At 66.3% G+C, this 55,397-nt stretch carries 60 protein-coding genes, 1 pseudogene and 1 riboswitch (1 of these 62 running past the window's edge); of the genes and pseudogenes, 30 read left to right on the top strand and 31 right to left on the bottom strand.

The window, feature by feature from the left end:
* Positions 1 to 68: 68 nt before the first annotated feature.
* From AC4LGL_RS00600 to AC4LGL_RS00620, 5 genes and pseudogenes are all read right to left on the bottom strand, one after another.
* Positions 69 to 548: pseudogene (locus AC4LGL_RS00600) on the bottom strand (PLP-dependent transferase); the annotation flags it as partial.
* Positions 549 to 565: 17 nt separating this feature from the next.
* Positions 566 to 979: a rhodanese-like domain-containing protein gene (locus AC4LGL_RS00605; protein ID WP_491837151.1), complete on the bottom strand. Its 414-nt coding sequence runs from the start codon at positions 977 to 979 to the stop codon at positions 566 to 568.
* Positions 976 to 1,431, bottom strand: a complete 456-nt coding sequence (locus tag AC4LGL_RS00610; protein WP_491837152.1) for an Rv0361 family membrane protein — start codon at positions 1,429 to 1,431, stop codon at positions 976 to 978. The genes AC4LGL_RS00605 and AC4LGL_RS00610 overlap by 4 nt, the downstream gene beginning before the upstream one ends.
* A gap of 6 nt (positions 1,432 to 1,437) precedes the next feature.
* Positions 1,438 to 2,721: a formate-dependent phosphoribosylglycinamide formyltransferase gene (gene purT, locus AC4LGL_RS00615; RefSeq protein WP_491837153.1), complete on the bottom strand. Its 1,284-nt coding sequence runs from the start codon at positions 2,719 to 2,721 to the stop codon at positions 1,438 to 1,440.
* A gap of 24 nt (positions 2,722 to 2,745) precedes the next feature.
* A complete protein-coding gene (locus tag AC4LGL_RS00620; RefSeq protein ID WP_491837154.1) occupies positions 2,746 to 3,048 on the bottom strand; it encodes a UBP-type zinc finger domain-containing protein in 303 nt (100 codons plus the stop codon).
* Positions 3,049 to 3,091: 43 nt separating this feature from the next.
* Here AC4LGL_RS00620 and AC4LGL_RS00625 point away from each other — a divergent pair, with 43 nt between their 5' ends.
* The 5 genes from AC4LGL_RS00625 to AC4LGL_RS00645 are packed head-to-tail and all read left to right on the top strand — an operon-like array spanning position 3,092 to position 8,912.
* Positions 3,092 to 4,681: a Na+/H+ antiporter gene (locus AC4LGL_RS00625; RefSeq protein ID WP_491837155.1), complete on the top strand. Its 1,590-nt coding sequence runs from the start codon at positions 3,092 to 3,094 to the stop codon at positions 4,679 to 4,681.
* Positions 4,674 to 6,680: an MMPL family transporter gene (locus tag AC4LGL_RS00630; protein WP_491837156.1), complete on the top strand. Its 2,007-nt coding sequence runs from the start codon at positions 4,674 to 4,676 to the stop codon at positions 6,678 to 6,680. Before AC4LGL_RS00625 ends, AC4LGL_RS00630 begins: the two co-directional genes overlap by 8 nt.
* 10 nt (positions 6,681 to 6,690) lie before the next feature.
* Positions 6,691 to 7,497 carry an alpha/beta fold hydrolase gene (locus AC4LGL_RS00635; RefSeq protein WP_491837157.1) on the top strand — a complete coding sequence of 269 codons (807 nt, stop codon included), beginning with the start codon at positions 6,691 to 6,693 and terminating at the stop codon, positions 7,495 to 7,497.
* A gap of 9 nt (positions 7,498 to 7,506) precedes the next feature.
* Positions 7,507 to 8,712 (top strand): cytochrome P450, encoded by a 1,206-nt coding sequence (locus tag AC4LGL_RS00640; protein ID WP_491837158.1) that lies wholly within the window; start codon positions 7,507 to 7,509, stop codon positions 8,710 to 8,712.
* 5 nt (positions 8,713 to 8,717) lie between these two features.
* Positions 8,718 to 8,912: a ferredoxin gene (locus tag AC4LGL_RS00645; protein ID WP_055110659.1), complete on the top strand. Its 195-nt coding sequence runs from the start codon at positions 8,718 to 8,720 to the stop codon at positions 8,910 to 8,912.
* Positions 8,913 to 8,923: 11 nt separating this feature from the next.
* Here the strand turns inward: AC4LGL_RS00645 and AC4LGL_RS00650 are convergent, their stop codons facing one another.
* Together AC4LGL_RS00650 and AC4LGL_RS00655 are read right to left on the bottom strand one after the other, a co-directional pair.
* A complete protein-coding gene (locus AC4LGL_RS00650) occupies positions 8,924 to 10,465 on the bottom strand; it encodes an HNH endonuclease signature motif containing protein (RefSeq protein WP_491837159.1) in 1,542 nt (513 codons plus the stop codon).
* Positions 10,466 to 10,516: 51 nt separating this feature from the next.
* The gene (locus AC4LGL_RS00655) at positions 10,517 to 11,164 is read right to left on the bottom strand and encodes a hypothetical protein (protein ID WP_491837217.1); all 648 of its coding nucleotides are present in this window, start codon (positions 11,162 to 11,164) and stop codon (positions 10,517 to 10,519) included.
* An 86-nt stretch (positions 11,165 to 11,250) separates the two neighbouring features.
* Here AC4LGL_RS00655 and AC4LGL_RS00660 point away from each other — a divergent pair, with 86 nt between their 5' ends.
* Complete coding sequence (locus AC4LGL_RS00660) at positions 11,251 to 11,997, top strand: SDR family NAD(P)-dependent oxidoreductase (RefSeq protein ID WP_491837160.1); 747 nt, start codon at positions 11,251 to 11,253, stop codon at positions 11,995 to 11,997.
* A gap of 2 nt (positions 11,998 to 11,999) precedes the next feature.
* Here the strand turns inward: AC4LGL_RS00660 and AC4LGL_RS00665 are convergent, their stop codons facing one another.
* Positions 12,000 to 12,626: a PaaI family thioesterase gene (locus tag AC4LGL_RS00665; protein WP_064931633.1), complete on the bottom strand. Its 627-nt coding sequence runs from the start codon at positions 12,624 to 12,626 to the stop codon at positions 12,000 to 12,002.
* Entirely contained in the window at positions 12,623 to 13,918 is a 1,296-nt protein-coding gene (locus AC4LGL_RS00670; protein WP_491837161.1) for an adenylosuccinate synthase, read from the bottom strand. Before AC4LGL_RS00670 ends, AC4LGL_RS00665 begins: the two co-directional genes overlap by 4 nt.
* Positions 13,919 to 14,023: 105 nt before the next feature.
* Between AC4LGL_RS00670 and AC4LGL_RS00675 the strand changes: the two genes are divergently transcribed.
* The 3 genes from AC4LGL_RS00675 to AC4LGL_RS00685 all read left to right on the top strand — a co-directional run bounded on the left by AC4LGL_RS00675 (position 14,024) and on the right by AC4LGL_RS00685 (position 16,422).
* Positions 14,024 to 14,605 (top strand): hypothetical protein, encoded by a 582-nt coding sequence (locus AC4LGL_RS00675; protein ID WP_491837162.1) that lies wholly within the window; start codon positions 14,024 to 14,026, stop codon positions 14,603 to 14,605.
* A 29-nt stretch (positions 14,606 to 14,634) separates the two neighbouring features.
* Positions 14,635 to 15,414, top strand: a complete 780-nt coding sequence (locus AC4LGL_RS00680; RefSeq protein WP_491837163.1) for a site-2 protease family protein — start codon at positions 14,635 to 14,637, stop codon at positions 15,412 to 15,414.
* A gap of 111 nt (positions 15,415 to 15,525) precedes the next feature.
* On the top strand, positions 15,526 to 16,422 hold the full coding sequence (locus AC4LGL_RS00685) for a cation diffusion facilitator family transporter (protein WP_491837164.1): 897 nt from the start codon (positions 15,526 to 15,528) through the stop codon (positions 16,420 to 16,422).
* A gap of 3 nt (positions 16,423 to 16,425) precedes the next feature.
* On the opposite strand, the gene AC4LGL_RS00690 is transcribed toward AC4LGL_RS00685, so the two are convergent.
* Entirely contained in the window at positions 16,426 to 16,842 is a 417-nt protein-coding gene (locus AC4LGL_RS00690) for a DUF3151 domain-containing protein (protein WP_491837165.1), read from the bottom strand.
* Between the two features lie 64 nt (positions 16,843 to 16,906).
* Here AC4LGL_RS00690 and AC4LGL_RS00695 point away from each other — a divergent pair, with 64 nt between their 5' ends.
* Positions 16,907 to 17,704 (top strand): Rv0361 family membrane protein, encoded by a 798-nt coding sequence (locus tag AC4LGL_RS00695; RefSeq protein WP_491837166.1) that lies wholly within the window; start codon positions 16,907 to 16,909, stop codon positions 17,702 to 17,704.
* A gap of 9 nt (positions 17,705 to 17,713) precedes the next feature.
* A complete protein-coding gene (locus tag AC4LGL_RS00700; protein WP_491837167.1) occupies positions 17,714 to 18,301 on the top strand; it encodes a CHAP domain-containing protein in 588 nt (195 codons plus the stop codon).
* Here the strand turns inward: AC4LGL_RS00700 and fbaA are convergent.
* A complete protein-coding gene (gene fbaA / locus AC4LGL_RS00705; protein ID WP_491837168.1) occupies positions 18,298 to 19,335 on the bottom strand; it encodes a class II fructose-bisphosphate aldolase in 1,038 nt (345 codons plus the stop codon). The genes AC4LGL_RS00700 and fbaA overlap by 4 nt on opposite strands.
* A 75-nt stretch (positions 19,336 to 19,410) precedes the next feature.
* Here fbaA and AC4LGL_RS00710 point away from each other — a divergent pair, with 75 nt between their 5' ends.
* Positions 19,411 to 20,115, top strand: coding sequence for a DedA family protein (locus AC4LGL_RS00710; protein ID WP_491837169.1), 705 nt, complete (start codon positions 19,411 to 19,413; stop codon positions 20,113 to 20,115).
* Here the strand turns inward: AC4LGL_RS00710 and AC4LGL_RS00715 are convergent.
* The 7 genes from AC4LGL_RS00715 to AC4LGL_RS00745 form a co-directional block, all read right to left on the bottom strand.
* Positions 20,112 to 21,011, bottom strand: a complete 900-nt coding sequence (locus AC4LGL_RS00715; protein WP_491837170.1) for an LLM class F420-dependent oxidoreductase — start codon at positions 21,009 to 21,011, stop codon at positions 20,112 to 20,114. The two genes, AC4LGL_RS00710 and AC4LGL_RS00715, sit on opposite strands and share 4 nt — an antisense overlap.
* Positions 21,008 to 22,159: an XdhC family protein gene (locus AC4LGL_RS00720; protein ID WP_491837171.1), complete on the bottom strand. Its 1,152-nt coding sequence runs from the start codon at positions 22,157 to 22,159 to the stop codon at positions 21,008 to 21,010. The genes AC4LGL_RS00715 and AC4LGL_RS00720 overlap by 4 nt, the downstream gene beginning before the upstream one ends.
* A 63-nt stretch (positions 22,160 to 22,222) precedes the next feature.
* Positions 22,223 to 22,906: a FadR/GntR family transcriptional regulator gene (locus tag AC4LGL_RS00725; RefSeq protein WP_491837172.1), complete on the bottom strand. Its 684-nt coding sequence runs from the start codon at positions 22,904 to 22,906 to the stop codon at positions 22,223 to 22,225.
* Between the two features lie 82 nt (positions 22,907 to 22,988).
* The gene (locus AC4LGL_RS00730; RefSeq protein ID WP_491837173.1) at positions 22,989 to 24,089 is read right to left on the bottom strand and encodes a glycoside hydrolase family 76 protein; all 1,101 of its coding nucleotides are present in this window, start codon (positions 24,087 to 24,089) and stop codon (positions 22,989 to 22,991) included.
* A 69-nt stretch (positions 24,090 to 24,158) separates the two neighbouring features.
* The gene (locus AC4LGL_RS00735; protein ID WP_491837174.1) at positions 24,159 to 25,364 is read right to left on the bottom strand and encodes an amidohydrolase family protein; all 1,206 of its coding nucleotides are present in this window, start codon (positions 25,362 to 25,364) and stop codon (positions 24,159 to 24,161) included.
* The gene (locus AC4LGL_RS00740; RefSeq protein ID WP_491837175.1) at positions 25,361 to 25,816 is read right to left on the bottom strand and encodes a DoxX family protein; all 456 of its coding nucleotides are present in this window, start codon (positions 25,814 to 25,816) and stop codon (positions 25,361 to 25,363) included. Before AC4LGL_RS00740 ends, AC4LGL_RS00735 begins: the two co-directional genes overlap by 4 nt.
* A gap of 82 nt (positions 25,817 to 25,898) precedes the next feature.
* Positions 25,899 to 26,543: an ankyrin repeat domain-containing protein gene (locus AC4LGL_RS00745; RefSeq protein ID WP_491837176.1), complete on the bottom strand. Its 645-nt coding sequence runs from the start codon at positions 26,541 to 26,543 to the stop codon at positions 25,899 to 25,901.
* A gap of 83 nt (positions 26,544 to 26,626) precedes the next feature.
* Here AC4LGL_RS00745 and cynR point away from each other — a divergent pair, with 83 nt between their 5' ends.
* From cynR to AC4LGL_RS00760, 3 genes are all read left to right on the top strand, one after another.
* Complete coding sequence (gene cynR, locus AC4LGL_RS00750) at positions 26,627 to 27,517, top strand: transcriptional regulator CynR (RefSeq protein WP_491837177.1); 891 nt, start codon at positions 26,627 to 26,629, stop codon at positions 27,515 to 27,517.
* Positions 27,518 to 27,632: 115 nt separating this feature from the next.
* Complete coding sequence (gene cynS / locus AC4LGL_RS00755) at positions 27,633 to 28,100, top strand: cyanase (protein ID WP_491837178.1); 468 nt, start codon at positions 27,633 to 27,635, stop codon at positions 28,098 to 28,100.
* Positions 28,101 to 28,125: 25 nt separating this feature from the next.
* Positions 28,126 to 28,635 (top strand): nucleoside deaminase, encoded by a 510-nt coding sequence (locus tag AC4LGL_RS00760; RefSeq protein ID WP_491837179.1) that lies wholly within the window; start codon positions 28,126 to 28,128, stop codon positions 28,633 to 28,635.
* Here AC4LGL_RS00760 and AC4LGL_RS00765 read toward each other — a convergent pair.
* The 5 genes from AC4LGL_RS00765 to AC4LGL_RS00785 are packed head-to-tail and all read right to left on the bottom strand — an operon-like array spanning position 28,619 to position 32,556.
* On the bottom strand, positions 28,619 to 29,272 hold the full coding sequence (locus AC4LGL_RS00765; protein WP_491837180.1) for a TrmH family RNA methyltransferase: 654 nt from the start codon (positions 29,270 to 29,272) through the stop codon (positions 28,619 to 28,621). The genes AC4LGL_RS00760 and AC4LGL_RS00765 overlap by 17 nt on opposite strands.
* Entirely contained in the window at positions 29,265 to 30,155 is an 891-nt protein-coding gene (locus AC4LGL_RS00770) for a hypothetical protein (RefSeq protein ID WP_491837218.1), read from the bottom strand. The genes AC4LGL_RS00765 and AC4LGL_RS00770 overlap by 8 nt, the downstream gene beginning before the upstream one ends.
* A gap of 18 nt (positions 30,156 to 30,173) precedes the next feature.
* A complete protein-coding gene (locus AC4LGL_RS00775) occupies positions 30,174 to 30,950 on the bottom strand; it encodes an SDR family NAD(P)-dependent oxidoreductase (protein WP_491837181.1) in 777 nt (258 codons plus the stop codon).
* Positions 30,951 to 30,985: 35 nt separating this feature from the next.
* On the bottom strand, positions 30,986 to 31,852 hold the full coding sequence (ttfA, locus tag AC4LGL_RS00780) for a trehalose monomycolate transport factor TtfA (RefSeq protein WP_055110682.1): 867 nt from the start codon (positions 31,850 to 31,852) through the stop codon (positions 30,986 to 30,988).
* Positions 31,853 to 31,911: 59 nt separating this feature from the next.
* Positions 31,912 to 32,556, bottom strand: a complete 645-nt coding sequence (locus tag AC4LGL_RS00785) for a TetR/AcrR family transcriptional regulator (RefSeq protein ID WP_491837182.1) — start codon at positions 32,554 to 32,556, stop codon at positions 31,912 to 31,914.
* 70 nt (positions 32,557 to 32,626) lie between these two features.
* Here AC4LGL_RS00785 and AC4LGL_RS00790 point away from each other — a divergent pair, with 70 nt between their 5' ends.
* Together AC4LGL_RS00790 and AC4LGL_RS00795 are read left to right on the top strand one after the other, a co-directional pair.
* Positions 32,627 to 33,658 (top strand): aromatic ring-hydroxylating dioxygenase subunit alpha, encoded by a 1,032-nt coding sequence (locus AC4LGL_RS00790; RefSeq protein WP_491837183.1) that lies wholly within the window; start codon positions 32,627 to 32,629, stop codon positions 33,656 to 33,658.
* Positions 33,655 to 34,734: an NAD(P)H-dependent amine dehydrogenase family protein gene (locus tag AC4LGL_RS00795; RefSeq protein ID WP_491837184.1), complete on the top strand. Its 1,080-nt coding sequence runs from the start codon at positions 33,655 to 33,657 to the stop codon at positions 34,732 to 34,734. The genes AC4LGL_RS00790 and AC4LGL_RS00795 overlap by 4 nt, the downstream gene beginning before the upstream one ends.
* Here the strand turns inward: AC4LGL_RS00795 and AC4LGL_RS00800 are convergent.
* Both AC4LGL_RS00800 and clpB read right to left on the bottom strand, forming a co-directional pair.
* On the bottom strand, positions 34,724 to 36,061 hold the full coding sequence (locus AC4LGL_RS00800; RefSeq protein WP_491837219.1) for an alpha/beta hydrolase domain-containing protein: 1,338 nt from the start codon (positions 36,059 to 36,061) through the stop codon (positions 34,724 to 34,726). The two genes, AC4LGL_RS00795 and AC4LGL_RS00800, sit on opposite strands and share 11 nt — an antisense overlap.
* Positions 36,062 to 36,149: 88 nt before the next feature.
* Complete coding sequence (clpB, locus tag AC4LGL_RS00805; RefSeq protein ID WP_491837185.1) at positions 36,150 to 38,696, bottom strand: ATP-dependent chaperone ClpB; 2,547 nt, start codon at positions 38,694 to 38,696, stop codon at positions 36,150 to 36,152.
* A 91-nt stretch (positions 38,697 to 38,787) separates the two neighbouring features.
* Here clpB and AC4LGL_RS00810 point away from each other — a divergent pair, with 91 nt between their 5' ends.
* From AC4LGL_RS00810 to AC4LGL_RS00845, 8 genes are all read left to right on the top strand, one after another.
* Positions 38,788 to 39,978, top strand: coding sequence for a macrolide family glycosyltransferase (locus AC4LGL_RS00810; RefSeq protein ID WP_491837186.1), 1,191 nt, complete (start codon positions 38,788 to 38,790; stop codon positions 39,976 to 39,978).
* A gap of 67 nt (positions 39,979 to 40,045) precedes the next feature.
* Complete coding sequence (locus AC4LGL_RS00815; RefSeq protein WP_491837187.1) at positions 40,046 to 40,714, top strand: GAP family protein; 669 nt, start codon at positions 40,046 to 40,048, stop codon at positions 40,712 to 40,714.
* 37 nt (positions 40,715 to 40,751) lie between these two features.
* A complete protein-coding gene (locus AC4LGL_RS00820) occupies positions 40,752 to 41,375 on the top strand; it encodes a CYTH domain-containing protein (RefSeq protein ID WP_491837188.1) in 624 nt (207 codons plus the stop codon).
* Positions 41,376 to 41,457: 82 nt separating this feature from the next.
* The gene (locus AC4LGL_RS00825; RefSeq protein WP_491837189.1) at positions 41,458 to 42,276 is read left to right on the top strand and encodes a DUF2510 domain-containing protein; all 819 of its coding nucleotides are present in this window, start codon (positions 41,458 to 41,460) and stop codon (positions 42,274 to 42,276) included.
* A gap of 135 nt (positions 42,277 to 42,411) precedes the next feature.
* Positions 42,412 to 42,729 (top strand): ESX-1 secretion-associated protein, encoded by a 318-nt coding sequence (locus tag AC4LGL_RS00830; protein WP_491837190.1) that lies wholly within the window; start codon positions 42,412 to 42,414, stop codon positions 42,727 to 42,729.
* Between the two features lie 100 nt (positions 42,730 to 42,829).
* The gene (locus AC4LGL_RS00835) at positions 42,830 to 43,417 is read left to right on the top strand and encodes a hypothetical protein (protein WP_491837191.1); all 588 of its coding nucleotides are present in this window, start codon (positions 42,830 to 42,832) and stop codon (positions 43,415 to 43,417) included.
* Positions 43,418 to 43,442: 25 nt separating this feature from the next.
* Positions 43,443 to 44,240 (top strand): DUF2510 domain-containing protein, encoded by a 798-nt coding sequence (locus AC4LGL_RS00840; protein ID WP_491837192.1) that lies wholly within the window; start codon positions 43,443 to 43,445, stop codon positions 44,238 to 44,240.
* Positions 44,241 to 44,389: 149 nt separating this feature from the next.
* Complete coding sequence (locus AC4LGL_RS00845) at positions 44,390 to 45,109, top strand: EspA/EspE family type VII secretion system effector (protein ID WP_491837193.1); 720 nt, start codon at positions 44,390 to 44,392, stop codon at positions 45,107 to 45,109.
* A 2-nt stretch (positions 45,110 to 45,111) separates the two neighbouring features.
* On the opposite strand, the gene AC4LGL_RS00850 is transcribed toward AC4LGL_RS00845, so the two are convergent.
* On the bottom strand, positions 45,112 to 45,741 hold the full coding sequence (locus AC4LGL_RS00850; RefSeq protein ID WP_491837194.1) for a TetR/AcrR family transcriptional regulator: 630 nt from the start codon (positions 45,739 to 45,741) through the stop codon (positions 45,112 to 45,114).
* Between the two features lie 99 nt (positions 45,742 to 45,840).
* Between AC4LGL_RS00850 and AC4LGL_RS00855 the strand changes: the two genes are divergently transcribed.
* From AC4LGL_RS00855 to AC4LGL_RS00865, 3 genes are read left to right on the top strand one after another with little or no spacing between them, the layout of a single operon-like run.
* Positions 45,841 to 46,875 carry an ABC transporter permease gene (locus AC4LGL_RS00855; protein ID WP_491837195.1) on the top strand — a complete coding sequence of 345 codons (1,035 nt, stop codon included), beginning with the start codon at positions 45,841 to 45,843 and terminating at the stop codon, positions 46,873 to 46,875.
* On the top strand, positions 46,862 to 48,028 hold the full coding sequence (locus tag AC4LGL_RS00860; protein WP_491837196.1) for an FAD-binding oxidoreductase: 1,167 nt from the start codon (positions 46,862 to 46,864) through the stop codon (positions 48,026 to 48,028). The genes AC4LGL_RS00855 and AC4LGL_RS00860 overlap by 14 nt, the downstream gene beginning before the upstream one ends.
* Before the next feature lie 19 nt (positions 48,029 to 48,047).
* Positions 48,048 to 48,950 (top strand): aldose 1-epimerase, encoded by a 903-nt coding sequence (locus AC4LGL_RS00865; RefSeq protein WP_491837197.1) that lies wholly within the window; start codon positions 48,048 to 48,050, stop codon positions 48,948 to 48,950.
* Here AC4LGL_RS00865 and AC4LGL_RS00870 read toward each other — a convergent pair.
* The 5 genes from AC4LGL_RS00870 to AC4LGL_RS00890 form a co-directional block, all read right to left on the bottom strand.
* On the bottom strand, positions 48,947 to 49,321 hold the full coding sequence (locus AC4LGL_RS00870; RefSeq protein WP_055110692.1) for a heat shock protein transcriptional repressor HspR: 375 nt from the start codon (positions 49,319 to 49,321) through the stop codon (positions 48,947 to 48,949). The two genes, AC4LGL_RS00865 and AC4LGL_RS00870, sit on opposite strands and share 4 nt — an antisense overlap.
* A complete protein-coding gene (gene dnaJ, locus AC4LGL_RS00875; RefSeq protein WP_055110693.1) occupies positions 49,318 to 50,484 on the bottom strand; it encodes a molecular chaperone DnaJ in 1,167 nt (388 codons plus the stop codon). Before dnaJ ends, AC4LGL_RS00870 begins: the two co-directional genes overlap by 4 nt.
* A 37-nt stretch (positions 50,485 to 50,521) precedes the next feature.
* Entirely contained in the window at positions 50,522 to 51,163 is a 642-nt protein-coding gene (gene grpE, locus AC4LGL_RS00880) for a nucleotide exchange factor GrpE (protein ID WP_491837198.1), read from the bottom strand.
* On the bottom strand, positions 51,160 to 53,013 hold the full coding sequence (dnaK, locus tag AC4LGL_RS00885; protein WP_491837199.1) for a molecular chaperone DnaK: 1,854 nt from the start codon (positions 53,011 to 53,013) through the stop codon (positions 51,160 to 51,162). The genes grpE and dnaK overlap by 4 nt, the downstream gene beginning before the upstream one ends.
* 177 nt (positions 53,014 to 53,190) lie before the next feature.
* The gene (locus tag AC4LGL_RS00890; protein ID WP_491837200.1) at positions 53,191 to 54,576 is read right to left on the bottom strand and encodes an L-serine ammonia-lyase; all 1,386 of its coding nucleotides are present in this window, start codon (positions 54,574 to 54,576) and stop codon (positions 53,191 to 53,193) included.
* A gap of 53 nt (positions 54,577 to 54,629) precedes the next feature.
* A riboswitch (glycine riboswitch) is annotated at positions 54,630 to 54,729 on the bottom strand.
* A 171-nt stretch (positions 54,730 to 54,900) separates the two neighbouring features.
* Between AC4LGL_RS00890 and AC4LGL_RS00895 the strand changes: the two genes are divergently transcribed.
* Together AC4LGL_RS00895 and AC4LGL_RS00900 are read left to right on the top strand one after the other, a co-directional pair.
* On the top strand, positions 54,901 to 55,113 hold the full coding sequence (locus AC4LGL_RS00895) for a TOBE domain-containing protein (protein ID WP_491837201.1): 213 nt from the start codon (positions 54,901 to 54,903) through the stop codon (positions 55,111 to 55,113).
* 126 nt (positions 55,114 to 55,239) lie between these two features.
* Positions 55,240 to 55,397, top strand: the beginning of a protein-coding gene (locus AC4LGL_RS00900) for an oxidoreductase (protein WP_491837202.1). Its footprint extends 688 nt past the window's final position; 158 of the gene's 846 nt are visible here — the first part of the coding sequence; its start codon is at positions 55,240 to 55,242; its stop codon lies beyond the right edge, outside the window.

Below are 55,397 nucleotides of genomic sequence, written 5' to 3' on the forward strand. Positions count from 1 at the left end.
CCCACCCCACAAACCGCCGTCAGAATCACCGTCGAACCACACCACTCAAGTCAGTCCACGGATTGAGGCTTAGAGGGGTCTGTCAGTGCCTCTTCCCACTGCGCGAGGTCCTCGCCGTCGACGAACACCGTCTCCACACCCCAGCGGGGCAGGATCTCGTTGCACACCACGAAGCACGATCCGAAGAGGCTGCGGGCGGCCACGAGTCGGTCACCGGCACCCAACAGGGCACCGAGCGCGGTGAAGACCGCCGCCATGCCGGTGGCAGTCGCGAACGCAGCCGGAGCGTCCTCGATGAGCCGCAGCCGCTCCTCGAACATCGAGATGGTCGGGTTGCCGTAGCGGGAGTAGACGAAGCGGTCGATCTCGCCGGTGAACGCCTTCTCGGCCGCGGATGCGGACTCGTATACGTACCCCGAGGTCAGATACATCGCCTCGGCGGTTTCCTCGAACTCCGAGCGCAGCAGACCGCCGCGCACGCCGATGGTGGCCTGGCTGACGCCCTCGGGCAGGGCAGCCGGGATCCGGACAGATGGGATGTCAGTCATCGATCCTCAACTCTGCTTCAGCTCTGTTTCCAGGGCAGACCGACGGCTTTCCAACCGGTACCGCCACGGTGGCGGAACTCGTCGAGATTGCCCTCGAATCCGTCGAGGATGTTGTACGACGGCGCGATGCCGGCCGCAGTGGCGGCCTCGGCCGCGCCGATCGAACGGTTGCCGGAGCGACACAGGAAGACCACCGGACGCTCACCCGGCGTCACTCCTGACGCCTTGAGATCGTCGACGAAGGCGTCGTTGTGCCCGCCGTCCGTCCGGTTCCATTCCACGTACACCACGTCACGCTCGAGGGTGGACAGATCCGGCACACCGACGAAGCGCCACTCAGCGTCGGTACGGCAGTCCACCAGCACGGCCTCGGAATTCTCGCTCAGAAGCTTCCAGGCCTCCTCAGGCGTGATGTCACCTGCATAGCTCACGGGCGTGAGTCTCCCATACTCGAGCAGACGCGCCATTGGCCGTCCTCACGCACGAACGCCGTCTCGGTGTTCACCTTGGCATCGGGGGCGTTGCCGAAGTGGTAGACCACCGTTGCGGTGGCCCGATCACCCTCAACGTGCACCCCGGTCACGTCGTCCACATACCTGGCGCCCTGCTTGGCTACCGAGTCACGCTGCCGGGCAATGAAATCGGCTTCGGTGCCGCGTTGCGCGACGCAGGTGTGGTCAGTGAACTCGCCGAAGTTCTCCCGCTGCAGGGCGTCGTTCTGGCCGACCGCGGCGAGGCTCACCTTCTGCTCCTCGCTGCGCCCGTCGCTACCGAACGTGTTGAGCAGAACGACCACGATCACCACGAGCACAATGATGGCCAGCGCGCCGAGGAACGGCGCCATCGTCGGCCGGTCCCCCGTGTCCTCCGTCTCCTCAGCCATCACGGCTCACCACAGCTTGCGCAGCGCGGAGCCGACCCGGCGGGCACGGTCACGGGCGATGATGACATCGGGCGCGGTGGCCAGGGCCACCCCGAGCCGCCGCGGGGCGTCGGATTCACCCGGTCGGCCGAACAACCGCACATCGCTTTCCGACGTGGCCAGCGCCTCGGCCAACACACCGCTGATGTCGCCCGACAGTTCACCGGTGTCGGCGCCGCCGTAGCTGACCTCGGCGGCTGCCGGGGAGATCATGATGGTGTCGACCGCCAGGCCCAGGATCGCCCTGGCATGCAGTTCGAACTCCGACAGCCGCTGCGACCGCAGCGTCACCAGCCCACTGTCGTGTGGCCGGATCCGGACATCGGAGAAGTACACATCGTCGCCCTGCACCAGCAGCTCGACCCCGAACACCCCGCGCCCGCCCAACGAGTTGACGATCCGGGCGGAGATGGACTTCGCGGCGTCCAGCGCAGCCGGCGACAGGGGCTGAGGCTGCCAGGACTCCAGCACATCCGTACCGACCTGACGGTGCCCGATCGGCTCGCAGAACTGCACTCCGGGACCGGACGGCCCGGCGGTGCGCACCGTCAGCATCGTGATCTCGTAATCGACCTCGACGACGGACTCGGCCAGCACGCGGTTCTGCGCGATGTGTCCGGCGGTGGTCGCCCGCTGCCAAGCCGGTTCGACGTCGTCGGACCGCAGCATCACCGATTCCCCGTCGCGCTGCGCGCCCACCACCGGCTTCACCACCAACGGGAAGCCGGCATGCTCGGCCACCGCAGTCAGCTCGTCGACGGACCCGGCGAACCAGAACGGCACCGTGGGCAGGCCCAGCTCGTCCGACGCCAGCCGGCGCAGGCCTTCGCGGTCCTGACTGAGCCGAATGCTGCGCGGGGCGGGCAGAACCTCGATGCCACCCCGCTCGGCCACCGCGACGAGGGCGTCCGCGGCGATGACGCCGGACTCGGCCACCACGTAACGCGGCTGCTCCCGCTCGATCAGCGCGGCGAGTTCCTCGGCGTCATTCATCTTGATCACCGCAGAGCGGTCCGCGACGCCGTGGGCAGGGGCGTAGTAGCGGTCCGCGGCGACGACGACGCCGCCCAGCCGCTGAAACGCCAGCGCGAGCTCCCGGCTCAACTCACCCGAACCCAGCAGCAGCACCGTCGCCGCGGGATCGGTGGGCTTGGGAGACTCGGCGGGCTCGGGGGACGGAGCCTCTTCGGCACCGTCGACCTGATCATCGGTCAGGTCATCAGTCTGCGCGTCCTCAATCGATTCACTCATCGCACGTACCAGCCTGCCAGATCGTCACCCAACCCGATGGTCGATATAGCACCAACGCCAACTCTCGCCGGGCTCCGCCGAACGCATCACGGGATGACCGCTTTGCTGAAAGTGCTTGGTGGCATGCTGATGCGGGCTTGAGTCACAGCAACCGACGTGACCGCACGTCACACACATCCGCAGATGTGCCCAGTTGTTCTCGCCGTCTTCCTCGCATTCCTGGCACTGTCCGGGAGTCAACGGTTGCGGCTCGGGGACCTCGGCTTCGAGATGTGCACAGGTACGAGGCATCGGACTGGACTCACGCCGACGTGATCTCCTCAACATGTTGATCAAGGATAGGCACGGCACACGAAGGAGGAACGACAACGTGGGTGCCTCACTCCTGGCGGCCCTGGTGGCCGCAATACTGCTGGCCGCCGTCGCCCGCCGGTTCGACGTCTCGGCGCCGTTGGCGCTGGTGGTGGCCGGACTCGCCGGCAGCGCACTGCCCGGCTTCGGCGATGTCCAGCTGGATCCCGAACTGGTGCTCTTCGTGATCCTGCCGCCACTGCTGTGGTCGGCGGGATTGGAGAGCAGCTACGTCGCGTTGCGCCGCAACATCAGGCCGATCGGGCTGCTCGCCGTCGGGCTGCCGCTGGCGACGACGTTTGCCGTCGGAATCGTCGCATTTCACACCGTGCCCGAACTCACCATCGCCGCGGCCCTGACCCTCGGCGCCATCGTCGCCCCGCCCGACGCGGTGTCGGCCACCGCCGTCGGCCGCCGCCTCGGTCTGCCGCGGCGCACGATGACCCTGCTCGGTGGCGAGAGCCTGCTCAACGACGCCACCGCACTGACCGCCTACAAGGTGGCGCTCGGGGCCGCCATCGGCACCGCCGCCAGCTGGGGCGACGGCCTGGCCACCTTCGGGTTGGCCGCGGTCGGCGGCATCGTGGTCGGCGGGGTGATCGGCATGGTGGTGCACTTCATCCGCACCCGCCTCGACGATCCACTGGTCGAGAGCGCCATCGGCCTGGTGGCGCCGTTCTTCACCTACCTGCTGGCTGAGGAGATCCACGGCTCCGGCGTGATCGCCGTGGTGGTGGCCGCGTTGATCCTGGGCCAGCGCGAGACGCAGGCCGGCTACGCCACCCGACTGCAGGACAAAGCGGTGTGGAAGGCGCTGCAGCTGATCCTCGAATCGTTCGCCTTCCTGCTGATCGGCCTGCAGCTGCCGAAAGTCATCAGCGAGCTGGCGGGCATCTCGGCGGCCACCCTGGCGATCTCGTCGGCGGCCGTGCTGACCACGGTGATCGGGGTGCGCATCGTGTGGGTGTACGCCTCGACCTATCTGCCCCGGTTGTTCTCCAAACGGCTCTGCGCCGAGGAACCAGCACCGTCGCGCGGACATTTGTTCGTCGTCGCCTGGGCGGGCATGCGCGGAGTGGTGTCGCTGGCCGCGGCATTCGGCGTTCCGGCCACCACGCTGGCCGGCGATCCGTTCCCCGGCCGGCCACAGCTGGTGTTCCTCACCTTCGTGGTCGTGGTCGGCACGCTGCTGCTGCACGGCCTGACGTTGCCCTGGTTCATCCGGGTACTCGGGGTCCAGGGCGACGAGGCGCACAGCGACGCCGTCGCCACGGCGGCGGCCCAGGACAAGGCCGCGCGGGCCGCAGCCGAACGGCTCGACACCTTGATGTCCGAACAATCCGCCACCGATGTGCCCGAACGCGCCGCCGACGTGCTGCGGGCGTGGAACACTCGGCGCCGTAATGCCGCCTGGGAGCGTCTGGGCCGCGACGACGCCGACATCGGTGAGAGCCCGACATCCGCGTTCCGCCGGCTGCGCCTGGAAATGCTTGCCGCCGAACGGGACACGTTCATCGCCGAGCGCGATGCCGGGCACATCGACGACGAGGTCCTGCGTACTGTGCTCCATGGGCTCGACTTGGAAGAGGCGACACTGAACCGTGATTAGGCGTCTGGCGTGGCTGGCTGTGTTGGTCGTGATCGTCTCCGGCGCGCTCCTGGGCCTGCTCAGCGGCGGCGACGCCGCCTCGCAGTCACCGGTCGCCGTCCCGGCTGATGCAGAGTCGGCGCGGGCCGACGCGCTGCGGGCCGATTTTCCCGGTGGAGATCAGGTTCCGGCGATTCTGGTGGTGACCCGCGCCGACGGCGCCGAACTCACCATGGGCGACGTCGACGCCACCGCCGATGCCCGCCACCGGATGACCGATGCTCCCGGCCCGCCGTTGACGGTCTCCGACGACGGCAAGGCCGCGGTGGTCACCGTGCCGCTCAAGGCCGACCTGTCCGGCTTCGGATTGAACGACGCCGTCAAGGATCTGCGCACCACCGCGAATGATGGTCTGCCTGCCGAGCTTCGGGCCCAGATCACCGGCGGCCCGGCATTCGGCGCCGACATCGCCAATTCATTTGCCGGAGCGAACATCACACTGCTCGCGGTGACTGCAGCTGTGGTGGCCCTCCTGCTGATCGTCACCTACCGCTCACCGGTTCTGTGGCTGGTGCCGCTGCTGGTCATCGCCTTCGCCGACCGCGTCGGCGCCGTCGTCGGCACCGCGGTGGCCTCCGGACTCGGGCTGAGCCCGGACGGTTCCACCTCGGGAATCACCAGCGTCCTGGTGTTCGGTGCGGGCACCAACTATGCGCTGCTGTTGATTTCGCGGTACCGCGAGGAACTTGGGCGGTGCGAGCAGCATCGCGAAGCCCTGGTGACAGCGGTACGGGCCGCCGCCCCTGCCATCGTGGCCAGTAACGCGACCGTGGTCCTGGCCCTGCTGACCCTGCTGTTCGCCTCGGCACCCAGTAATCGCAGCCTCGGCGTGCAGGCCGCGTCGGGTCTGGTGGTCGCCGCGATCTTCGTCCTGGTCGTGCTGCCACCGCTGCTGGCCCTGTGCGGCAAACGACTGTTCTGGCCGTTCATTCCCCAGGTCGGCGCCACACCGCTGACCGAAACCGGTATCTGGCACCGGATTGCGGACTCGGTGGCCCGCAAGCCCGCCCGCGTGGCTCTGGTCTCGCTGGCCGGCCTCGCCGTCCTGTGCACCGCCCTGTTGTCCACCCCGATCGGGCTGACGCAGACCGAGCAGTTCCGGGTACAGGCCGAATCGGTGACCGGCTATCAGACACTGGCCGCGCATTTCCCGAGCGGCCTGACCGACCCCACCCGCGTCATCGCCTCCACCGCCAAGGGCGGTGCGGTGCAGCGGGCGATCACCGATACTCCCGGCGTCGTATCCGCCTCACCTGCCGGTCAGTCCCCCACGGGCCTGAGCCAGTGGTCGGTGGTACTCAAGGGCGAACCCGCCTCCGATGAGGCCTTCGAAACCATTGACGCCCTTCGGGATTCGGTACACGCGGCGGACCCCAGTGCGCTCGTGGGCGGGTCCGATGCCCAGGCCAGGGACACCGCCGCGGCCGCCCAGCGCGACCGGCTCGTGGTGATCCCGGCGATCCTCGCGGTGGTGCTGGCGGTGCTCTACCTCCTGTTGCGGTCCGTGTTCGCGCCGCTGGTGCTTGTCGGGGTGACGGTGCTCAGTGCACTCGCCGCGCTCGGCCTTGGCGGCTGGGCCAGCGTCCACCTGTTCGGATTCCCCGCGCTGGACAACAGCACCCCGCTGTTCGCCTTCCTGTTCCTGGTGGCCCTCGGCGTGGACTACACGATCTTCCTGGTGACCCGGGCCCGTGAGGAGACCCCCGAGTTCGGAACACGACTGGGCATCGTGCGGGCCGTGTCGGCCACCGGTGCAGTCATCACCAGTGCCGGCGTGGTGCTGGCGGCAGTGTTCTGCGTGCTGGGTGTGCTGCCGCTGATCGTGCTGACGCAGCTGGGCATCATCGTCGGGCTGGGCATCCTGCTGGACACCTTCGTCGTCCGCACCGTGATCATCCCCGCGCTGTTCACCTTGATCGGTCCCCGCATCTGGTGGCCGGGCCTGCACGCCGAGCGCTAACTTGGCAGATGTGCAGGAGCTGCGAGTCCCGACGAAACTCGGCCGTCTCCGCGTCCAGGTCCGCGGCGAGGGCGACGCGGTCCTGTTCTGGCCCAGCCTGCTGATGACCGGCGACATGTGGGCCGGCCAGGTGCGGGAGTTCGAACCCGACCACCGGGTCATCGTCGTCGACCCACCCGGCCACGGCGGCAGCGAAAAGCTGGCGGCCCCTTTCAGTTTCACAGACTGCGCAGCTACCGTCGCCGACATCCTCGACGGTGTCGGCGTCGAGCGCACCCACTTCGTGGGCAACTCCTGGGGCGGGATGATCGGCGGGACGTTCGCCGCGTTGTACCCGAACCGCATCGGGCGCGCCGTGTTGATGAACTGCACGGCGTCGCCCGCCGGGCGCGGGCAGAAGCTCGAGTACGGCCTGCTGCTGCGGATGGCCAAAGCGCTCAGGGGAATCCGCGGTCCCCTCACCCGTCCGGTGCTCGCGGCGTTCCTGGGCCCGACGACGTTTGACACACGTCCCGAGGTGGTCGCCTTCGTGCGGAATGCCGTACACCTGGTCGACGTCGATTCCGCCGCCTGGGCGGTGACGAGCGTGGTGCCGCGCCGGCCGGATCAGCGGGCCTTGCTCTCCCGCGTGAAGACACCCGTCCTCGTGGTCGCCGGTGCGGAAGATGCCACGTTCCCGCTCGCGGAGACCATCGCGATGGCCGACGCCATTCCGGGGGCGGACGTGACGGTGCTCGACGGCGTCGCGCACCTGGCCGCGCTGGAGAATCCCCGCCTCGTCAACACGTTGATCAGGGATTTCCTGGCGCGCGGGTAGCGTCGTGGCATGACTGGGCCGATCACGCTGCCGCCAGTGCACATGCGGCGCAATGCCTTCGACCCGACGCCAGACCTGCGCGAGATCCGTGAGACCGACGGGGTACGCAAGGTCATCAGTGCGCTCGGCAATCCCGTGTACCTGATCACCCGCCACGAAGACGTCAAGGCGGTGTTGAGCGACCACGAACGGTTCTCCAACAGCAGACCAACCGGTTTTGCCCTACCCGGTGCGCCCCAGATGTCCGAGGAGGAGCTGGCCAGCGCCCGCGCCGGCAACCTCTTGGGGCTTGACCCGCCCGACCACCAGCGGCTGCGCCGCATGCTCACCGCGGAGTTCACCATCCGCCGGATGAAACGTCTCGAACCTCGGATCGTCGAGATCGTCGACGCCCGACTCGATGCGATGGCAGCGGCGGGGCCACCCTCGGATCTGGTGGCCGACTTTGCGCTGCCCATCCCCTCGCTGGTCATCTGCGAGCTGCTCGGGGTGCCCTACGAGGACCGCGACGACTTTCAGGAACGCTCCACGCACCAGCTCGACCTGTCTCTGTCCATCGCGGAACGTCTTGCGCTGCAACAGCAGAGCCGTGACTACATGCGTGGCCTCGTCCTGCGGGCCCGCCAGGATCCGGGTGAGGACATCCTCGGCATGCTGGTCCGCGACCATGGTGGCGAGCTGTCCGACGACGAGCTCGTCGGCATCGCCGGGCTGCTGCTGCTCGCCGGGCATGAGACCACGTCGAACATGCTTGGCCTCGGCGTCCTGGCATTGCTGCGTCACCCCGATCAACTGGCTGCCGTGCGGGACGACCCGGATGCCGTCGGCCCCGCCGTCGAGGAACTGCTGCGCTGGCTGTCCATCGTCCAGAACGCCATCCCGCGCTTCACGAACACCGAGGTCGATGTTGCCGGCGTGCGGATACCCGCAGGCGAATTGGTCTTCGCCTCCCTGCCCGCGGGCAACCGGGACCCCGACTTCATCGACACCCCCGACATGCTCGACATCCGCCGCGGTGCGCCCGGGCATCTGGCCTTCGGCCACGGCGTGCACCACTGTCTCGGTGCTCCGCTGGCCCGCATGGAGATGCGGATCGCCTTCCCGGCCCTGCTGCAAAGGTTCCCGGACCTCGGGCTGGCCGAGCCGTTCGAGGACGTCGCCTACCGGTCTTTCCACTTCATCTACGGCCTCAAATCGTTGGCGGTAACGTGGTGAGCGCCATGAAAGTAGAAGCAGATCGGGATGCCTGCATCGCCTCGGGCAACTGCGTGATGGTCTCCGACGTCGTCTTCGATCAGGACGATGACGGCGTGGTCGAAGTCCTCGTCGATGAGGTGCCCGACGATGAGATCGCGCATGCGCGCGAGGCCGTCAAGCTGTGCCCGGCAAGCGCATTGAAGCTCACCGGCGACTGACGCCGAGCCGTTCAGAACGGTGGTGGTGGTCCGTATTCCTCGGCGAGCCAGGCTTGGTAGTCGCGTTCGGTGGCGAGGTCGTTGTTGAGTTCGGCGCGTAGGCGTCGTTCCTCGGCGATGCGGTCTTGGCGGTCTTGTTCGCGGGTGCGGCTGCGTTTGGGCACCTTCGCGGCCCGGTTCGGATTTGAGTTCGGGTTCGGGGCCGGCGGTTCGGGTTCGGGGAGGTTGAGGTCCCCGGTGGGTTGACCCAGGGTGGGGAACATGCCGGCGCCGTGGGGTTCGGTGGCGTAGGTGTGGCCGGTGGGTGTGGTGACTTCTACTGTGCCATCGGGTAATTGACGGTCTGACCAGCCGGGGCAGAACGTTTTGATCAAGTGATGCGCCCGGCAGTAAAGCTTGGTGTTGGACGGATGCGTCGGCCCGATCGGGTACGGGACGGTGTGGTCGATGTCGCAGCGGTCCACGGGTGCGTCACAGCCCGGGAACCGGCACGTCAAATCCCGCCAGCGGATGAACTCGGAGAGCGCCACCGACGGGCGATACCCCGGCTCGGAACCGTCAGGGGCGCTGGACTCGCTGGGTTGGGCGGGCTCAGGCAGCCCCGTCGACTCGCCGAGCTCGGGTGGCGCGCTGGATTCGCTGGGCGACGTAGAGGTGTCAGCGGGTACCCGCACCGGCTTGAGCTTGGCGTTACTCGCGAGGTCGCGCACACGGTCGGCGGGCAGGATCCCGTACCCGGGTAGATATCCCGGATCCGGCGACATCCCATCCAGGGTGGCTTGGCTGGCCAGCACATGAACCACCGCCGCATCAGCGGCCGCGCGCTTCTGGGCCGCCGGGCAGTCCTCACGACCACACCGGCACACCAACTGAGCTTCCAGCCGCGCCAGCGGCCCGACCGCATCAGAACGGCGCCGCTCCCAACTGCGCGGATCATGCTCACACACCGTGTCGGCCAACGCATCCAACCGTTGATCGAACGCCGCCGCGTCCTCAGCATCGACATTCGCCCAGATCGTGGCCGCACCCGGGCTGCCCGGCTCCACCTGCACGAACCGGTCCTGCGCCAGATCCGGAGGCACCCGCACCCCGTTCGGATCCAGTTTGGCGATCCAATGATCGATCCGATCCCGCAACTGCCGCTCGGAGAACCGCATCCACCGATGCGCCCGGCCCGCGAGTTCGGCATCCAGTTCGGCCCACACCGACCGGTCCGCGGTCTCGGTGCGGGCGATGATCATCGACACCACCCGATAATCAATATCCCCCACGGCGAATCGGGCCGCCACCAACGGCAGTTTGTCGCGCAGTATCCGGGCGTGATGCACCTGGGTACCCGCCCGACCCCGGGAGATGCGCATCGCCGCCGACACCTCGGCGCACACCTCCGCATACGGGTCGGTGCGCCACAAAATGCTGTCGACCAGTTCTCGTTCGCGCAGGGTGTCCAACGCCCCGATCGCGGCCAACCGCCCCGCGATCGCCGCTGATTCCGCACGGGCCGACGCGGACATCGCGTCGATCAGTGTCACATCGGAATCGTCTTCGAACATATGTTCGATACTACTCCAACTCCACGACACGCGCAGGCGAACTACCGCCGACTAGCCGGAATGCTCGTGCTCACCGGGTAGATCGATCACCCCGGCTCGGACTAGGAACAACAGGCTGACCGCCAGCACCCAGGTCGGGAACGCCAGCGTCAGCCACATGCTCAGATCGCCGGCAACCAGAAGCGTCACCGCGAGAAGGTATGTCGCGAACGCCAACGGACGCGGCATCAAGCCGGTCTTCAACCAGATCGTGGCCAGCGAGATCATGAACACGGCAGCCATACGGATCCCGTAGGTCTTGCTCAGCGCCAGCAGCAGCATCTGCCCGAACGTGGCGACGTCGGAATGCGCCGCAGCGTCGACCATCCCGGCCTTGCTGGCGATCAATGCGGCACCGACGGCCGAGGATACGAACATCATGGCCAGGAACAAGATGCCGCTGCCGAGGAACACGGACGAGAAGAACCGGTCCTCAAACCGGCCGAACCCGTCACGCACCACGCCGATGAACCACAGGAACGCGATACCCGCGAACGGCATCAGGACCGACGCCACCCGCAGCCGGGTGCTCGCTCCGTCGATCCATTGGGAGCCCGGCTCGGCGCCCTCGGGCAGCGCGGTGCGAATCAGGATCAGCGATGCCCCGAACAACAGGGCGAACAACACTCCCGCGATCGCCGCGGCGCGCGGCGTCGACAAACGGTGCAAAGGTCGTTGATCCACGGCGCCATAGTGACACCCCGAGTCCCGAACTGCGATCACATTCGCCCCCTTACGATGTCCCGGTGTCATTGAGTGGAAGAACCGCACTGGTCACCGGAGCCACGAGCGGGATCGGCTATGCCACCGCAGTACATCTCGCGCAACAGGGTGCGCACGTTCTGGCAAGCGGTCGAGACGCCGACCGCGGAGCGCAGGTGGTGACCGAGATCCGCAATGCCGGCGGCAACGCCGACTTTCTGCCCGCCACATTGACCGACGCCGCCAGCGCCCATGGCTTGGTAGAACAGGCACTGACGGTCGCCGGCCAGATCGACATCCTGATCAACAACGCCGCCATCGCGGTCTTCGGGCCCACCGCGGCCATCGCCGAAGACGACTTCGACGACTGCTTCGACCTCAACGTGAAGATCCCGTTCTTCCTCGTCGGAGCAACCGCACCAGCCATGGCCAAGCGCGGAGACGGCGCGATCGTGAACGTCAGCACCATGGTCTCCATGTTCGGCACAGCGGGTTCGGCGGTGTACGCGTCGTCAAAGGCCGCGCTGAATCTGCTCACCAAATCATGGGCCGCCGAATACGGGCCCAAGGGTGTCCGGATCAACGCCGTCGCTCCGGGACCGACGCTTACCGAAGGCACCACGGCTCAGTACGGCACCGACCGACTGACTGCCCTCGCGGCACAGGCCCCGGCGCGACGTGTCGCCGATCCCACCGAAATCGCAAGAACCATCGGCTTTCTGGTGAGCGAGGACGCCAGTTTCATTCACGGCGCGGTGCTGCCGGCCGACGGCGGCCGCACCGCGATCTAGATCTAGGGCTGGCCCGGCAGCAATCTGAGCATTAGGCCATTGGCCTCGGCGAGCAGGTTCTCGTCGGGGTCACGCAGTTCGGCGTTCACAAATGCCTTGCGCCCCTCCGACTCACGCACCCAACCGCGGGCGGTCAGCACCGTGTCGATCGGGGTCACCTTGCGGTAGTCCACATGCAGGAACGCGGTACGGCTGATCGGCCGGCCCGCCGCGTGGATCACCATGCCGAACACCGAATCGAACAGCAGCGGCAGCACACCGCCGTGCACCGCATAGTTGCCGCCGACGTGGAATCGGCTGAACTCGACCTTCAATTCGACGCCCTCGGGCTCGAACTTCGACACGGTGAACGGCGGCATCAGCAGGCTGCCGACACCCGGCAGGGACGGCACCCGGTTGGCCGGGCCCACACCCTCGGCGGCCTCGTACGGAGCGAGCAGCTTGACCAGCTCTTCGACCCGATCGGCCGCGTCGTCCCAGGTGTCGCTGTCCGGATCGGCCGACACGGCGAGATCCTGCGCTCGGCGCATCGCGGTCAGGAAACGCGCGAAACCCGGTCCTGGATCGGCTGATTCGAATACCGGAAATCCGCCGTGCTGCTCAAAGACCGATGGCCGCTCGTCGGTCACTTGGCAGCCAGGATGTCACGGCGCACGATCGTCTGCTCGCGACCCGGCCCCACACCGATGCACGAAACATGCGCGCCGGCAAGCTCTTCGAGCCGCAGCACGTAGTCCTGGGCCTTGGCGGGCAGATCGGAGAACTCACGGGCGGTGGAGATGTCCTCCCACCAACCGGGCAGCTCCTCGTAGATCGGCTCGGCGCGGTGGATGTCGGACTGCGTCATGGGCATCTCGTTGGTGCGCTTGCCGTCGACCTTGTAGCCGACGCACACCGGCACCGTCTCCAGGCTGGACAGCACGTCGAGCTTGGTCAGGAAGTAGTCGGTGATGCCGTTGACCCGGGTCGCGTACCGCGCGATCACCGCGTCGAACCAGCCACAGCGCCGGGCCCGGCCGGTGGTCACACCGACCTCGCCGCCGGTCTTGGCCAGGTACGCGCCGTGCTCGTCGAACAGCTCGGTCGGGAACGGACCCGATCCGACGCGGGTGGTGTAGGCCTTGAGGATTCCCAGCACGGTGGTGATCTGCGTCGGCCCGATCCCGGAACCGACCGCGGCACCGCCGGCGGTCGGGTTCGACGAGGTGACGAACGGGTAGGTGCCGTGGTCGACGTCGAGCAGGGTGCCCTGCGAGCCCTCCAGCAGCACGGTCTCGCCCTTTTCCAGCGCCTGGTTCAGCAGCAGCCGGGAATCGGCGATGCGGTGCTTGAAGCCTTCGGCCTGGGTGAGCAGGTTCTCGAGTACCTCGGCGGGCTCGAGCGCCTTGCGGTTGTAGATCTTGACCAACACCTGGTTCTTGAATTCCAGTGCCGCCTCGATCTTTTCGGCCAGCAACTGCTCGTCGAGCACGTCGGCGACCCGGATGCCGATGCGGGCGATCTTGTCCTGGTAGCAGGGACCGATGCCGCGGCCGGTGGTGCCGATCTTCTTGCTGCCCGCGTAGCGCTCCACCACCTTGTCGATGGCGACGTGATACGGCATCAGCAGATGCGCGTCGGCCGAGATCAGCAGGCCCGAGGTGTCGACACCTCGCTCTTCCAGCCCGTGGAGCTCGGTGAGCAGCACACCCGGGTCGACCACCACGCCGTTACCGATGACGTTGGTGACCCCTGGCGTCAGGATGCCCGAAGGGATCAGGTGCAGTGCGAAGTTCTCCCCCGTGGGAAGCACGACGGTATGCCCGGCGTTGTTGCCCCCCTGGTAGCGAACCACCCACTGCACGCGGCCACCGAGCAGATCGGTGGCTTTACCTTTGCCCTCGTCGCCCCATTGGGCGCCGATGAGGACGATTGCCGGCATGGCGTAATCTCCCGCCTAATCTTCCGCACTAGTGTGATGCAGCCGGTAGGCCACCTTATCCCAGCTCACGCCAGGAACACATTTGTCTGACCACAAGGAGCAGTTTTGACCACCTCAGACGGGGTCGCGGTGGTCGGCACAGGGCCCGTTCCGCGCCCGCTCCGCAACCTGCCGAGAGTCGATGTCGACGACCTCGGCGCGCACCGCAGACTGGTCGTGACCGGCGGCGACGGCGAGCTGGCCGCCGTGCTCACCGCGTTGCTGCGCGCCGATCGGCTCGACGTCGAGGTCGCTGCGGCCACTGGCAGCTGGTCCGCGCGGCGTGCACTCCGCGGGTCTGCCCGGCGTGTCCCGCTGATCCGCGACGAGACGGGAACTGTGCTGGTCGGTGCGGCACAGTGGCACGGGCCCGACGGTGCGGCGCTGCAGGGCGAGGCCATCGTCGACGACATCGTGCTGTTCGACGGCGAGGCTCCAGGTGTCCGGGTCGAGCCCACGACGAGCATGCCGGGACTGCGCGCGAGCGTGCTGTCAGACCGTGGCCGCCCGCGCCGGTGGGTCGTCGGCCGCGCCGCACAGCTGGGTACCCCGGGTGCGCAGGTGATCCGGGACGGAGTGGCCGGGGCGCGGACGGTACGACGCTCGACGTTCTATCGGCACACTGAGGGCTGGCTGCGGGTCGGCTGAACTGCGGCCACAGCCGGTAGCGTCGAATCGTGAACATCCGCCCGCTGCATCAGTCGGTACGGCCCAGCCCGGTCTTCCTGGCCGTCGTCGCGATCACGGTCGCGGGCGGGGTGGTGGCCTGGTTGGCCGCCGACACCGTGAAGCCGCTGTCCTACGTGGGCGTCTTCATCCTGGTGATCGCGGGCTGGCTGGTGTCGTTGTGCCTTCACGAGTTCGGCCATGCGTTCACGGCGTGGCGGTTCGGTGATCACGACGTGGCGGTGCGCGGGTATCTGACGCTCAACCCGCTCAAGTACTCCCATCCCCTGCTGTCGCTGGGATTGCCGGTGCTGTTCATTGCGCTCGGCGGGATCGGCCTGCCCGGCGGGGCCGTCTATGTCCGTACCTCGTGGATGACGGCCAGGCAGAAGACACTGGTCAGCCTGGCCGGGCCGGCCGCCAACGTGGTGCTCGCCGTCCTGCTGCTGACCGTCACCGCGGTCTTCTTCGACCCGGCCCACCTGGTGTTCTGGTCGGGGCTGGCCTTCCTGGGATTCCTACAGGTCACCGCCGTCCTACTGAACCTGCTGCCGGTTCCCGGGCTGGACGGGTACGGCGCCCTGGAACCGCATCTGAGCCCCGACACCCAGCGGGCGCTGGAGCCGGCCAAACAGTGGGGCTTCTTCATCCTGCTGATCCTGCTGATCACGCCCACGCTCAACCGGTGGTTCTTCTCGGTGGTCTTCTGGTTCGTCGACCTGTCCGGGGTGCCGAGCCAGCTGGTGTCCATCGGCAGCCAGCTGACCCGTTTCTGGTCCGCCTGGCTTTAACCCGCCCCCCGGCAGCCACGCTGGCGTGACACTCGGCGCCGACAGCCACTCTGGCGTGACACTCGACCCAACGCTTGCCACATATGCGTACTTCCGCATATATTTCGAGGCATGGGTGCCGGCCACGATCACAGTCACAGCAGCGATACCCGCGTCAGCAGAATGCTCATCGCCGCGGCGATCCTCAGTGCGTTTTTCGTCCTTGAGCTGGTCACCGCGCTGCTGATCAACTCGATCGCGCTGCTCGCCGACGCCGGCCACATGCTCACCGACCTGGTCGCCATGTTCATGGGATTGACCGCGGTGTTGCTGGCCCGGCGCGGAAGTACCTCCCCGGCCCGCACCTACGGCTGGCACCGGGCCGAGGTCTTCACCGCCGTCGCCAACGCCGCCCTGCTCCTCGGCGTGGCGGGCTTCATCCTGTACGAGGCCTTCGAACGCCTCGGCAACGCGCCCGACGTCCCCGGCGTACCGATGATCGTCGTGGCGCTGGCCGGGCTGGCCGCCAACGCCGTCGTCGTGATGATGCTGCGGTCGCACTCCAAGGACAGCCTCGCCGTCAAGGGCGCCTACATGGAGGTCGTGGCCGACACCGTCGGCAGCATCGGCGTCCTGGTCGCCGGCATCGTCACCGTCACCACCGGCTGGCCCTACGCCGACGTCGTCGTCGCCGTCCTGGTCGCGCTCTGGGTCCTGCCCCGCGCCATCGCGTTGGCCCGGGCAGCGCTGCGGATCCTGAGCGAGTCCTCGCCACAGCACATCGACGTCGAAGAGCTGCGTACCGCGCTCGGCGCGGTGGACGGCGTGACGGGCGTGCACGATCTGCACGTGTGGACGCTGGTCCCCGGCAAGGACATGGTCACCGCGCACCTGACCAGCAACGCCGACACCGCCCGGGTGCTCGACGACGCCCGCGCGGTACTGAACGCCCGGGGCCTCGCCCACGCCACCGTGCAGGTGGAGCCGCCCGAATCAGCGAACGACTGCTCCTGCGAGGCGAAGGACTGAACGTCAGGCCAGGCCGAGGTCGGCCCGCGCCGACGGATCACAGTCGTCGAGCAGATCGATGCACCGCTGGAACTCGTCGGTCTCGCCGATGTCGTCGGCGGCGCGGGCCAGCGCGGCCACACACCGCAGGAACCCCTGGTTCGGCTCATGGGCGAACGGCACCGGGCCGAAACCCTTCCAGCCGTTGCGCCGCAACTGATCCAGCCCACGGTGATAGCCCGTGCGGGCATACGCGTACGCCGTGACAGCCTTGTCGTCGGCGAGGGCCTTCTCCGCCAGCACCGCCCACGCGATCGACGCCGACGGGTGGGCGGCGGCCACCACGGCAGCCTTTTCACCCGCAGCCAATTCGTCCTCGGCCTCAGGGTCCCCGGGAAGGAGGACCGGATCCGGCCCCAACAAATCACCCATCCGTGTCATGGGCCTATTGTGCACCGACCGATAAGCTCCACCGGTAGCGACGTACGGGAGGACCGCAGCAGGGATGTCGAACCCAACGGGACCTGGCGAAGACCGCACCGACCAGAGCGACACACCGACCGAGAAGGTCGAGCTACCTTCCACGGCCGAACTGTCCGCCCTGTCCGAACCGGCCACCGAGATCTTCAGCTCGGCCGACGAAGTCACCGGGGAGGTACACCTCGGAGAGGAACGACGCTTCACCGCGCCGTCCGGCTTCGACAGTTCCACCCAGAAGATCGACACCCCGCCCGACCCGGAGACCGAGGTGTTCGCACCGGCCGATGGTGACACCGTCGCGGCCGAGGTGCCGAAAGGTGCTGCCCCGAAGGTCATCCCGCCGCGCGAAGAGCAGGAGCAAGCTCCGCAGACCACGACCCGCCGCAGCTGGGGATGGGTGGTGGCGGTCGTCCTGGTGATCGCGGCCCTGGTGGCGATCGCCGTGCTCGGCACCGTCCTGCTGACCCGCAAATCGTCGTCGGCGGCCTCCCAGGAAGACGACGTCCGCACCACGATCCAGGACTTCGACTCGGCCATCCAGCGGGGCGACCTGGCCGCCCTGCGATCGATGACCTGCGGCACCACCAGCGACAACTACGTCAAATACGACCAGAAAGCCTGGGACGAAACACACTCCCGGGTGGCGGCCGCCAAGCAGTACCCCGTCGTGGCCAGCATCGACCAGGTGGTCGTCAACGGCGACCACGCCGAGGCCAACGTCACGAGCTTCATGGCATTTGCCCCGCAAACCCGGTCCACGCGCAGCTTCGACCTCCAGTTCCGCGACAATCAGTGGAAGATCTGCCAGGCGCCTACCGGTTAATCTGGTCCGGTGACCCTGCGCGGACCCAAGCTCTGGTTGACCCTGTGCGCGTTCGGCGCGGTCATCGTGGTCGGCCTGGCCACGCTACTGGTCCGCCATCCCGGAGCGATCGACCTGCTGCCGGGCAAACCCGTCGCCTTTCCTCAGATCGACCGCACCGCACTCGATCCGGGCCAGGCACGCATCGTCGACGTGCTGCAGGCGCAGTACGAAGCCCAACCCGGCGGCAGCCACTTCTCCGAAGGTGTCGAGGAGCCGTGGTGCGCGGACTTCGTCAGCTGGGTGCTCAACGAGGCGGGCCGGCCGCTGTCCAATCCCAACTCGGGGAGCTGGCGGATCCCGGGCGTGTACACGCTGCAGGAGTATTTCCAGGCCGCAGGCCGGTTCGCCGAACCGCGCGGATACCGGCCCCAGACCGGCGACGTGGTGATGTACGCCGACGGTAGCCCGCTCGGGTTGCACACCAATTTTGTTGTGACCGTGGACGGCAACGCGATCACCACGGTCGGCGGCAACGAGGAGGGCGGTATCCGTGTGCACACCCTCGATGACGCCGAGATCGCGGGGATCCTCGGGTACGGCCGACCGGCCGCCTAACCGGCGGTGACGCTGCGCCCGGCGCTGTGCAGGTCGTTGCAGGCCTCGATGACACGCTCGCTCATCGACGCCTCGGCCTTCTTCAGGTAGCTGCGCGGGTCGTAGACCTTCTTGTTCCCCACCTCGCCGTCGATCTTGAGCACCCCGTCGTAATTGGTGAACATGTGCGCGGCGAGCGGACGGGTGAAGGCGTACTGCGTGTCGGTGTCGACGTTCATCTTCACCACGCCGTACTTGAGGGAATCTTCGATCTCGGACTTCAGCGAACCCGACCCGCCGTGGAAGACGAAGTCGAAAGGCTTTGCGTCACCTGACAATCCGAGCTTGGCGGCGGCCACCCGCTGCCCCTCGGCAAGCACCTCGGGCTTGAGCACCACATTGCCGGGCTTGTAGACGCCGTGCACGTTTCCGAACGTGGCCGCCAACAGGTAGGCACCGTGCTCGCCGGCGCCCAGCGCGTCGATGGTCTTCTCGAAGTCCTCCGAGGAGGTGTAGAGCTTCTCGTTGATCTCGGCCTCGACACCGTCTTCTTCGCCGCCGACCACACCGATCTCGACCTCGAGGACGATCTTGGCCGCCGCGGCGAGCTTCAAGAGCTCCTGCGCGATGGTCAGGTTCTCGTCGATGGGGACGGCCGAGCCGTCCCACATGTGCGACTGGAACAACGGATTGCGGCCGGCGGCGACCCGCTCGGCGGAGATGGCCAGCAGCGGCCGCACATAGGTGTCGAGCTTGTCCTTCGGACAGTGGTCGGTGTGCAGGGCGACGGTGATCGGGTACTTCTCGGCGATCACATGGACGAACTCGGCCAGTGCGACGGCCCCGGTCACCATGTCCTTGACGCCGAGCCCCGAAGCGAACTCCGCGCCTCCGGTCGAGAACTGGATGATGCCGTCACTGCCCGCATCGGCGAAACCCTTGATGGCGGCGTTGATCGTCTCCGACGATGTGCAGTTGATGGCCGGGAAGGCGAAGGAATGCTCCTTGGCCCGAGCCAGCATCTCGGCGTAGACCTCAGGCGTGGCGATCGGCATTGACTTGTCCTTCCATCTGGACGCGGGTTATCGCAGGTGAAGACCGGTGGTGGGGCCCAGGTACCCTAGGGAGTCGTGATCGACATCGCCCTCCCTGAGGCTACGACCAATCTGGCGCTCATGCCGGATTTCATGGATCCACTGCACCTCATCGGATCCTTCGGCACCTGGGCCCTGGTGGGCATCCTCGTCGTCGTCTTCGTCGAGTCCGGGGTGCTGTTCCCGGTCCTTCCCGGCGACTCGTTGTTGTTCGTCGCGGGCATGCTCGCCGCGGGCACCGCCGCCCAGGGAACGGCAGTGGACGCCAACTTCGCACTCTGGCAGCTACTGGTGTTCATCCCGCTGGCAGCCATCCTCGGCGGCCAGGCGGGCTACCTGATCGGCCGGTTCATCGGCGTCGAGATGTTCAAACCCGACGCCCGGATCCTCAAGCAGAAGTACCTCGACGAGGCCCACGCGTTCTTCGAGCAGCGCGGCCCGTTCGCAATCGTCATCGCCCGGTTCGTGCCGATCGTGCGCACCCTGGCGCCGATCGTCGCCGGCGCCGCCAAGATGCGTTATTCGGTGTTCACCACGTTCAACGTGCTGGGCGCAATCGTGTGGGGTGTCGGCCTCGTCCTGCTCGGCTACTGGCTGGGCCAGTTCGAGATCATCCAGAAGCTGCTCGAGCCGATCTTCATCCTGATCGTCGTGGCCTCGGTGGCGCCGATGTTCTACGAGTGGTTCAAGCGCCGCCGGGCCGCCAAGAAGGGCACCGAGCAGGTTCAGCCGAACCCCTAACCGAAGCCCAACGCGGCGGCCAGTTCACGAAGGGCCGGACGCGGATCGGCCGTCGGGTTCTCCCCCAGTGCCTGAACGACGACGTGGTCGGCGCCGGCATCCAGGTGGGCCGTGATCACCGCCGCCGCCTGATCCGCCGAACCCATGCCGACGAGTCCGCGCGCCAGCCGGTCCGAGCCGCCCCGCACCAGGTCGGATTCGTCGAAACCCTGCCGCAGCCACGAGTTTCGGTAGTTGGGCAGCCCGCTGTAGACCTCAAGGTGCTTGTGCGCCCGAGCCAGCTGGTCGGCGTCGTCACCCCCGATCGCGACGGCCTGCTCGGACACCACCCAGCGGTCCGGACCGAGGAGCTCGCGCGTCGTCGCGGTGTGATCGGGCGTGACCAGGTAGGGATGTGCGCCGTCGGCGTGGGTGCCGGACAGCTCGATCATCTTCGGGCCGAGTGCGGCCAGCAGTCGGGGCGGGCGCCCGACGCCCGGTTCGATCTGCTCGGGCACCGCGGCCATCCGCTCCAGGTAGGTGCGCATGGTGGCCAGGGGCTTGGCGTAAGTGCCACCCAGTCCGTGCTCGACGAGAGGTCCGTGGCTGACGCCCAGGCCGAGCACGAACCGGCCCGGGTAGAGCGCTGTGAGGGTGCGTGCCCCCGATTCGGCGGCTGACGGCACCCGGACGTGAATGTTCGCGATGCCGGTGCCCACCACGAGTCGTTCGGTGGCAGCCAGGAACGCCGCCGACTGGGTGAGAGCTTCCTTGCCGACCACCTCCGGAAGGAACAACGAGCCGAAGCCGAGAGCTTCGATGTCCCGCGCAACCTGCTGCGCGTCCGGCATCGACCAGGTGTCGCTGGCCCACCACACACCGATCCGGCTCGGGAAATCGATCTTGGCTCGTGTCACTGACCACTCCTCAATTCACTCGGTTCGTTGTGTTCGTGATGAATACGGCCACCAGTGTCCGCCAGTGGTGTGCCGGTGCCGCCCCAGCGTTGGGCGATGATCTCGGCCGCGATCGACACCGCGGTCTCTTCGGGCGTCCTGGCGCCCAGGTCCAGTCCGATAGGACTCGACAATCTCGCGAGCTCTTCGCCGGTCAGGCCGACTTCGCGCAGTCGGGCCATCCGGTCGTCGTGGGTGCGCCGCGAGCCCATCGCACCGATGTAGCCGATCTCAGGCAGTCGCAACGCCACTTCGAGCAGCGGCACGTCGAACTTCGGATCGTGCGTGAGCAGGCAGATGACCGTGCGGCCGTCGATCGCGCCGGCGGCGGCCTGCGCGGCCAGGTACCGGTTGGGCCAGTCGACGACGACCTCGTCTGCGGTCGGGAACCGGGCCGCGGTGGCGAAGACGGGGCGCGCGTCGCACACCGTGACGTGGTAGCCCAGCAGTGACCCCTGGCAGGCCACGGCCGCCGCGAAGTCGATGGCACCGAAAACCAGCATTCTCGGCGGCGGCGCGAAGCTCGCGACGAACACCTCCATGCCCTCGCCGCGGCGCTCGCCGTCGGGGCCGAACGTCAGCACCGCGCTGCGGCCGGTGTCGAGCAGACCGCGCGCATCGTCGGTGATCGCGCTGTCCGCACGGGTCGAGCCGAGTGTGCCGGTGACCTCGCCGGTGCGGATGACCAGTCGGCGGCCCAGCCATGCCGGATCGGGATGTGCGATGACCGTCGCGGTCGCGACAGGTCGATGGGCCTCGATGTCGTCGACCAGCGCTTCCAGTTCTGGGAATGTCCGCTTCGACACCGGCTCGACGAACACGTCGAGGATGCCGCCGCAGGTCAGTCCCACGGCGAAGGCGTCATCGTCACTGACTCCGTAACGCTGCAGCACCGGGATGCCCTCGGCAACGACCTCACCGGCGAGTTCGTACACCGCACCTTCGACGCAGCCACCGGATACCGAGCCGGTCACCGTGCCGTCGGGGGCCACCACCATCGACGCCCCGGCAGGCCGCGGTGCGGAACGGAACGTGCGCACCACCGTCGCGAGGCCCACGGTGCCACCGGCACGCCAGACCGACAGTGCATCGGCGAGCACGTCTCTCACGATGACAAACGTAGCCCGGGCTGGGCACATGCTCAGTTTCGGGGCACTGGTCCCGATGGCAAGTCAGCTACCGACTGCATGCAGATGGCGTTCGTGCACGTCGAGGCCGTAGATCGCAGCGCGGGTCGCCGCACTGTGGTCGCCTCGTTGGATCGCCTGAAACAGATCGTTGTGGAAATCCCGGTACGTGTCCTCAGGAGTGCTCATGCAGAACGCGCCGTGGGCCGGGTCGCGCATGGCATTTTCGAAAGAGCTGTAGAAATCGAGCAGCAGCGTGTTGTGCGACGCGCGGGCCACCCCGATGTGGAAGGCGACGTCGTGGTCGATGAATGCGTCCAGGTCGGCGGCGGCCTTCGCAGACCGACGTCCCTGAAGGGCGACGCGCAGCGCATCGATATCGGCCGCCGAGCGGTTGGTCGCCGCTTCACGCGCGGCCAGTACTTCGAGCGTATGACGCACCAACTGCACCTCGTCGCGATCCCCGGTATCGACCAGGCGCTGCAGCGCAACTGTCGTCTCGTCCTCGGCGACCACGTAGGTGCCGTCGCCCTGTCGCGATTCGAGCAAGCCGAGCTGGACGAGCGACCGCACCGCCTCGCGGACCGATGGGCGGCTCACCCCCAGTGCCTCAACAAGTTTCGCCTCGGTAGGGATCTTGCTCCCGACCGGCCAACTGCCCTTGCGAATCTCGTCGCGCAATCTGTCGACGACGACGTCGACTATGGAGGTCCGTGCGACCCGTTCCATCTACAACTCACCTACTTCACTGTGCGCACACCATTGTTGTCTGACAAATTGCCCGATGGCGCGCAGATCTCGATGAGCGAGACTACTCGGACAGGGTGTGCGCTGCTTCCATCAACATCCACCCCGAAACCTGAACTGACAGATCACGTTCCGGGATCGCCGACGCGTTCACCGCGCCGTCGACAAACTGCGCTTCCTGACCTTCGGCCCCGGGCACCTCAGCGGTGCGGTCCCAGAACGGTCCGAACAACGGGAGCCCGTCGACGTTCTGGCGATTGTCCCATGCCGCCTGTGCGGACTTGAGCACGAGCGACCGGGACGTATCGCGCGCGGACTGATCTTGCGCATCGTCCCCCGGCAACATGGTGGCCACCAGCGCCAGGTACCGCGCCAGGATGCTGTTGAACAACCCACCGTCGCCCCCGCCGGCGCCTTTGATGACACCGTCGGTGGCCATTTCCTTGTCCACCGCCGTCACCAGACGACGGACCCGCTCGGCGTGCCGGGTGTCGCCGGTCCGCACCGCCAGTTCGACCTCCAGGCCGAGCACCACGCCCTGGCAGTAGGTGTACTGCGCGCGCACCATCGAGCCGGCCTTGATGCCGTCGAACACCAGGTGGGTCTCCGGATCGATCAGGGTGTCGTCGATCCAGTCCGCCATCTGCTGGGCCCGGCGCAGGCGGTCGTCATAACGCGCCAGGAAGATACCCGCCGGGCCATTGGCCGGGGCGTTGAAGAACTGGTCCTGCTTGCGCCATGGGATGCCGCCGCCGTCCTCGGGCACCCAGGCATCGACGAACTGCGCGCACAGCTTCCTGAGCGCATGGGCTTTTTCCACCCCGACCAGGCGACCGGCCCGCTCCAGGGCCAATGCCAGCCAGGCCATGTCGTCGTAGTAACTGTTGGTCCAGGACAGGTTGTTGCGCATCCAGTGTCCCCGGATCTGCCGCTCGATACGGGTTTTCCGCTCGGGCTGCGGATCCCGCACCTGCGCGTCGACCAGGGTGTCCAGCAGATGCGCCTGCCACCAGTAGTGCCAGGTTCCGAACTTTCGGTACTTCTTGGTCGCCGGCCAGGCCACCACTCCGAGTTGGGTACCCGGCAGACCCCAGAGCTTCGTCAGGTGTCGCTGGGTGATCGCAGCTTCGGCGCTGGCCGCACGGTTAGCCCATAGCTGATCCATGTTGACGATCCTGCCTTACCCGGCCTTCGAATTGTCGGCATGTCGAGCAGTTTCCGGGCCTGCGTCAGGTCAGGATGGGTGGTCCGCCGAGCGCACCACCCGGCCATCGTGCAGGACCAGCAGCCGCTCGGGATGACCGGCCACCGCCTCGGCCGGGTTTGCCGCGGCGATCACGACCAGGTCAGCTCGGCTGCCGGCTTGTACGCCGTAATCAGCGAGCCCGAGTGCGCCGGCCGCCGAGTCGGTGACCAGTGACGCCGCGTACTCGAGTTCGCCGTCGGTCATCAGGCCGCCTTCCAGACCGATAATCGTGGCTCGTTCGAGCATGTCGCCGGTGCCGTACGACCACCACGCGTCACGGATGTTGTCCGACCCGGCGAATACCACTACGCCGTGGTCACGCAGCCGTAGGACTGGTGGCATGGTCCCGGCCGGACCGTTCGTCATCAGCGATACCCCGGCGGTGGCCAGCGCCGTCGCGGTCCGGTCGACGGCGGCCTCGTCGACCTGGCCCAGGCAATATGCGTGACTGACCGTCACTATGCCGCCGAGCCCAAGGGTTTTCGTCCGCTCGGCAATCGCGTGGAGTTGTCGGGTGCCGAGTTCGCCGCCATCGTGGAGGTGGATGTCGATACCTGCCCCGTGCCGTTCGGCCAAACCGAACACCACGTCGAGTTGGCCGTCGACATCGCCGTCGAACCCGGCGGGATCGAGACCGCCGATCAGATCGGCCCCCTCGGACAAGGCCGCGTCGAGCAGGTCGGGCACACCGGGGGCGGTGACGACACCGCTCTGCGGAAACGCCACCAGTTGGATACTCAGCTTGTCTCGCAACGATTCACGGACTTCGAGCAGCTGATGCAGCCCGTCGAGCTTCGCATCGGGATCGATGTCGACGTGCGATCGGACGTGCCCGGTACCCAGCGACACCATGTGCTCGGCCAACGCGGTCGCGCGGGCGGTCACGGGCACCCCGATCCGGGCGCGCAGTTCACGTTCGTTGGCAATGCGTTCCCGCAACGACCCCGATGCGACGTGCGGCTGCCACGGCGCTCCCCAGAAGGTCTTGTCCAGATGGCAGTGCCCGTCGACGAATGCGGGCATCACCAGGGCGCCGCCGCAGTCGACGACGTGCCGACCGGATCGCGCCGGTGTCGAATCGGGTTGTCCTCGATCGACGATCGCCTCGATTCGTCCGTCTCGCAGCGTGATATCGACCCGACGGCCGTCGGGCAGTGTGACGTCGACGAGCGCGTCGAGCGCCGGGCCGGTCATGACGGCTCCGAAGTGAGCGGTTGCGGGTTCGCGAAAATGCCTCGGTTCCACGGCAATCGGGTACCGAGCAGGCCGTCGACACTGAATCGGCCGGCACCGGTGACGATTAGCAGCAGCATCGGGGCTGCCAGGGCGAGCACCAGCTCGAATCCGCCCTTGGCGACGAACAGCCCGTGGCCCGTGTGTGCGATCAGGAACGCGCCGACCATGGTGGCGAACAGCAGGGCCGCCCAGACCGGTGTGGCCAGGCCGATGATCAACCCGATGCCACCCGCCAATTCGATGGTGGCGGCAACCACTGCCGACAGCTCAGGGGCCGGGGCGCCCATGGCCGCGAAACCCTGCTGGGTCGCGGCGATCCCGTTGGTGACGAACTTCTGCCACCCGTGGGCCACGAAGATGGCACCGAGCCCCACGCGGGCCAACAAGATCAGTACATTGCGGACGGTCATTCTGAAAGTGCTCCGTTTCTTGGGTTTTCATCGTGAGCGCAGGATGGCGGCGACCTGAAGCTGGCCGAGTCGCTCGGCGTTGTCAAGCGCGGTGCCCAGAGCCGTCTCGAATCGACTGATCGGCCCCGGCGTCCAGCAGCGCGCGGACCACCTGCTGGTACTTGACGGACCCGTCGCCGTACACGATGGCCTCGTGCATCGCTGTCCATTGCGGCTTGTTGACATGGTTCACGTCGACACCGGCGGCGATCAGTCGTTGCACCGTGCTCACATGGCCGTGTTCACTCGCGGGAATCAGCGCGGTCCCGCCGTAGCGGTTGACGCTGCGCACGTCGGCACCGTGAGACAACGTCAGGTCGAGGATGTCGTCGAGACCTTCGGCTCCGGCGTACAGATACGCCGAATCCTGTAGATCGTCTTTCGCGTTCACGTCGGCGCCGGCCTCGATCAGTGCCCGCGCAGCATCAGTGGCGCCATTCTTGGTGGCCGCGACGAGCGGGGTGCGTCCGCGTTCGTCGCGCACCTCGAGGTCGGCACCGCGCCCGATCAGCTCGTGCACCCGAGCTGCGTCGTTGTTCGTTGCCGCAGTGAGCAGGTCGCTGCCGGGCACGGGCGCCACCGTGGTGGCGACGGTCGCGATGTCAGGAGTGGCGCAGCCTGCGGCGGTCGCGGCGATCACGGCAAGCGCGGCCGCGGCACCGCTGAAGATGCGAGGGGAATCAGGCATGGTTCCAACCTGCCTCGTGGGAGCCATAGTGTCCAAGACGCATTTCTCATCGCGGCAATAGACGTCACCTATACATTGGGCCGATGGAGTTGCGTCACCTCCGGTACCTACTGGCCGTCGCCGACCACGGCAACTTCACCCGCGCCGCCGAGGCCCTGCACGTGTCGCAACCCACCTTGTCGCAGCAGATCAAGCAGCTCGAACGGGAAGTGGGAGTCCCCCTGCTCGACCGCTCGGGACGCACCGTCCGGCTCACCGATGCCGGCGAGGCCTACGCCCAGCACGGACGACTGGCCCTGCAGGATCTGGACGCCGCCGAGCGGGCGGTCCACGATGTCCACGACCTGAGCAGGGGCCACCTGCGGATCGCGATGACACCGACCATCACCGCTTATCTCATCGGTCCGCTCGTGCGCCAGTTCCATGCCGAGCATCCCGGCGTCACCCTCACCGTCATCGAGACCACTCAGGACCTGATCGAAGCCGACCTGATCGCCGACCGTATCGACCTGGGCATCGCCTTCGCCGGCAACCACGCCGCGGGTGTGGCCACATCGGCGCTCTTCACCGAGACCCTCAGCCTGGTCGTGGGCGCCGCTCATCCCCTCCACCCGCGCGCCACGACGTTCGCGATCGCGGACCTGCCCACCCAACCGTTGGCGTTGCTCAGCCGAGACTTTGCGACACGCAACTACATCGACGAGTTCTTCGCCGCCCAGAACGTGAAGCCCCACATCGCGATCGAGGCGAACTCCATCAGCGCGCTGATCGAGTTCGTGCGCCTCGGCACGCTCGCCACGGTATTGCCGGACGCGATCACGCAGGCGCAGGCCGACCTTCACCCGATCCGGCCCGATCCACCGCTACCGTCACGCGAGGTCGTGCTCCTACACCGGTCAGCGGGATATCAGTCGGCCGCCGCGCGGGCGTTCAGCGCGATCGCGGTGCACTACTCCAACCAGTACAAGTCATAGATGCCAACTATCACTCCAATGGAAACTAAGTATTGGACGCTATAGCAATTCGCGCGCAGGGTGGTTGATACACCGCCGGTCACCCACGGCCGGCTCCCATCGAAGGGATGAACCCATGCACGCGCAGTTCGACCCGACCGCCCGACAGGCCCTGGCCATCGCAGCGGTCGAGGCCAAGACCCGCAAGGATCTCACCTGGCAGCAGATCGCCGACGCTGCCGAGCTCTCAACGGCATTCGTGACCGCTGCCGTCCTAGGTCAGCACGCGCTGCCTGCCGAGTCGGCCGTCGCGGTTGCCGCATTACTGGGTCTCGACGACGACGCGGCAATGCTGCTGCAGACCATCCCGACCCGCGGTTCGATCCCCGGCGGCGTCCCCACCGATCCGACGATCTACCGCTTCTACGAGATGCTTCAGGTCTACGGCACGACGCTCAAGGCGTTGGTTCACGAACAGTTCGGCGACGGCATCATCAGCGCCATCAACTTCAAGCTCGATGTGCGTAAGGTCGCCGATCCGGAGGGCGGAGAACGCGCTGTGATCACGCTCGACGGCAAATACCTTCCCACCAAACCTTTTTGATCGAGTCCGATATCGAGGAGGTCTCATGGACTTCGCACAACACACCATCGACATCGCGCGCCGGAACGTCGCCGAGGGCGGCCGTCCGTTCGCAACCGTCATCGTCAGAGACGGTGAGATCCTGGCAGAGAGCCCGAACCTGGTTGCCCAGACCCATGATCCCACCGCCCACGCGGAGATCCTCGCGATCCGCAAGGCGTGCACGAAGCTCGGCACCGAGCACCTGACAGGTGCCACGATCTATGTCCTGGCCCAGCCCTGCCCGATGTGCCTGGGATCGCTCTACTACTGCTCGCCGGACGAAGTCGTGTTCCTGACCACCCGGGACGCGTACGAACCACATTACGTCGACGATCGAAAGTACTTCGAGCTGAACACGTTCTACGACGAGTTCGCCAAGCCGTGGAATGAGCGGCGCCTGCCGATGCGCTACGAACCGCGCGATGCCGCGGTCGATGTCTACAAGCTCTGGCAGGAGCGCAACGGTGGCGAACGCCGGGTGGCCGGAGCTCCCACCCCTACCAGGCCTGCGTAAAATCCGCGTGGCGAGTGATCCACGCGTGCATGGCAATTCCCGCAGCGACACCGGCATTGATGCTGCGGGTCGAGCCGAACTGGGCGATCGAGACCGTGACGGCCGCCCCGCCCTGCGCCTCCGGCGTGATGCCCGGGCCTTCCTGACCGAAGATCAGCAGGCAGTCGCGGGGTAATTCGGTCTGCTCAAGGCGTACGGCGCCGGGGACGTTGTCCACTGCGACGACGGTCAGCCCGGCGTCGGCGGCGAACGCCAGCAGTTCGGCGGTGCTGTCGTGGTGACACAACCGCTGATAGCGGTCGGTGACCATGGCTCCCCGTCGGTTCCAACGGCGCTTGCCCACGATATGCACGGTGTCGACCGCGAAGGCGTTGGCGGTGCGCACCACCGCACCGATGTTGGCGTCGTTACCGAAGTTCTCGATCGCGATGTGCAGCCGATGCCGCCGCCGGTCGATGTCGGCGATGATCGCCTCCCGGGTCCAATACCGGTAGGCATCAACGACATTGCGGGTATCGCCGTCGCGCAGCAGGTCCGGATCGTAACGCGCGACCTCATCCCCGGCGGGCAGAGCGCCCGTCCAGGGGCCCACGCCCGGGCTCACGCCCCACTCGGTCGGGCCGACGGCGTCAGCCACCGGTGGTCCACAGGGCCGCGTGCGTGCCGATCACCGAAACCGACGCGTAGAGCAGCGCCGCCGTCATCTCCCCCTGGGTGCACAGCGAAGCCCGGACGTTGACCGCCTCACGGCTGGCTTCCGGCAGGAGCAGCACCGACGAGCCGTACACCGAGCAGAGATGACTGAGTCCCGGCGGCGGCAGCGTAGGGCCGGCCACCACCATCAACGGCCCGCCACGTCCCGCCGAATCCTCCGCGTAACGCTTTGCCGCACCGGCGATTTCAAGGCCGAGCAGCATGTAGCCCTTGCCGCTGAAAGCCGTGGGGTCACCGATCGCCGTCGGTGCCAATTGCCCGCCGTCGGCACTGAACCCGTCCACGCTGGAGGTCTTGACGGTGATGCCGGTGTCGTTGACATCAGTAGGCAGCATTCCCACCGGGAAGGCCGCCGGGTAGGCCACGGTGGTCTTGGGGATGCGCTCGCGCGGCGAGTACACGTAGACCCCGCGTACCTGGCTCTGGTCGCGTTGCGGCCCCAGACAGACTGTGCCGCTGAGCTTGTCAGGAGCGGAAGCGGACAGCGGCCGGATGCCCAGGTTGGTCATCGCGTCGCAGCCGTGGAGTGCGTCGGCCTCGATCGGATGCGCCAGGGCACCGTACAGACCGAACCGGATGTCCTCGGGTTTGGCGTGGGCGTCGCCGGCAGCCGAACCCTCGACGTCGACCAGCACGTGGTCAGAGTCGAATCGAAGATTCGACACCGTCAGGTTCCAGCCGAGGATGTCGAGCGACTTGCCGAGCGCGGCAGTCGAAGCCTCGTACGTGCGTCCCGGTTCATCGGATGTGCAGCCCGCGGTGACGACGAGAAGTACCGCCATCACCGCCGCGATCAGCGCCCGCACTGCCACGTCAGTTCTGTCCTAAGTTCTCCCACGACCTTTTCCCACTGCTTTTGTCATGGCGCGCACCAGGTTTCGCGGAGCCATCCGGCCCCCGGTGGTGAGCACCTTGTACTGCAGGCCGGGCACGATGACCACTTTGCCTGCGGCCACGTCGGCCAGGCATTCGCGCACCACGTCCTCGACCTGCAGCCACAGGAACGACGGTGTGCCCCCCATGTCGATGCCCGCACGGGCATGAAACTCGGTGTGGACGAACCCCGGGCACAGGGCATGCACCCCGACCCCGGTACCGCCGAGCCCGTTGGCCAGCCCCTCCGTGAACGAGACGACCCAGGCCTTCGACGCCGAGTAGGTCGACCCGCGCCCCGGCACCAGACCGGCGACGCTGGCCACATTGATGACGGTGCCGCGCCCGGCCTCGATCATCGACGGCAGCGCGGCATGCGTCAATTCCATCACCGCGGTGACGTTGACATCCAATTGAGCCTGGAGCTTGGCGAGGTCGGCGGTCCAGAATTCACCCGAGGTGCCGAAGCCGGCGTTGTTGACCAAGACCTGCACCCCGGCACGCAGCCAGTCGGCGACCTTGGCCCGGTCCGCGGCGGACGCCAGGTCCGCGGGGAGTACTTCGACGTCTACGCCGACCTCGTCGCGCAGTTCGGCGGCGAGTTGTTCCAGCCGTGCCGCGTCACGGGCCACGAGGACGAGGTCATAACCGTCGCGCGCGTAGCGGCGGGCGAATCCGGCGCCGAGCCCGGAGGTCGGTCCGGTGATCAGCGCGAGGGGACGAGGCACGACCTAGAGGGTACTTATCTGCTCTGTTACGCCGGCTAGCGCTGGTAGTGCGGTGCGTGGCGCCCGTTGCGGGCCGGCGGCGGGGTGCGACGGATCGCATCCGGGCGGCCCGGCTCCTGCCGCGGCTGGGTGTAGCGGCTCACGTCGCCACGTCCGGGTGCCGCATCGGCCCGGCCCGGCGGCAGTTCGCGACGTCCGGCCGGGGTCGGCGCCAACGGGCGGCTGGGCGAGCTGGCGCGACGGGCCAGTGCAGCCTGGCTGCCCTGACCGGACTGTGGTGCCACGCCGTTCTGCGGAACCGGGGGCAGTACCCGCAGCAGGTCGTTGAACTGACGCACTGTGCGCAGACCCTCGTCCCACTGGGCACGGGTGCTCGTGACCGGCATGCTGACGAGCGTCCAGTTCTGCTCGTTCCACATGATCTCGGCACAGTCGGGAGCCGTGTGGGCGAACGTGACCATCCGGCGGTCGCACGCGCGACGGGCGGCATCGAGGTTGGTGGAGTACACCATCCGCGGACCGATCGCACCGAGCAGCCAGATGTCGCTCTCCCGGGGCTCCTTGATGCCCTTGAGCCGCAGATCGACGACGACGTTCGTGCCGACCTTGCGGTGCAGCGCTATCACTGTCGCGACTTCTTCGATGTCAAAGATGAACACCGCCTCGCCACGAATCTGGCCGAGGACGACGTTCTTGGCCGTGACGTCACCGACGGTCGACATCACCCCGCGCTTCCAGCGCTTGAGGATCTCGTGCGACTCGTGCTCGTAGTCGAAGCCATGCGACTTCGCCCACGACTTGCGGCGCCGTCCCAACCCACGCCGACGGTCGATGTCGACGTACAGCAATACGGCCGCACCCACGAAACAGAGTGCGGACAGCGTGAACCAGAGCGGGACCATCGGGCCTAGCCTACTTGTTGACGGCGGAAATGCCCCCACCTTGTGAGGTCACAACCCGGTTACTGGTGATCAGAGCGCTGTGACCGGGACTCTTCGAGGTAGGTCACGATGGCGTTCGTGAGCCCCCGCCGGGCCACATCGAGGTCGGTATAGGTGCCGAGTTGACGCTCGGAGGTGATGCCGCGCATTGCGCCGGGAATGAAGGATGCCACTTCACGGACCCGCTCGGGGTCCACGTCGAGGTCGGCGAAGGCCTGCTGACAGGTCTGCAACCAGCTCTGCCCCCACGACGAGAGTTCGCCGGCAGTCTTCGGGTAGAGCCGCTCGAGTTCGGCGTGGTCCCGCGGTAGGGCCGCGCGCAGGTTCTCGATCGCCCGCGAATCGCTGGCCGTCAGACCGTCATAGAGCAGGTCGATGATGCCGGCGACGCGCTGCCGCAGCGGCGCACCGTCGTCGCGCTGGCTCAGCATGCCTGCCCGGCGTTCAGCGGTGCGCTGCAGGACGGCCGCCCAGAAGCCGTCGATGTCGCCGAACTGGTACTTCACCGCGCCCCAGGTGGCACCGATCTCTTTGGCGATCCGGTTGGCCGACACCGCTCCCGGGTCGCCGGTGGCCAGCGCCTTGCGCGCGGCTTCCAGCATGTTCTCCCGCGTGGCCAGGCCGCGTCGGTTGGTCCGCCGCGCACCCGCCTCGGTCTCGGTCATCTCCGAGAGATTACCCCGTTTTCACAGAACCCTCTTCCAAAGTTTCACAGATCCTCCTACGATTCCCGTCATGGCTAAACCACCGTTGTCGATGAAACCGACGGGATGGTTCCAGGTCGCCTGGTCCGACCAGGTCGAAGTGGGTGCCGTGCATGCCATGAAGTACTTCGGCGAGGAGATGGTCGCCTGGCGCTCGGAAGCCGGGCAGGTGACCGTGATGAACGCCTACTGCGAGCACCTCGGGGCCCATCTCGGATTCGGCGGCCAGGTCGTCGGCGAGGTCATCCAATGCCCGTTCCACGGCTGGCAGTGGAATGCCGAGGGCCGTAACGTCTGCATCCCCTACCAGGACCGGCCCAACCGTGGCCGCCGGATGCGCACCTACCCCGTCACCGAGCGCAACGAGGCCATCTATATCTGGCACGACATCGAAGGGCGTGAGCCGTTCTTCGAGGCGCCCGACGTGTTCGCGTCGTTCGCCGACGGCAGCAGCGCCGCCGACTACTACCCCCAGCAGCGACTCGTTCGTGCCGGGCTCGAACTGCATCCGCAGTACGTGCTGGAGAACGGCGTCGACTTCGCCCACTTCAAGTACGTCCACCAGACCCCGATCGTGCCGGTGTTCACCCGACACGACTTCGCCGCGCCGATCTCCTACGTCGACTTCACGATCACGTTCGAGGGCGATGACCAACAGTCGATCGACGATGTGCGCAGCGGTGTCGAGGCCATCAACGGCGGTCTGGGCATCGCGGTGACCAAGAGCTGGGGCATGATCGACAACCGCACCATTTCGGCGGTCACCCCTGTCGACGAGTCCACCTCCGACGTGCGGTTCATGGTCTACATCGGCCGAACCCCCGGGAAAGATTCGGATCGTGCAGCCGAGCGCGCCGCCGAGTTCGGCGACGAGGTGATCCGCCAGTTCACCCAGGACATCCACATCTGGTCGCACCAGCGCTACTCCGATCCCCCGGCGCTGGCCACCGCCGAGTACGAGGGCTTCACCGCAATCCGCAAGTGGGCCATGCAGTTCTATCCGGACGGTCTGGGCGGATCCGCCGCAGACCTGGCAATTGTGAGGAAAAAGGACACCCTATGACTGAGAAGATCCGGGTTTTCCAGGTGGCGACCGGCAATGTCGGCACGGAGATGATCAAGCGCATCGGCAAGCGGCCCGATCTCGAACTGATCGGATTGCATTGCTACACACCGGAAAAGGTCGGACGCGATGCCGGCGAGATCGCCGGCATCGGTCCGATCGGGGTGACGGCCACCGGCTCGATCGACGAGATCATCGCCGCGCGTCCGGACGTGTTGACCTTTCACGGTGTCTTTCCCGACGAGGACCTCTACGTGAAAGTCCTTGAGGCCGGGATCGACATCGTCACCACCGCCGACTGGATCACCGGCTGGCACCGCGACACCAATCACCCGCACCCCTCCGGCAAGCCGGTGTCGCGGTTGCTCGCCGAAGCGTGCGAAAAGGGTGGGGCGACGTTCTACGGCACCGGCATGAACCCGGGTCTCAACCAGATCCTGGGCGTGGTGTGCTCCGCCGATGTCGCCGAGATCGAGAATGTCACCACCATCGAATCCGTCGACGTGTCATGCCATCACAGCAAGGACACCTGGATCGAGGTCGGCTACGGTCTGCCCGTCGACGACCCGTCGATCCCGGGCAAACTGCGCAAGTACACCGAGGTGTTCGCCGACAGCGTGTTGATGATGGCCGACTGCTTCGGATTGGAACTCGACGAGGTCAAGTTCACCTACGAGCTCGGCGCCTGCACCAAGGACGTCGACCTCGGCTGGTACACGCTGCCCAAGGGATCCCTCGGCGGCAACTACATCAAGTACCAGGGCATGGTCGACGGTGTCCCGCGCGTCGAGACCCATCTGGAATGGCAGATGACCCCGCACACCGATCCGAGCTGGGACATCAAGGGCTGCTACATCACTCAGATCAAGGGCGATCCCTGCGTCTACAACAAGCACATGATCTTCCCGAAACCCGGTGTGGACCTGTCCGATCCGGCCTCATTCGCGTCGATCGGCATGACCGTGACCGGGCTCCCCGCGCTCAACGCGATCGCGTCGGTGGTCAAGGCGCCGCCGGGGTTGTTGACGAGTGTCGACGTGCCGTTGCGCGGCTTCGCCGGCCGGTTCAACATCTAACTGCCGGGAACATCGCGGCGGCGAGCTCAAGGATCTCGGCGCGATCGGCGGACACGATAACGCCGGCCTCGATGGCCCGATCCAGGGCCGCGATGAATTGGTCCAGATACTCGGCGCTGCCTCCCGGGTAGAGCTCACCCAGCTTGGTGGCGTCGAACGGCTCACCTGATCCGAAGAGAAACGACATGGGGCTCTCGTCAGGGGCAAGACCCGACGTCCGGGCAATCGGGACATCGACCCATGGGGTGCGGACTCCGCCCACGGCAATACCGTTCGCGTCCAGCACGAAACGAGCCGGTTCGGCGTCGGTCAGCTCCAGTGGAGGCATTGGCGCGGGCGCCTCGCCCGCACGGACCCAGCGGGCGAGGCTCGCGACCGCGCCCTGCAGCACGTAGTGGTGTTGCGGGGCGAAATTTGTGAAGTACGACAACTCGACGCCCATCAACTCACTCGTGGGTGCATACGCCGCGACGATGTCTTCCAGCGCGGCTGACCCGTCATCGATGAAACCGACGCGCACGGTGTAATTGTCGGCGTGGGACGTTCCGGGAATCTCCCAGGCCCGAAAGTGCGCAGCGTCCGGACGGCGGGCACGGTGATAACCGGACAGATGGCCGTCCACCACGTCGGTTTCGGTGAGCACGGTGAGGACCGGGACCCGCGGATCGTTTCGGAACGGGGCCGGACGAGACGCATTGAGCGCAGTCGCTCCGCCGAGGGCGGCGGCAGGACCAAACCTTGAGTGCACCAGGAAACCGTCGAAGACCTCCGCGACGGGATCGACGTCATTCACGTACGTGGTCAGGAACATCGCCGATTGCGACTCCCCGACGGCCAGGGAGGTTTCGGGCCCAAGACCGTCGATGGCGCCGTCGCGCACGAGGAGGCCGACCTCGGTGAAGATGTCGTAAGCGAAGGCGTCGCCCGGATGATGCAGATCCGAATACCTTTCGGGTTCCTGCGTTTTCAGCGACATTTTGGCGCCGACGAGGCTGTCCCCGCCTTCGACACCCACGTATTGGGCCGACACCGCCACATATGCGTAGCCCGCCCGGACGATTTCGCGGTGTGCCATGAACCACACTGCAGGAGCGTCGATCCCACCACTGACGTTGAGCCACTCGACGAGTGCAACACCGTTGAAATGGGCGGCATCGGTCGGGCGCAGGACCACGATGCGTGTCGTGTAGTTCGCCGAGCCGGGTGGTTCATACGAGTGCGCTGTCCCGGAGACGAAGAACTCCTCGGCTCCGTATCCCAGGTTCGCCAAGTCGTAGGCTCCGAGTAGCAGATTGGGCTTGCCGGGGACCTTGGTGACAGAAGGGATCACCCGTTCATCTTTACGCCTACAGATACGAAACTGCCCATGCTCCGGGGGGAGCATGGGCAGTTTCAATGCCATTCAGCAGGTCGGGTCAGCCCAGGATCAGGCCTTCGCCGTCCGCGCTGACGTTTACGGGCACCACGTCGCCGTCGTGCACCTCTCCGGCCAACAACATCTTGGCCAGCTGGTCGCCGATGGCCTGCTGCACCAGGCGGCGCAGTGGGCGGGCACCGTAGAGCGGGTCGAAACCACGCTCGGCCAGCCACGTCTTGGCAGGCAGCGACACCTCGAGGGTGAGCCGGCGCTGTCCCAGCCGCTTCTGCAGCTGCTGCAACTGGATGTCGACGATCGACACCAGCTGCTCGGGATTCAGTGCGTCGAACAAGATCACGTCGTCGAGCCGGTTGATGAACTCCGGCTTGAACGCCGCCCGCACCGCCGCCATCACCTGCTCCTCGGTGCCACCGGCACCCAGGTTGGAGGTCAGGATCAGGATCGTGTTGCGGAAGTCGACCGTACGGCCCTGGCCGTCGGTCAACCGGCCCTCGTCGAGCACCTGCAGCAGCACGTCGAACACGTCCGGGTGGGCCTTTTCGATCTCGTCGAACAGCACCACCGTGTACGGACGCCGCCGCACCGCTTCGGTCAGCTGACCACCCTGGTCGTAGCCGATGTATCCCGGGGGCGCACCGACCAGCCGAGCCACCGAGTGCTTCTCGCCGTACTCACTCATGTCGATGCGGACCATGGCGCGCTCGTCGTCGAAGAGGAATTCCGCCAACGCTTTTGCCAGCTCGGTCTTACCGACACCGGTCGGGCCCAGGAACATGAACGAACCCGTCGGCCGGTTGGGATCGGCCACCCCGGCCCGGGTGCGGCGCACCGCATCCGACACCGCGGTCACCGCGGCCTTCTGACCGATGACGCGCTTGCCCAGCTCCTCCTCCATGCGCAGCAGCTTGGCACTCTCGCCTTCGAGCATCCGGCCGGCCGGAATACCGGTCCACGCCTCGACCACCTCGGCGATGTCGTCGGGACCGACTTCTTCCTTGAGCATCACGTTCTCGCGTGCCTCGGCCACGGGAAGTGCGGCGTCGAGCTTCTTCTCGACCTCCGGGATACGCCCGTAGCGCAGCTCGGCGGCCTTGGCCAGATCGCCGTCGCGCTCGGCCCGGTCGGCCTCACCGCGCAGGCTGTCCAACTGCTCCTTGAGCTCGCGGACGATGTCGATGGCGCCCTTCTCGTTCTGCCAACGGGTGGTCAACTCGGCCAGCTTCTCTTTGTAATCGGCCAGCTCACCGCGCAGCTTCTCCAGGCGTTCCTTGGAAGCGTCGTCCTCTTCCTTCTCCAGCGCCATCTCCTCGATCTCGAGGCGACGGACGAGCCGCTCGACCTCGTCGATCTCGACGGGACGGGAGTCGATCTCCATGCGCAGCCGGGATCCGGCCTCGTCGACCAGGTCGATGGCCTTGTCCGGCAGGAACCGCGAGGTGATGTAGCGATCGGAAAGCGTTGCCGCAGCCACCAATGCGGAGTCGGTGATGCGCACACCGTGGTGCACCTCGTAGCGGTCCTTGAGGCCGCGCAGGATGCCGACGGTGTCCTCGACCGACGGCTCGCCGACCAGTACCTGCTGGAACCGGCGCTCCAGGGCGGCGTCTTTCTCGATGTACTTGCGGTACTCGTCGAGCGTGGTCGCACCGACCAGCCGCAGCTCACCACGGGCCAGCATGGGCTTGATCATGTTGCCCGCGTCCATCGCGGATTCGCCGGTGGCACCGGCGCCGACGATGGTATGCAGCTCGTCGATGAACGTGATGACCTGCCCGGCAGACTCTTTGATGTCGTCGAGCACAGCCTTGAGCCGTTCCTCGAACTCACCGCGGTACTTCGCACCGGCCACCATGGACCCGAGGTCCAGGGAGATGACGGTCTTGTCCCGCAGGCTTTCCGGAACGTCGCCGGCGACGATGCGCTGGGCCAGGCCCTCGACGATGGCGGTCTTGCCGACGCCGGGCTCACCGATGAGCACCGGGTTGTTCTTCGTGCGCCTCGAGAGCACCTGCACGACGCGACGGATCTCGTTGTCGCGCCCGATGACCGGGTCGAGCTTGCCTTCCCGGGCGCGGGCGGTCAGATCGGTGGAGTACTTCTCCAACGCCTGGTAGCTACCCTCGGGATCGGGGCTGGTGACCCTGGCGCTACCGCGCACCTTGGTGAAGGCCTCGCGAAGCGCTTCGGGTGAGGCACCCTGCCCGGTCAGCAGTTTGGCGACCTCCGAGTCACCAGTGGCCAGGCCGACCATCAGATGTTCGGTGGAGACATACTCGTCGTCCATCTCGGTGGCCAGGCCCTGGGCCGTGGTGATCGCGGCGAGCGATTCCCGGCTCAGTTGGGGTTGACTGCTTGCGCCGCTGGCGCTGGGCAACTGGTCGAGCAGTCGTTGCGCCCCCGCACGAATCGTCGCGGGGTCCACGCCGACGGCCTCGAGCAGGGGTGCGGCAATGCCCTCATTCTGAGTGAGCAGTGCCATCAAAAGATGGGCGGGACGGATCTCCGGATTGCCTGCGGAACTGGCCGCCTGCAACGCCGAGGTCAGCGCCGCCTGAGTCTTGGTCGTCGGGTTGAACGAGTCCACGACACCTCCCTTTTTCGATAGAGAAAATGCTTGTCGTGATCTACAACGTAGTCAAGGTTGAGTCTGTTCCGCTCAACTTTGAAAATTTTCGATGGGCAGACTCGGTGACGTGCACATCGCCGTCGTCGCCGCATCCGCCCCCAGCCATATGTACCCGCATTTGGCGGTGGTTCACGAGCTGGCGCGCCGCGGCCATCGGGTGAGCTACCTGGTCGGCGGCCATCTGGCCGGCCTGGTGACCCCGACCGGGGCGGACGTCATCTCCTGCACCTCGGTGCTACCGGGCGCGCTCGGAGCACCGACGAGCTTCGACGATGCCGACCCCGTGGCCGGCATGCAGATGTTCCTCGACGAGGCCATCCACGTGCTGCCCCAGCTTCACGCCGCGCTGGATGACGATCGGCCCAACGTCGTGCTCTACGACATCGGCGGCATGGCCGGTCCGGTGGCTGCCGAGCAGTGGGGTGTACCGGCCGCACAGTTGTCGCCCAGCGAAGTGGCATGGGAGGGCTACCACGAGGACATGGCCGAGATCCTCGGTCCGATCCTCGGCAGTCCCAGCGGCCTGGCCTACCGCCAGACGTTCGACGACTGGCTGACCGATTCGCGATCAGGTTTGACGTTCGACGAGGTGACCGGGGTACCGCGACGTTGCCTGGCACTGCTCCCCCGCGTGATGCAGCGCAACGCCGACCGGGTCGGTGATCGCTACCGGTTCGTGGGACCGTGCATCGATCCGCGCCGCGAGGATCCGGGCGACTGGAGCCCGCCGGACGGCGACGGTCCACTGGCCCTGCTGGCCTTCGGCACGGCCTACACCGACCGAGCCGACGTCTACCGCAACGTGATCGGGGCGCTGGACGGGCAGGGCTGGCGCCTGGTGCTGGCCGCCGGCCGCGCCGACGTCGGTCCAGTCCCGCCATGGGTTCAGGTGCACGAGTCCGTTCCACAGCCGGCGGTGTTGCAACAGGCGGACTGCTTCATCACCCACGCCGGAATGGGCTCGTGCACCGAAGGTTTGTGGTTCGGGGTACCGATGGTGGCGATGCCCCAGGCCGTCGATCAGCCGGCCAACGCCGCCCACTTGGAGGCGATCGGCGTCGGCCGTCACCTTCCGGATGATCTACCCGGCACGACGGAGATCCGCGACGCAGTACTCGGCGTCGCGAACGACCAGCAAATCCGGGTGAACCTCGACGCGATTCGCGACGAGATCCGTTCCCATGGCGGGCCCGGACACGCCGCCGATGCCGTAGAGGACGTTGCGACCGGACGTTGGTGAGCACTCAACTCCGAGGCGAGTCGATGCTTGCTAGGTTTTGCTCGGGGACTGCATCGAGAGGGCAGCAATGACAGAAAGCTGGGGTTCGGTGCTTACCGAACTCATCCCGCTGGCACTGGTGGTGGCGCTCTCACCGCTGTCGATCATTCCCGCAGTGCTGGTGCTGCACACCCCTCACCCCCGGCCAGCCGGCCTGGCGTTCCTCACCGGTTGGCTCGTCGGACTGGCCGCGCTGACCACGATCTTCGTCGGCGTCTCCAGCATGCTCGGCGGGCTCAACGCAGCCCCGACCTGGGCCTCGTGGTTACGCATCGTGGTGGGCGCTGCCCTCATCGTCTTCGGCGTCTACCGCTTCCTCACCCGGGCCAAATCCGAACACATGCCGGGCTGGATGACCAAGCTCAGCACGCTCACGCCGGTCAAGGCAGGAGCTGCCGGAGCGGTGCTCACCGTGGTGAATCCCAAGGTGCTGTTCATCTGCGCGGCAGCAGGATTGGCCATCGGTAGCGCCGGCCTGGGGCAACCCGGAGTGTGGGCAGCAGGGCTCTATTACGTGCTGGTGGCCGGATCGACCGTCGCGCTGCCGATCCTCGCGTATGCGGTGTCGGGAGAGCGCTTGGATCCCGCGCTGGTCCGGCTCAAAGACTGGATGGAACGCAACCACGCCGTGTTGGTTGCCGCCATTCTCGTGGTGATCGGCCTGCTCGTGCTCTACAAGGGAATTCACGCACTATAGGCGACGTATTCGGCGCAGGAGACGCTACGGTGTGCGCATGTCCGAATCCGGTTTCGGTGATTTCGAATTCGAGCGGAAGTTCTTTGTCCGCGAATTGCCCGCAGTGGCAGCATCGGATCCCGCACCTGCACTGATCGTCCAGGCATATCTGTTCGCTTCCGACGGATATGCCGTCCGCGTTCGCGTCCAGGGCCCCGCGCCCGCAGAATTGGGCGGCGCTCCCGCCGAACTCGTCGCGACGTTGGGGGACGAATCGCTCGGGACGATGACGGCGAAAGGTCCCGCCGTCGGCGGCACCCGATACGAGGCCGAACGCGAACTCGATCCATTGATCGCGGCGCAGATCGTCGGTCGATCCGAACATGTGATTGCCAAGGTTCGCTATTCGATGTGGCTCGGCGAGGACGGCTGGATCATCGACCAGTTCCTGGGCCGGAACGCACCCCTATTGCTCTCCGAAGTCGAGCGCGGCGGGCCGGTTGTCGATCTGGCCATTCCATCATTCTGCGTTTCCGAGGTTTCCGAGGACGACCGGTTCCGCAATGAATACCTGGCGCACAAGCCATTCGGCACCTGGGCCGACGAATACCGAGATGAACTCGACCGCCGCGGCCCTACCTTCGTGGATACCTTGGGCCAGAATCAGTTCGAGGGCAGCTGAGCAACGAGCCTTCTACCTTCCGCGGCAAGTGAATCCACACCACGGATAGCATCGGCGAAACTGGTGCGGCCGATCTTGGCAGATGCGAAGGAGTCGAATCATCGACAACAGCATTCCACCGGCCGGGCCGCCTGGTTGGTTCGACGATCCATGGAAGCCACGGCAGCGCCGCTACTTTGACGGCCAACAGTGGTCTCCCCACACCGCACCCGCCCCGGTGCCGCCCCCGGACTACGCCGGGGATACCGGCTACCCGTTCGGGGAGCAGGTTCTGGTCCTTCGCACCATCGCGACCGAATACGACGCCAGCATCACCTGCGGGGTAGAGAACGTACGCGGCGAGCAGATCGGGCTAATTCAACCCCGAGCGAGAATTCCGTGGACTACCCGCGCGACCGCCGACCTGCATTTCGTCATGGCTCGCCCTGACGGAACACCGTTGCTGTACTTGACGCGTTACGGAGGGTACAGCGGACATGTCATCCAGGTGAATGATGCCACTGGACACGACTTCGGCTGTTTGCGGCAAGCCGGCTCACGCTGGCGGGTTCTCCGCTTGACAATGGCGTTGGAGTTCAACGGACAGCGTCTCGGGCAGTCCAACATCGCCACCAGCGTGTTGCAGATGAACAAGAAGGTCAGCGAACCCATCTACGGTGCGGCTGACGCGGTGCTCGGCCACGTCGAACGTCGATGGCTGCCGAACTTTGGCTCACGCAACCCGCACTACGACTACACCCTGGACTGCTCGGCGCCAACACCACATCCACTCCCTGCGCTGATGCTGGCTACCGCATTCGCGCACTACATGTATGACCGAATCCAGATGGGCGGCCCACTCGGCGCCGGGGGCCGCACCGGCCGCAAGCAAACAACCAAGCGGCAAACGACTACACGGTGACCGTGTACCGAAATTGGTGCGACGAAGTGCCTCAGCGCGCTGTTAGGGTCTCCTCCAAGACCTGAGTGAATGCCTGCAGATGTGGCACTGGGACCGCGGTCGCCACCAACTGCGAACACGCACAAGGAGAAAAGCATGTCCGGCGAACTGCGAGTGATTACCTCACACGTGCTCGAACTTGCGCAAATGCAGGCTACCGCCGCGGAACAGATTCTCGCGGCTGCCTCTGCATCTCACGGTGTCAGCACGTCAATGGTGGTCAATCACGGTGTGGTCTGCTCAGCGGCCAACGCGGCTGTCGCGGCGGCAGAAGCAGCACGCGCTGCCGCCTGCGCCGGTTTGAACTCCGTCTCGACCAGCCTGTCGAGCAGGCTGGGGGTGGCAGCGTCACGTTACGACCAGTCCGATGCACAAGGGGCTGGCAAACTCGGTAAAGAGATGCATCCACGCTGAGACCACTACCAGCCGGCAACTTCGTCAGCGGTAACGTACGGATCAAAGCCATTTGTCTCGGCTCGCGCCGGCCGTCGATCAGAATCGGGACTTCAGATACGTGACCACACACGATCCGGACGATGAGTTCTTCCACTCCGACGACACGGGTTTGGATGCACTCGACTTCGACACACCACCCCAACCCGACGATGGTGGGTCGGGAATTGACGCACTGCCGGACTACTCCGTAGGTGAAATCGACCAGGGAACCCGCCTCGATGGTGTCGACGACTTCACCAGCGCTGACGTCGAAGACGATGAGGACGACATTTTCGGCGCGGTCGAGACCGACGCGGCTACCGCAGATGAGGCACAGGGCCCCGTGGTCCAGGCGATCAACCCGCCGGGCACCGTCTCGGTGACGGCCTATCTCGGCGGGTCGGTCGCCCAGGTCGATCTGGATCCAAAGGTAACCACCTTGACCGAATCCCAACTGGCTGAAGAGATCCGGTTCGTGGCAAGCGTGGCGGCCACAAAAGCTACGGCTGCCGTGCATGTCGGCGTGGTGAACATGCTCGTCGAGCAGGGCATGGATCTGCGCGACGCGCGGGATTTCGTGGAGACCAACATGCCGTTCGCCACACCGGAACAGGCCCACGAGGCCGACATCGCGCTCATCGCACGCCACACCGAGCGCGAAGACTGACCGAGGGGCGACCATCAACGAAAGCGTGCCACCACCGCCGCAGGCGGGATGGTTTACCGACCCGTGGAACATTCAGCAGATCCGGTACTTCGACGGCCGACAATGGACACCCCACGTGGCAGCTGGTTCGCCGACACGGCCGGCGACCGCGACCCAGGCCCCTGCCCCGCCGCTGATTTCGGGAGGGTACCCATTCGGGGAGCCCACCCTGTTTCTGCAGCCAATCCGCGGTGGATCGGGCTCCGATATCCGTTGCTCGATTACGAACCCGCGCGGGCAACTACTCGCGTTGATCCAACCACTTAAAGCACCCCCCCTGGCGGCTGAGGCAATAAGCGAACTCGTATTCGAGGTCGTTCGGCCCGATGGAACCCAACTGCTGCAGTTCATCCGATCCGTTGGATTCGCGGGTCGTGGCAAACATCGTCTGCACGTTCACGACCCCGACGGCCGTGAACTCGGTTGCCTTCGGCAGACCAGCTCGTATTGGCAATACTTCCGAACCCCCAAAATTTCGTTCGAGCTCGAGTATCAGGACCAATCGCTAGGCGCCACCAAAGTACGTTCCTATATCCCCAAGTTCACCAAGTTGGAACTCGACGAACCGATCTACGACACCAGTGCAGAGATCGGGCGGGTACATAGTCAACGGAACCAATCCAAGCTCGAAGCCATGTTCATGTACGCGACCTTCGATTACCGGCTCGACTGTGCGCATCCCACGTCCCCACCAATTCCTACGCTGCTGCTGGCGACCACTTTTGCACATTTTCTGTATGACCAGCTCGATTCGCTAGCGCCGTTCTCGCGGTGGGCCCGATGAGTGTGCCGTCAGCCTGGGCACCAGCCGTCAGTGCATCCAGTGTTGCCCCAGAGAACGCCAAAGGCGCGTTCGGAACACCCAAAATTGGTGCATAGCAACATGTTGAGACGCTGTTAGGCTCACCTCAACGAAGGAAGGACCAGCCAAGAATGAGCTTTTGGGATGCCGCGGAGAAGGTCAGCAAAACTCTCGGCAAGAGCGACGAGTTGGGCGATCTCGGGGATGCCAACACTCTGTGGTCCACGAAGTCTCATGCCGATGCCGGGGACAAGCTCGGGCTAGGTTCCGACGCAATTGGGCTCGTGCAGATGCTCATCGGGAAATCTGTCGCAACTCCCATCATCAATGTCGGCCTGTTGGGCATCCAAGGTATGACTCTCACTTGCGGAATCGGCAATCCGGATACTGGCGACAGGTTCGGGCAGGGCGCAGAGCAGTTGGGCCAAGTCCATGACACCCTGGAATCGGCGAAGCCGACCTCCGGATGGCAAGGCGACGCCTCGCAGGCCTACACAGGCCAAGACGCGAAACAACAGGAACGTGCGCGCACGATCGCAGAAGCGGACAAGGCCTTGGAAGCAATCGTGAGCAAACAGGCGAGTCAAATCAATCAGACCCGCTCGTTCCTCGGTACCTGCGCGACCGTGCTCGGCTATGCGATCCTGCCCGCAATGATTGCGAAGGTCTCCGGTCCGCAGGGTCCTGCTGTCGCAATGGCGATCGAGATAGGCGCGGTGGCCGGCTCAGTGCCTCTCGCTGCCGGCCGGACGTCCATGATGAACGCCAACTCGATGGCGAACGCCGTGGAGATCGGCCAGGCCATGGGGAAATACGCCAAGGTGGCCGCAAGCGCGACATTCGGCAAGTAGCACTACAGCTCCGGCAACCCCAGCTCGTCCGCATCCGCGGTGAGGTAGCGGGTCACCGTCGGCGCGAGTAGCCGCACGATCTCTTCGCCGGGCAGTGTCGCCATCGGTGGCACGGCCATCACATACCGCAGCATCGCGGTTCCGACAAGATTCGATGCGGCGAGCATGGCCCGCAATCGAGCCTGCTCGCCGCCACCCAGCACCCCCGACACCGCGGCGAGCACATAGTCCTGCATGAACGTTCGAAATGCCACGTGCGCATCGGAATTCGATGTCGCGGACTGCAGCATGACCCGCATGCTGGCTGCGGTGTCGGGTGATTCCCACATCTTCAGGTAGGTGCGGACCATCCGTTCGCCGATCTCCGCCTCGGGCCCTTCCAGGGCGGCCACCAGCACGTCGGGATCGAGGATCAGCCGCAGCGACTCCCGGAACAGATCGGCCTTCGAGCCGAACAGATAAAGCACCATCGACGCGTCGACGTGGGCGTCCGAAGCGATGGCGCGGAGCGTCGTCTTCTCGTACCCCTCGGCCGCGAAGCGCTGCTTGGCCGCCGCGAGCACCGCGTCGCGGGACACCGGGTCGCCCTGACGGCGCCCCCGACGCGTGACAGTTTTCCCTGGTGAAGCCATACATCGACACTATCATTTCAATGACTGTTGAAAACATTCGAACCGAGCGTTACCCTCACATCAACCGATTAATTCAACGTCGGATGAAAAGAGGGAATGATGCTCTCGACCCAGGCCACGGCACCCGTCCACCACGCAGCGCCCGAACACGACCCGCCCGCCGCGCTGCGCGCCATGGGTATCGTCGCCGCCCTGACCGTCGCGATCGCCATCGTGGCCATCGCGTTCGCCCTGCCCGCCTCACGCTCCAAGCCCCAAGAGATCCCGATCGGTGCGGCGGGCCCCCAGGCCGCCACCAGCCAGATCGCCGAAAAACTCGAACAGCAGGCCCCCGGTGCGTTCAAGGTCACCTACTACCCCGGCGAGAACACGTTGCGGGAGGCGATCCTCAACCGAAACGTCTACGGCGGCATCGCCTTCGGCCCCGATGGCCCGACCATGCTGACCGCGACCGGAGGCAGCCCGGCCGTCGCACAGCTGCTCACCCAGATCGGTGGCGGTATCGCGGCCCACTCGGGACTGACCCTGCACACCGAAGACCTGGCCCCGCCGACCGCCCAGGATCCGCGCGGGACCGGGCTGGCCGCCTCTGCCCTGCCGATCACACTGGCCGGGATGCTGCCTGCTGTCGCATTGACCCTGGCACTGCGCCGTGAGGTGTGGACCCGCCTGACGGCGACCATCGTGTTCTCCGCACTCGCCGGCGTCACGGTGGCAGCCCTGCTGCGTTACGTGTTCGGCTCCATCGACTCGAACTTGTGGGGGGTGGCCGCCGGCCTGACCTTGGGAATCGCTGCCGCCGGATTGTTCATGCTTGGCTTGGGATCGATGTTCGGCAAAGTCGGTTTGGGCGTGGGTGCGGCGCTGGCCCTGCTGCTCGGCAACCCGCTGTCCGGGCTGACCGCGGCGCCGGAGATGCTGCCGTCCGGCTGGGGCCAACTCGGCCAGCTGCTGCCACAGGGAGCCACCGCGACGCTACTGCGGTCCACCGCCTACTTCGACGGAGCCGGGGCCGACTCGGCGATCATCGTGCTCGGTTGCTGGGTCATCGTCGGCCTGTCATTGGTGATCATGGCCGCTTTACGGCGCCCGAGCCGCTCCGCGCCTATGATGCAGCTCCGTGGGCCTCGATGACCGTGCAGCACTGGAGACACTCCAGAACGCCGTCGACCTCGCGCAGGGCTCAGAGCCGCTGATCCGCGATTTCTACACCCGTTGGTTCGCCACCGACCTCTCGGCCCGCGATCTGTTTCCCCCCGACATGGACAGCCAGCGCAAGGTCTTCGCCCGCGCCCTGACCTGGCTGTTCGGGGAGTTGATCGCTCAGCGCGCCGAGGAGCCGGTGGCGTTCCTGGCTCAGCTCGGCAGGGACCACCGCAAATACGGTGTGACGCAGAGTCATTACGACTCGATGCAGGAAGCACTGTTCAACGCGCTGCACGACCACCTCGAGGCCGATTGGGACGACGCCCTGGCCGAGACCACCCGCGACGCGGTGGCCCTGATCATCGGGGTGATGCGCGGGGCTGCCGACGCCGAGGACTCCCCGGCCTACTGCGACGGAACGGTTATCGAGCACCATCGGGTCACCCGCGACGTCTCGGTGATCCGGCTACAGCTCGACCAGGCGCTCTTCTACCACCCCGGCCAATACGTCACGGTCCAGGTGCCCCAGTGGCCGCGGCGCTGGCGCTACCTGAGCCCCGCCATACCCTCGGACCGCTCGGGGGCCATCGAGTTCCACGTCCGGTCCGTCCCCGGCGGCATGGTGAGCACCGCCGTCGTCGCCGAAACCAAGGTCGGCGACCGCTGGCGCCTGTCCAGCCCGCACGGCGGCCTGCAGGTCGACCGCGATGGCGAAGATGTGCTGATGGTGGCGGGCAGCACGGGCCTGGCCCCGCTCCGCACCATCATCATGGACATGACGCTGCACGGCGAAAACCCCCGCGTGCACCTGTTCTTCGGTGGCCGCTATCCGTGCGACCTGTACGACCTGAAGACGCTGTGGCACATCGCCTCGACCAATCCGTGGCTGTCGGTGACCCCGGTGTCGGAGTACAGCACCGATCCCCCGTGGGCCGGCCAGTATCCCGACGTCCGGCCGCCGCGCGGGCTGCACGTGCGCCAGACCGGCACGCTGGCCGAGGTGGTGACGAAATTCGGCAACTGGGGTGACCGGCAGATCCTCATCTGCGGTGGACCGGACATGGTGACCGCGACGAAAACCGCGCTGGTTGAGCGAGGCGCACCGGCCGAGCGCATCCAGCACGACCCGCTGACGCGCTGACGCGTGCCAGACTGGCGGCATGGCCGAGGTTCAACCAGTCACCTTGTCTGACCCGTCGTCGTCACTGACGGCCACCTATGTGCCGGGCGCGGGGATGATCTGCACGTCGTTGGCCGACGGCACCACCGAGTATCTGGGCCAGCGGCGCGGGCTGCAGGCCTACCTCGACGACGGCAAGACGATGGGCATCCCGATCCTCTATCCGTGGGCAAATCGACTGAGCGCCAACGAGTACCGCGTCGACGGCACCACTGTGAACGTGACACCGGGGGTCAACGGTGTGCGCGCCGACGCACACGGGGCGCCGATGCACGGTGTGCTGGCCGCCAATCCGGACTGGCAGGTGATCGAAAAAACCAAGAACGTACTGGTGGCGGCATTGGACTGGAGTGCCCGGCCAGGCTTACTGGCGACGTTCCCGTTCCCCCACCGCCTCACGATGTCGGTGACGCTGGCCGACCGGACCCTCACGGTGGCCACCACCGTGACACCAACCGCCGAGCAACACGTCCCGCTGTGCTACGGCTATCACCCGTATGTGACGATTCCCGGTGTGCCGCGCGAGGATTGGCAGTTGCAGTCCCCCGCCATGCGGCACCTGCTCGTGGATGAGCGGGGTCTACCCACCGGCGAATCACGGCCGTGGCCGGGTGGGACGCAACGCCTCGGTACCACCGAACTAGACGACGGATTCGACGACGTCGGGCCGGGTGCCGTGTTCACACTGTCCGGTGGTGATCGCCGCGTGAAGGTCACCTTCGACGCGGGCTACTCCGCAGCGCAGCTGTTCGCGCCGGGCAGCGACGGCGTGGTGGGCATCGAGCCGATGACCGCACCGACCGACGCACTACACCGCGGAAATTACAAAATGGCCGCCCCCGGAAGTCCGGAGACGGCCACCTTTTCGATCAATATCGGCTAGCGTGCGCCCCTGCGCGGTTGCCACAGGACCACCGCTTTCGACGCCACCGAAACGTCGCGCCGCTGGTCGGTGAGTTGGTCGACCTGTTGGGTCAACTCGGCAACCCGCGTGCGCAGCGCGTCAACCTGATTGGTCAGTTCGATGATGCGCTTGATCCCGGCGAGGTTGACGCCCTCGTCCTGCGACAGCCGCTGCACCTCACGGAGCAGGTCGACGTCACGTTCGGAGTAGCGACGCCCGCCGCCGGAACTGCGCTGCGGGCTGACCAGGCCGAGCCGGTCGTATGTGCGCAGGGTCTGCGCGTGCATACCGGCCAGCTCGGCGGCCACCGAGATCAGGAACGTACGGGCTTCCTCTTTCCGCTGGCTCATATGTTGCCTGCCCATCCGGCCCGCGGGTCGAAACCACTGGCCCGTTCGGCTTTCGCATATGCCTCCAACGCCTCTGCCGCTTCACCTTCCAGGTTCGGCGGCACTGCGACCTTCACCGTGACCAGCAGGTCACCGTGGCCGCCGGAGCGCTTGGGCACCCCGCGCCCGCGCACCCGCAGGATCCGGCCGTCGGAGGTGCCCTTGGGCACCCGCACACCGACCTTGCCTTCCAGGGTGGGAACGGAAAGCGTTGTCCCTAGAGCCAATTCGTGGAAACTGACCGGAACGCTCACCGTCAGGTCGTCGCCGTCACGCCCGAACACCTTGTCGGGACGCACGTGCACGGTGACGTAGAGGTCACCCGAGGGAGCACCCCGTAGCCCGGCCTCACCCTGGCCGGCCAGCCGAATCCGCTGACCGTCCTCGACACCCGGTGGGATCCGCACGTTGATCGTGCGGGTCCGGGTGGTGACGCCGGTGCCCTGACATTCGGCACACGGGTGCTCGATGATCGAACCGCTGCCCCGGCATTCGGTGCACGGCTCGGAGAACCCGAACGCCCCCTGGTTGCGGTTGACCACACCGGAGCCGTTGCAGTTGGGGCATACCTTGGGGCTGGTTCCCGGCCGCGCACCGCTGCCGTGGCAGTTGGTGCACGGTGCCGGGCTGGTCAGCCGCAGCGGCATGGCCACGCCCTTGGTGGCTTCCAGGAAGGACAGCTCGGTTTCGGTTTCCAGGTCATTGCCCCGGCGGGGCCGGCTCGGCCGCGGTTGTGCACCGCGCCCGAACAGCCCGCCGAAGAGGTCCCCGATGTTGGCGCCGCCGCTCTGGCCGGCCGCGTCGAACAGGTCGCCCAGGTTGAATTCGGCTCCGTCGGAACCGAATCCGCCACTGAAGTTCCCGCCCTGGTTGAACCGACGCCCACCCCCGGCGAACAGCCGGCGAGTCTCGTCATACTCCTTGCGCTTCGCGGGGTCCGACAGAACACTGTTCGCCTCGGAAACCGCCTTGAACCGCTCTGCCGCTCCCGCATCGGGATTGCGGTCAGGATGCAGTTCGGAGGCCAGTTTCCGGTAGGCCTTCTTGATCTCGTCGGCGCTGGCGTCAGAGGAGACGCCGAGTTCTTTATAGAAGTCCTTCTCGACCCACTCGCGTTGGGCCATGCGCCACCTCCTTACCTCTTCTCTCTAGTTGGATGGACTAATTGTCTGATTCTGCGGCCTGACCGCCTGCGGCGTCAGCGTTATCCGCTGTCCCCGACGGGGAATCACCGCTGGAGTCGGCCTCGGGCACCGTGTCGACCACGCCGACGAGGGCGTGCCTGACCACCTGGTCACCGATCTTGTAGCCGCGGCGCATCACAGTTCCGACGACGGGGTGGGTGCCCTCGCCCTCGTGCTGCACGGCTTCGTGCAGCGACGGGTCGAACTCGTCACCCTCCGCGCCGAACGCGGAAAGACCCTGCCCCTCAAGGGCACCGACGAGCTTGTCGGCAACCGACTTGAGCGGCCCGGATTCCAGGTCACCGTGGCTACGGGCCCGGTCCAGGTCGTCGAGCACACCCAGCAGCTGGCTGATGACGGTGGCCTTGGCCCGGTCGGCGGTGACCTGCTGATCACGCAGTGACCGCTTGCGGTAGTTGTCGTATTCGGCCTTGACGCGTTGCAGCGTGGACTTGAGCTCGGCAACCTCGTCGCTGTCGCTCGCCGGCGCACCGGCATCGGAGGCGGCGGACGCCGGCCCACCAGGGGCCGGCGCCTGCTCACGAACCTCACCGGTGTCGGGATCGATGCGCCGTTTGTCGGTGATGGTCACCGGCTCGTGCGAATCGTTCTCGCTCACTTGGTCTCCTGATCATCGTCGACAACCTCGGCGTCCACCACGTTGTCATCCGCGGCGCCGGCCGAATCTGCTCCGCCGGCGCTCTGCTCGGCCTGGGTGGCCTCGTAGATCGCCTGGCCCAGACCCTGTGACTCGACGCCGAGCTTCTCCATCGCCGCCTTGATCGCGGAGATGTCGGTGCCTTCCAGCGCCGACTTGGCCTCGGCGATCGCACCATCGACCTTGGTCAAGGTGTCCTCGGGAACCTTGGACCCGCCTTCGGCCTCACGCTGCTCCTTGACGAACTTCTCCGTCTGGTAGACCAGCGACTCGGCCTGGTTGCGGACATCGGCCTCTTCGCGACGCTTCTTGTCCTCGTCCGCGTGCGCCTCGGCGTCCTTGATCATCCGGTCGATCTCTTCCTTGGAAAGGCCGGAGCCTTCCTGGATCTTGATCGTGTTTTCCTTGCCGGTGCCCTTGTCCTTGGCGGTGACGTGCACGATGCCGTTGGCGTCGATGTCGAAGGTGACCTCGATCTGCGGCACGCCGCGGGGGGCCGGCGGGATACCGGTCAGCTCGAAGGAGCCGAGCAGCTTGTTGTGCGAAGCGATTTCGCGCTCACCCTGGAAGACCTGGATCTGCACCGACGGCTGGTTGTCGTCAGCGGTGGTGAAGGTCTCCGACCGCTTGGTCGGGATGGTGGTGTTGCGCTCGATCAACTTGGTCATCACGCCACCCTTGGTTTCGATACCGAGGGACAGCGGGGTGACGTCAAGCAGCAGAACGTCTTTCACCTCGCCCTTGAGCACGCCGGCCTGCAGCGCAGCGCCCACCGCGACAACCTCGTCGGGGTTGACGCCCTTGTTGGGCTCCTTGCCGCCGGTCAGTTCCTTGACTAGGTCGGTGACCGCGGGCATACGCGTCGAGCCACCCACCAGGACCACGTGATCGATCTCGCCGACCGAGATGCCGGCGTCCTTGATCACCGACTGGAACGGCTGACGGGTGCGGTCCAGCAGATCCTGAGTGATCTTCTGGAACTCGGCGCGGGTCAGCTGCTCGTCGAGGAACAGCGGGTTCTTGTCGGCGTCGACGGTGATGTAGGGCAGGTTGATCGAGGTGCTCTGCGAGGAGCTCAGTTCAATTTTTGCCTTCTCGGCGGCTTCACGCAGCCGCTGCATCGCCATCTTGTCCTTGGTCAGGTCGATGCCGCTGGTGGCCTTGAATTTGTCGACCAGCCACTCGACGATCCGGTCGTCCCAGTCGTCGCCACCCAGGTGGTTGTCGCCGGAGGTGGCACGCACCTCGACGACGCCGTCGCCGATTTCCAGCAGCGAGACGTCGAACGTGCCGCCACCGAGGTCGAAGACCAGGATGGTCTGTTCCTTGCTGCCCTTGTCCAGGCCGTAGGCCAGGGCGGCCGCGGTGGGCTCGTTGACGATGCGCAGGACGTTCATGCCGGCGATCTGGCCGGCTTCCTTGGTGGCCTGACGCTGGGCGTCGTTGAAGTACGCGGGCACGGTGATGACGGCGTCGGTGATGTCCTCACCGAGGTACGCCTCGGCGTCGCGCTTCAGCTTCTGCAGCGTGCGCGCGCTGATCTCCTGCGCCGTGTAGTTCTTGCCGTCGATCTCGACGGTCCAATCGGTGCCCATGTGACGCTTGACCGAACGGATGGTCCGGTCGACGTTGGTCACTGCCTGGTTCTTGGCGGGCTGGCCGACCAGCACCTCACCGTTGCGCGCGAACGCGACGACGGACGGGGTGGTCCGGGAGCCTTCAGAGTTTGCGACGACGACGGGGTCGCCGCCTTCCAGGACCGCCACGCATGAGTTGGTGGTCCCGAGGTCGATACCGACCGCACGAGCCATGGTGTTGCCTCCTGATAGAGATAGGGGTCTGAGCGGACTGCGCTCAAGCTTGCTCCGGGCGACCCTTGCTTGTCAACCCAGACTTGAGTCTGTCGCACTCAACTTGCTGTCGATGTGGTCAACGGGGGTTTTGGCGGTTTTGTTCCCGGGATTCCGGGAAATTTTTCTCGACCGGGCTCAGCATTCGACGACGTTGACGGCAACGTTGACCGCCAGACCACCCATGGATGTCTCCTTGTACTTCGCGCTCATGTCCAGTCCGGTGGCACGCATCGTCTCGATCACCTGATCCAGGCTCACCCGGTGGGTGCCGTCGCCGCGCAGTGCCATGCGGGCCGCGTTGATCGCCTTACCCGCCGAGATGGCGTTGCGTTCGATGCACGGGATCTGCACCAAGCCGCCGATCGGATCACAGGTCAGTCCGAGGCTGTGTTCCATCGCGATCTCGGCGGCGTTCTCGACCTGCCGCGGTGTGCCGCCCAGGATCTCGGCCAGCCCTCCGGCAGCCATGGACGCCGCGGAGCCGACCTCCCCCTGGCACCCGACCTCGGCACCCGAGATCGAGGCCCGCTCCTTGTACAGCGACCCGATGGCGCCGGCCGTGAGCAGGAAGCGGACGGTCACGTCGTCCGGATCGGCAATTCCGGCCGGGGTGTAGCGCAACGCATAGTGCAGCACCGCCGGGATGATCCCGGCGGCACCGTTGGTGGGCGCGGTCACGATTCGGCCGCCCGAGGCATTCTCCTCGTTGACCGCGAGTGCCACCAGGTTCACCCAGTCCTCGGCGAAGGCCGGATCACGCTGTGGGTCTTCGGCATTGAGCCTGACGTACCAGTCCTTGGCTCGACGCCGGACCATCAGGTTGCCGGGCAGGTAGCCGTCCCGGGACATGCCGTTGACCTGACACGAGACCATGACGTCACGGATCCGCAGGAGACGGTCGCGCACTTCGGCTTCGCTTCGGGCCAGACATTCGTGGCGCATCATCACCTGGCTCACCGACAGTCCGTCGCGTTCGGTCAGGGCGACCAATTCGGCAGCGGTGCGGAAGGAGCCGTCGGCGTCTGGTCCAGCGGTCTCACGCCGGACCGGTTCGGATTCGGCGACGACGAAGCCGCCGCCCACCGAGAAGTAGGTCTCCGCGTAGACCGTGTCACCGCCGGATGAGAATGCCGTCAATGCCATGGCATTCGGATGCTGGGCGAGGCGGCGGCCCGGCTGCAGATGCATGTCGGATTCGGTCAGTCCGATGATGATTCGGCCGGCCAACAGGATCTTGCCCTCGGCGCGAATGGTCGCAAGGCGCCGTTCCATCTCGTCGGTCTCGATCGTCTCGGGCCGGCACCCCTCGAGACCCAGCAGGATGGCCGGCATCGTGCCGTGGCCGGCGCCGGTCGCCGCCAGCGAGCCGAACAGGTCCACCCTGACCGAGGCGACCTGGTCAACCACATTGCGACCGACGAGTTCGTCGACGAACATGCCCGCCGCCCGCATCGGGCCGACAGTGTGCGAGCTCGACGGACCGATCCCGATCGAGAACAGGTCGAAGACACTGACCGCCATGAGATGACTCCAATCCCGGGCATCGCAGCTACGTGATGCATCGTGTGGTGACACCTCCCCGCTCTGTCCTGAAACCTGAGAGTTTTCAGCGCTTGGCGCCTGTTCCCCTTCGGTACGCGCACGGTACGTACGCAGTTCTCCAGAGTTGCCTCGGCACTGCGGTATTGGGGCCTGAGAGTTTCCGGAGAGGATTTGCACCTACGGCACTCCGATATCGGAGGTTCTCCCACAATGCGTCATCGACGTCTTGAGTTGTGTAACGGATGCTACTCCGACCACATGCGGCTAACGTCGAACCAAATCCACCGATCGACGGAGGTTCCGATGCGCCTGTCCACTCGCAACCAGCTCACCGGGACCGTGACGGAGGTGTCCATCGGCGCGGTCATGGCCACCGTCAAGGTAAAGCTCGACGGCGGTGAGCAGATCGTCACGGCGTCGATCACCAAGGAAGCGGTGGAGGAGCTCGGGCTGACGCCGGGTACCCCGACGACGGTCCTCGTCAAGTCCACCGAAGTGATGTTGGGCGTCGACTGACGGCGCTTTTCTCTGCAATCTGAGCGCTGTGGAATACCCGCGCCCATCGCGCAGTTACACCGACCGTCCCACAAAACTAAACTGGCCGTACAGTTCAGTTCCCCTCCAGAATAGGTGGTCAAAGACATGAGCGTTTGGTTCATCACCGGAGCTTCCCGCGGATTCGGCTTGCAGATCGCCCGCGACGCACTGGGCCGCGGCCATCAGGTGGTCGCGACTGCGCGTGACGCGTCCGCCGTCACCGCCGCCCTCGGCGAGAACGACAACGTGCTGGCGGTGGCGCT

It is taken from the genome of Mycolicibacterium arcueilense, assembly GCF_058536225.1.

Bases quoted from the DNA above. Each gene is read 5' to 3' on its own strand.
- AC4LGL_RS00610 (WP_491837152.1), bottom strand. From the start codon at position 1,431: ATGGCTGAGGAGACGGAGGACACGGGGGACCGGCCGACGATGGCGCCG.
- purT (WP_491837153.1), bottom strand. From the start codon at position 2,721: ATGAGTGAATCGATTGAGGACGCGCAGACTGATGACCTGACCGATGAT.
- AC4LGL_RS00620 (WP_491837154.1), bottom strand. From the start codon at position 3,048: ATGTTGAGGAGATCACGTCGGCGTGAGTCCAGTCCGATGCCTCGTACC.
- AC4LGL_RS00640 (WP_491837158.1), top strand. From the start codon at position 7,507: ATGACTGGGCCGATCACGCTGCCGCCAGTGCACATGCGGCGCAATGCC.
- AC4LGL_RS00645 (WP_055110659.1), top strand. From the start codon at position 8,718: ATGAAAGTAGAAGCAGATCGGGATGCCTGCATCGCCTCGGGCAACTGC.
- AC4LGL_RS00650 (WP_491837159.1), bottom strand. From the start codon at position 10,465: ATGTTCGAAGACGATTCCGATGTGACACTGATCGACGCGATGTCCGCG.
- AC4LGL_RS00670 (WP_491837161.1), bottom strand. From the start codon at position 13,918: ATGCCGGCAATCGTCCTCATCGGCGCCCAATGGGGCGACGAGGGCAAA.
- AC4LGL_RS00685 (WP_491837164.1), top strand. From the start codon at position 15,526: ATGGGTGCCGGCCACGATCACAGTCACAGCAGCGATACCCGCGTCAGC.
- AC4LGL_RS00690 (WP_491837165.1), bottom strand. From the start codon at position 16,842: ATGACACGGATGGGTGATTTGTTGGGGCCGGATCCGGTCCTCCTTCCC.
- AC4LGL_RS00695 (WP_491837166.1), top strand. From the start codon at position 16,907: ATGTCGAACCCAACGGGACCTGGCGAAGACCGCACCGACCAGAGCGAC.
- fbaA (WP_491837168.1), bottom strand. From the start codon at position 19,335: ATGCCGATCGCCACGCCTGAGGTCTACGCCGAGATGCTGGCTCGGGCC.
- AC4LGL_RS00725 (WP_491837172.1), bottom strand. From the start codon at position 22,906: ATGGAACGGGTCGCACGGACCTCCATAGTCGACGTCGTCGTCGACAGA.
- AC4LGL_RS00730 (WP_491837173.1), bottom strand. From the start codon at position 24,089: ATGGATCAGCTATGGGCTAACCGTGCGGCCAGCGCCGAAGCTGCGATC.
- AC4LGL_RS00735 (WP_491837174.1), bottom strand. From the start codon at position 25,364: ATGACCGGCCCGGCGCTCGACGCGCTCGTCGACGTCACACTGCCCGAC.
- AC4LGL_RS00740 (WP_491837175.1), bottom strand. From the start codon at position 25,816: ATGACCGTCCGCAATGTACTGATCTTGTTGGCCCGCGTGGGGCTCGGT.
- AC4LGL_RS00745 (WP_491837176.1), bottom strand. From the start codon at position 26,543: ATGCCTGATTCCCCTCGCATCTTCAGCGGTGCCGCGGCCGCGCTTGCC.
- cynR (WP_491837177.1), top strand. From the start codon at position 26,627: ATGGAGTTGCGTCACCTCCGGTACCTACTGGCCGTCGCCGACCACGGC.
- cynS (WP_491837178.1), top strand. From the start codon at position 27,633: ATGCACGCGCAGTTCGACCCGACCGCCCGACAGGCCCTGGCCATCGCA.
- AC4LGL_RS00760 (WP_491837179.1), top strand. From the start codon at position 28,126: ATGGACTTCGCACAACACACCATCGACATCGCGCGCCGGAACGTCGCC.
- ttfA (WP_055110682.1), bottom strand. From the start codon at position 31,852: ATGGTCCCGCTCTGGTTCACGCTGTCCGCACTCTGTTTCGTGGGTGCG.
- AC4LGL_RS00785 (WP_491837182.1), bottom strand. From the start codon at position 32,556: ATGACCGAGACCGAGGCGGGTGCGCGGCGGACCAACCGACGCGGCCTG.
- AC4LGL_RS00790 (WP_491837183.1), top strand. From the start codon at position 32,627: ATGGCTAAACCACCGTTGTCGATGAAACCGACGGGATGGTTCCAGGTC.
- AC4LGL_RS00795 (WP_491837184.1), top strand. From the start codon at position 33,655: ATGACTGAGAAGATCCGGGTTTTCCAGGTGGCGACCGGCAATGTCGGC.
- AC4LGL_RS00810 (WP_491837186.1), top strand. From the start codon at position 38,788: ATGGGCAGACTCGGTGACGTGCACATCGCCGTCGTCGCCGCATCCGCC.
- AC4LGL_RS00815 (WP_491837187.1), top strand. From the start codon at position 40,046: ATGACAGAAAGCTGGGGTTCGGTGCTTACCGAACTCATCCCGCTGGCA.
- AC4LGL_RS00820 (WP_491837188.1), top strand. From the start codon at position 40,752: ATGTCCGAATCCGGTTTCGGTGATTTCGAATTCGAGCGGAAGTTCTTT.
- AC4LGL_RS00825 (WP_491837189.1), top strand. From the start codon at position 41,458: ATGCGAAGGAGTCGAATCATCGACAACAGCATTCCACCGGCCGGGCCG.
- AC4LGL_RS00830 (WP_491837190.1), top strand. From the start codon at position 42,412: ATGTCCGGCGAACTGCGAGTGATTACCTCACACGTGCTCGAACTTGCG.
- AC4LGL_RS00845 (WP_491837193.1), top strand. From the start codon at position 44,390: ATGAGCTTTTGGGATGCCGCGGAGAAGGTCAGCAAAACTCTCGGCAAG.
- AC4LGL_RS00850 (WP_491837194.1), bottom strand. From the start codon at position 45,741: ATGGCTTCACCAGGGAAAACTGTCACGCGTCGGGGGCGCCGTCAGGGC.
- AC4LGL_RS00855 (WP_491837195.1), top strand. From the start codon at position 45,841: ATGCTCTCGACCCAGGCCACGGCACCCGTCCACCACGCAGCGCCCGAA.
- AC4LGL_RS00865 (WP_491837197.1), top strand. From the start codon at position 48,048: ATGGCCGAGGTTCAACCAGTCACCTTGTCTGACCCGTCGTCGTCACTG.
- AC4LGL_RS00870 (WP_055110692.1), bottom strand. From the start codon at position 49,321: ATGAGCCAGCGGAAAGAGGAAGCCCGTACGTTCCTGATCTCGGTGGCC.
- dnaJ (WP_055110693.1), bottom strand. From the start codon at position 50,484: ATGGCCCAACGCGAGTGGGTCGAGAAGGACTTCTATAAAGAACTCGGC.
- dnaK (WP_491837199.1), bottom strand. From the start codon at position 53,013: ATGGCTCGTGCGGTCGGTATCGACCTCGGGACCACCAACTCATGCGTG.
- AC4LGL_RS00890 (WP_491837200.1), bottom strand. From the start codon at position 54,576: ATGGCGGTCAGTGTCTTCGACCTGTTCTCGATCGGGATCGGTCCGTCG.
- AC4LGL_RS00895 (WP_491837201.1), top strand. From the start codon at position 54,901: ATGCGCCTGTCCACTCGCAACCAGCTCACCGGGACCGTGACGGAGGTG.